The 57671-nt window shown below is 43.0% G+C and carries 53 protein-coding genes and 3 tRNA genes (1 of these 56 cut by a window edge); 36 read left to right on the top strand and 20 right to left on the bottom strand.

All coding sequences use genetic code 11. From position 1 onward, the window contains the following. The first annotated feature begins 13 nt into the window (after positions 1 to 13). Positions 14 to 1669, top strand: a complete 1656-nt coding sequence (locus ACI2JM_RS00700) for an RNA polymerase factor sigma-54 (RefSeq protein WP_404641372.1) — start codon at positions 14 to 16, stop codon at positions 1667 to 1669. A gap of 428 nt (positions 1670 to 2097) precedes the next feature. Then, on the top strand, positions 2098 to 2466 hold the full coding sequence (gene hpf / locus ACI2JM_RS00695; RefSeq protein WP_045443369.1) for a ribosome hibernation-promoting factor, HPF/YfiA family: 369 nt from the start codon (positions 2098 to 2100) through the stop codon (positions 2464 to 2466). A 237-nt stretch (positions 2467 to 2703) separates the two neighbouring features. On the opposite strand, the gene thiS is transcribed toward hpf, so the two are convergent. The 4 genes from thiS to ACI2JM_RS00675 all read right to left on the bottom strand — a co-directional run bounded on the left by thiS (position 2704) and on the right by ACI2JM_RS00675 (position 5030). Then, a complete protein-coding gene (gene thiS, locus ACI2JM_RS00690; protein ID WP_055123529.1) occupies positions 2704 to 2904 on the bottom strand; it encodes a sulfur carrier protein ThiS in 201 nt (66 codons plus the stop codon). Between the two features lie 124 nt (positions 2905 to 3028). After that, complete coding sequence (locus ACI2JM_RS00685; RefSeq protein ID WP_055123528.1) at positions 3029 to 3406, bottom strand: DUF423 domain-containing protein; 378 nt, start codon at positions 3404 to 3406, stop codon at positions 3029 to 3031. A 63-nt stretch (positions 3407 to 3469) separates the two neighbouring features. After that, entirely contained in the window at positions 3470 to 4333 is an 864-nt protein-coding gene (rpoH, locus tag ACI2JM_RS00680) for an RNA polymerase sigma factor RpoH (protein WP_198329691.1), read from the bottom strand. 241 nt (positions 4334 to 4574) lie between these two features. Continuing rightward, the gene (locus tag ACI2JM_RS00675) at positions 4575 to 5030 is read right to left on the bottom strand and encodes a sulfurtransferase TusA family protein (protein WP_404641369.1); all 456 of its coding nucleotides are present in this window, start codon (positions 5028 to 5030) and stop codon (positions 4575 to 4577) included. Positions 5031 to 5721: 691 nt separating this feature from the next. Here ACI2JM_RS00675 and ACI2JM_RS00670 point away from each other — a divergent pair. After that, entirely contained in the window at positions 5722 to 7350 is a 1629-nt protein-coding gene (locus ACI2JM_RS00670; protein ID WP_404641367.1) for a M48 family metalloprotease, read from the top strand. A gap of 47 nt (positions 7351 to 7397) precedes the next feature. On the opposite strand, the gene ACI2JM_RS00665 is transcribed toward ACI2JM_RS00670, so the two are convergent. Next, the gene (locus ACI2JM_RS00665) at positions 7398 to 7847 is read right to left on the bottom strand and encodes a GatB/YqeY domain-containing protein (RefSeq protein ID WP_404641365.1); all 450 of its coding nucleotides are present in this window, start codon (positions 7845 to 7847) and stop codon (positions 7398 to 7400) included. Between the two features lie 144 nt (positions 7848 to 7991). Then, the gene (rpsU, locus tag ACI2JM_RS00660) at positions 7992 to 8207 is read right to left on the bottom strand and encodes a 30S ribosomal protein S21 (RefSeq protein ID WP_010195908.1); all 216 of its coding nucleotides are present in this window, start codon (positions 8205 to 8207) and stop codon (positions 7992 to 7994) included. Positions 8208 to 8616: 409 nt separating this feature from the next. Between rpsU and ACI2JM_RS00655 the strand changes: the two genes are divergently transcribed. From ACI2JM_RS00655 to ACI2JM_RS00635, 5 genes are all read left to right on the top strand, one after another. Further along, positions 8617 to 8994 (top strand): hypothetical protein, encoded by a 378-nt coding sequence (locus ACI2JM_RS00655; protein ID WP_404641361.1) that lies wholly within the window; start codon positions 8617 to 8619, stop codon positions 8992 to 8994. A gap of 84 nt (positions 8995 to 9078) precedes the next feature. Next, positions 9079 to 9588 (top strand): c-type cytochrome, encoded by a 510-nt coding sequence (locus tag ACI2JM_RS00650; RefSeq protein WP_404641359.1) that lies wholly within the window; start codon positions 9079 to 9081, stop codon positions 9586 to 9588. Between the two features lie 342 nt (positions 9589 to 9930). Further along, on the top strand, positions 9931 to 10989 hold the full coding sequence (gene tsaD, locus ACI2JM_RS00645; RefSeq protein WP_404641357.1) for a tRNA (adenosine(37)-N6)-threonylcarbamoyltransferase complex transferase subunit TsaD: 1059 nt from the start codon (positions 9931 to 9933) through the stop codon (positions 10987 to 10989). A 55-nt stretch (positions 10990 to 11044) separates the two neighbouring features. Then, positions 11045 to 11416, top strand: a complete 372-nt coding sequence (locus ACI2JM_RS00640; protein WP_045452571.1) for a CrcB family protein — start codon at positions 11045 to 11047, stop codon at positions 11414 to 11416. Between the two features lie 160 nt (positions 11417 to 11576). Further along, positions 11577 to 12185, top strand: a complete 609-nt coding sequence (locus ACI2JM_RS00635) for a hypothetical protein (protein WP_045452568.1) — start codon at positions 11577 to 11579, stop codon at positions 12183 to 12185. A gap of 128 nt (positions 12186 to 12313) precedes the next feature. Here the strand turns inward: ACI2JM_RS00635 and ACI2JM_RS00630 are convergent, their stop codons facing one another. From ACI2JM_RS00630 to potA, 5 genes are all read right to left on the bottom strand, one after another. Next, positions 12314 to 12859 carry an SMI1/KNR4 family protein gene (locus ACI2JM_RS00630; protein ID WP_404641355.1) on the bottom strand — a complete coding sequence of 182 codons (546 nt, stop codon included), beginning with the start codon at positions 12857 to 12859 and terminating at the stop codon, positions 12314 to 12316. Positions 12860 to 13155: 296 nt separating this feature from the next. Further along, a complete protein-coding gene (locus ACI2JM_RS00625; protein ID WP_404641353.1) occupies positions 13156 to 14046 on the bottom strand; it encodes a LysR family transcriptional regulator in 891 nt (296 codons plus the stop codon). Positions 14047 to 14154: 108 nt separating this feature from the next. Beyond that, positions 14155 to 14985 carry a spermidine/putrescine ABC transporter permease PotC gene (potC, locus tag ACI2JM_RS00620; RefSeq protein WP_193009278.1) on the bottom strand — a complete coding sequence of 277 codons (831 nt, stop codon included), beginning with the start codon at positions 14983 to 14985 and terminating at the stop codon, positions 14155 to 14157. Further along, positions 14985 to 15863, bottom strand: a complete 879-nt coding sequence (gene potB / locus ACI2JM_RS00615; protein ID WP_372861115.1) for a spermidine/putrescine ABC transporter permease PotB — start codon at positions 15861 to 15863, stop codon at positions 14985 to 14987. The genes potC and potB overlap by 1 nt, the downstream gene beginning before the upstream one ends. Next, positions 15863 to 17125 carry a spermidine/putrescine ABC transporter ATP-binding protein PotA gene (gene potA, locus ACI2JM_RS00610; RefSeq protein ID WP_404641350.1) on the bottom strand — a complete coding sequence of 421 codons (1263 nt, stop codon included), beginning with the start codon at positions 17123 to 17125 and terminating at the stop codon, positions 15863 to 15865. The genes potB and potA overlap by 1 nt, the downstream gene beginning before the upstream one ends. A 492-nt stretch (positions 17126 to 17617) precedes the next feature. On the opposite strand from potA, the gene ACI2JM_RS00605 reads away from it, so the two are divergent. The 3 genes from ACI2JM_RS00605 to ACI2JM_RS00595 all read left to right on the top strand — a co-directional run bounded on the left by ACI2JM_RS00605 (position 17618) and on the right by ACI2JM_RS00595 (position 20092). Further along, positions 17618 to 18256 carry a carbonic anhydrase gene (locus tag ACI2JM_RS00605; protein ID WP_045443399.1) on the top strand — a complete coding sequence of 213 codons (639 nt, stop codon included), beginning with the start codon at positions 17618 to 17620 and terminating at the stop codon, positions 18254 to 18256. A 152-nt stretch (positions 18257 to 18408) separates the two neighbouring features. Beyond that, positions 18409 to 18990, top strand: a complete 582-nt coding sequence (gloA, locus tag ACI2JM_RS00600; RefSeq protein WP_404641348.1) for a lactoylglutathione lyase — start codon at positions 18409 to 18411, stop codon at positions 18988 to 18990. Between the two features lie 115 nt (positions 18991 to 19105). Next, positions 19106 to 20092, top strand: a complete 987-nt coding sequence (locus tag ACI2JM_RS00595; RefSeq protein ID WP_404641346.1) for a mechanosensitive ion channel family protein — start codon at positions 19106 to 19108, stop codon at positions 20090 to 20092. A gap of 111 nt (positions 20093 to 20203) precedes the next feature. Here the strand turns inward: ACI2JM_RS00595 and ACI2JM_RS00590 are convergent, their stop codons facing one another. The 3 genes from ACI2JM_RS00590 to ribA all read right to left on the bottom strand — a co-directional run bounded on the left by ACI2JM_RS00590 (position 20204) and on the right by ribA (position 22797). Next, positions 20204 to 20674 (bottom strand): c-type cytochrome, encoded by a 471-nt coding sequence (locus ACI2JM_RS00590; protein ID WP_404641344.1) that lies wholly within the window; start codon positions 20672 to 20674, stop codon positions 20204 to 20206. A gap of 413 nt (positions 20675 to 21087) precedes the next feature. Beyond that, the gene (gene hemF, locus ACI2JM_RS00585; protein WP_404641342.1) at positions 21088 to 22095 is read right to left on the bottom strand and encodes an oxygen-dependent coproporphyrinogen oxidase; all 1008 of its coding nucleotides are present in this window, start codon (positions 22093 to 22095) and stop codon (positions 21088 to 21090) included. Between the two features lie 30 nt (positions 22096 to 22125). Further along, the gene (gene ribA / locus ACI2JM_RS00580; RefSeq protein WP_404641340.1) at positions 22126 to 22797 is read right to left on the bottom strand and encodes a GTP cyclohydrolase II; all 672 of its coding nucleotides are present in this window, start codon (positions 22795 to 22797) and stop codon (positions 22126 to 22128) included. 554 nt (positions 22798 to 23351) lie between these two features. Here ribA and dxs point away from each other — a divergent pair. After that, on the top strand, positions 23352 to 25415 hold the full coding sequence (gene dxs / locus ACI2JM_RS00575) for a 1-deoxy-D-xylulose-5-phosphate synthase (RefSeq protein WP_404641338.1): 2064 nt from the start codon (positions 23352 to 23354) through the stop codon (positions 25413 to 25415). Positions 25416 to 25767: 352 nt separating this feature from the next. Then, positions 25768 to 26595 (top strand): inositol monophosphatase family protein, encoded by an 828-nt coding sequence (locus tag ACI2JM_RS00570; RefSeq protein ID WP_045452546.1) that lies wholly within the window; start codon positions 25768 to 25770, stop codon positions 26593 to 26595. Between the two features lie 53 nt (positions 26596 to 26648). On the opposite strand, the gene ACI2JM_RS00565 is transcribed toward ACI2JM_RS00570, so the two are convergent. Beyond that, positions 26649 to 28088, bottom strand: a complete 1440-nt coding sequence (locus tag ACI2JM_RS00565) for a wax ester/triacylglycerol synthase family O-acyltransferase (RefSeq protein ID WP_404641336.1) — start codon at positions 28086 to 28088, stop codon at positions 26649 to 26651. A gap of 113 nt (positions 28089 to 28201) precedes the next feature. Continuing rightward, positions 28202 to 29026, bottom strand: coding sequence for a thiazole synthase (locus tag ACI2JM_RS00560; RefSeq protein WP_087814573.1), 825 nt, complete (start codon positions 29024 to 29026; stop codon positions 28202 to 28204). Between the two features lie 161 nt (positions 29027 to 29187). Between ACI2JM_RS00560 and gspE the strand changes: the two genes are divergently transcribed. Next, entirely contained in the window at positions 29188 to 30741 is a 1554-nt protein-coding gene (gene gspE, locus ACI2JM_RS00555; protein ID WP_404641334.1) for a type II secretion system ATPase GspE, read from the top strand. A 22-nt stretch (positions 30742 to 30763) separates the two neighbouring features. Here gspE and ACI2JM_RS00550 read toward each other — a convergent pair whose 3' ends face one another. Both ACI2JM_RS00550 and ACI2JM_RS00545 read right to left on the bottom strand, forming a co-directional pair. Continuing rightward, the gene (locus ACI2JM_RS00550; RefSeq protein ID WP_404641332.1) at positions 30764 to 31252 is read right to left on the bottom strand and encodes a RidA family protein; all 489 of its coding nucleotides are present in this window, start codon (positions 31250 to 31252) and stop codon (positions 30764 to 30766) included. Positions 31253 to 31370: 118 nt separating this feature from the next. Next, complete coding sequence (locus tag ACI2JM_RS00545) at positions 31371 to 32072, bottom strand: DUF4442 domain-containing protein (RefSeq protein WP_404641330.1); 702 nt, start codon at positions 32070 to 32072, stop codon at positions 31371 to 31373. 346 nt (positions 32073 to 32418) lie between these two features. On the opposite strand from ACI2JM_RS00545, the gene ACI2JM_RS00540 reads away from it, so the two are divergent. The 22 genes from ACI2JM_RS00540 to ACI2JM_RS00435 all read left to right on the top strand — a co-directional run bounded on the left by ACI2JM_RS00540 (position 32419) and on the right by ACI2JM_RS00435 (position 56566). Continuing rightward, the gene (locus tag ACI2JM_RS00540; RefSeq protein ID WP_404641328.1) at positions 32419 to 33879 is read left to right on the top strand and encodes an McrB family protein; all 1461 of its coding nucleotides are present in this window, start codon (positions 32419 to 32421) and stop codon (positions 33877 to 33879) included. 12 nt (positions 33880 to 33891) lie between these two features. Further along, positions 33892 to 35460 carry an McrC family protein gene (locus ACI2JM_RS00535; protein ID WP_404641326.1) on the top strand — a complete coding sequence of 523 codons (1569 nt, stop codon included), beginning with the start codon at positions 33892 to 33894 and terminating at the stop codon, positions 35458 to 35460. Positions 35461 to 35715: 255 nt separating this feature from the next. After that, positions 35716 to 35792, top strand: a tRNA-Pro gene (locus tag ACI2JM_RS00530). A gap of 96 nt (positions 35793 to 35888) precedes the next feature. Then, positions 35889 to 35965, top strand: a tRNA-Arg gene (locus ACI2JM_RS00525). A gap of 39 nt (positions 35966 to 36004) precedes the next feature. Then, positions 36005 to 36080 (top strand) — tRNA-His (locus ACI2JM_RS00520). A gap of 517 nt (positions 36081 to 36597) precedes the next feature. Then, positions 36598 to 37533: an AraC family transcriptional regulator gene (locus ACI2JM_RS00515; RefSeq protein WP_045452534.1), complete on the top strand. Its 936-nt coding sequence runs from the start codon at positions 36598 to 36600 to the stop codon at positions 37531 to 37533. Between the two features lie 291 nt (positions 37534 to 37824). Further along, positions 37825 to 38877, top strand: a complete 1053-nt coding sequence (locus ACI2JM_RS00510) for a hypothetical protein (protein ID WP_404641323.1) — start codon at positions 37825 to 37827, stop codon at positions 38875 to 38877. Positions 38878 to 38958: 81 nt separating this feature from the next. Then, entirely contained in the window at positions 38959 to 40161 is a 1203-nt protein-coding gene (gene gspF, locus ACI2JM_RS00505) for a type II secretion system inner membrane protein GspF (protein ID WP_193216843.1), read from the top strand. A 686-nt stretch (positions 40162 to 40847) separates the two neighbouring features. After that, positions 40848 to 41267, top strand: a complete 420-nt coding sequence (gene gspG / locus ACI2JM_RS00500) for a type II secretion system major pseudopilin GspG (protein ID WP_045443801.1) — start codon at positions 40848 to 40850, stop codon at positions 41265 to 41267. A 263-nt stretch (positions 41268 to 41530) separates the two neighbouring features. Beyond that, positions 41531 to 42094 carry a protein-disulfide reductase DsbD domain-containing protein gene (locus tag ACI2JM_RS00495; protein WP_201580829.1) on the top strand — a complete coding sequence of 188 codons (564 nt, stop codon included), beginning with the start codon at positions 41531 to 41533 and terminating at the stop codon, positions 42092 to 42094. Positions 42095 to 42161: 67 nt separating this feature from the next. Further along, the gene (locus ACI2JM_RS00490; RefSeq protein ID WP_404641321.1) at positions 42162 to 44297 is read left to right on the top strand and encodes a protein-disulfide reductase DsbD domain-containing protein; all 2136 of its coding nucleotides are present in this window, start codon (positions 42162 to 42164) and stop codon (positions 44295 to 44297) included. A 359-nt stretch (positions 44298 to 44656) separates the two neighbouring features. Continuing rightward, positions 44657 to 46084 (top strand): phospholipase A, encoded by a 1428-nt coding sequence (locus tag ACI2JM_RS00485; RefSeq protein WP_404641319.1) that lies wholly within the window; start codon positions 44657 to 44659, stop codon positions 46082 to 46084. A gap of 27 nt (positions 46085 to 46111) precedes the next feature. Continuing rightward, entirely contained in the window at positions 46112 to 46963 is an 852-nt protein-coding gene (locus ACI2JM_RS00480) for a ComF family protein (protein WP_404641317.1), read from the top strand. 366 nt (positions 46964 to 47329) lie between these two features. Next, positions 47330 to 47815 (top strand): Tfp pilus assembly protein FimT/FimU, encoded by a 486-nt coding sequence (locus ACI2JM_RS00475; RefSeq protein WP_404641315.1) that lies wholly within the window; start codon positions 47330 to 47332, stop codon positions 47813 to 47815. Then, positions 47812 to 48462 (top strand): type IV pilus modification protein PilV, encoded by a 651-nt coding sequence (pilV, locus tag ACI2JM_RS00470; protein WP_404641313.1) that lies wholly within the window; start codon positions 47812 to 47814, stop codon positions 48460 to 48462. Before ACI2JM_RS00475 ends, pilV begins: the two co-directional genes overlap by 4 nt. Then, positions 48462 to 49439, top strand: a complete 978-nt coding sequence (locus tag ACI2JM_RS00465) for a PilW family protein (protein WP_404641311.1) — start codon at positions 48462 to 48464, stop codon at positions 49437 to 49439. The genes pilV and ACI2JM_RS00465 overlap by 1 nt, the downstream gene beginning before the upstream one ends. Positions 49440 to 49461: 22 nt before the next feature. After that, positions 49462 to 50292: a PilX N-terminal domain-containing pilus assembly protein gene (locus ACI2JM_RS00460; RefSeq protein WP_060490345.1), complete on the top strand. Its 831-nt coding sequence runs from the start codon at positions 49462 to 49464 to the stop codon at positions 50290 to 50292. A 148-nt stretch (positions 50293 to 50440) separates the two neighbouring features. Then, on the top strand, positions 50441 to 54133 hold the full coding sequence (locus ACI2JM_RS00455) for a pilus assembly protein PilY (protein WP_404641309.1): 3693 nt from the start codon (positions 50441 to 50443) through the stop codon (positions 54131 to 54133). Between the two features lie 111 nt (positions 54134 to 54244). Continuing rightward, entirely contained in the window at positions 54245 to 54805 is a 561-nt protein-coding gene (locus ACI2JM_RS00450) for a type IV pilin protein (RefSeq protein WP_404641307.1), read from the top strand. Further along, on the top strand, positions 54805 to 55254 hold the full coding sequence (locus ACI2JM_RS00445) for a type IV pilin protein (RefSeq protein ID WP_404641305.1): 450 nt from the start codon (positions 54805 to 54807) through the stop codon (positions 55252 to 55254). The genes ACI2JM_RS00450 and ACI2JM_RS00445 overlap by 1 nt, the downstream gene beginning before the upstream one ends. Positions 55255 to 55573: 319 nt before the next feature. Beyond that, the gene (locus ACI2JM_RS00440) at positions 55574 to 56035 is read left to right on the top strand and encodes a pilin (RefSeq protein WP_404641303.1); all 462 of its coding nucleotides are present in this window, start codon (positions 55574 to 55576) and stop codon (positions 56033 to 56035) included. A 168-nt stretch (positions 56036 to 56203) separates the two neighbouring features. Beyond that, positions 56204 to 56566, top strand: coding sequence for a prepilin-type N-terminal cleavage/methylation domain-containing protein (locus ACI2JM_RS00435; protein WP_404641301.1), 363 nt, complete (start codon positions 56204 to 56206; stop codon positions 56564 to 56566). Positions 56567 to 56677: 111 nt separating this feature from the next. On the opposite strand, the gene fdxA is transcribed toward ACI2JM_RS00435, so the two are convergent. Further along, positions 56678 to 57001, bottom strand: a complete 324-nt coding sequence (fdxA, locus tag ACI2JM_RS00430) for a ferredoxin FdxA (protein ID WP_055123496.1) — start codon at positions 56999 to 57001, stop codon at positions 56678 to 56680. Positions 57002 to 57207: 206 nt separating this feature from the next. Further along, positions 57208 to 57671: the final stretch of a DNA mismatch repair protein MutS gene (mutS, locus tag ACI2JM_RS00425; protein WP_404641299.1), read on the bottom strand. 2668 nt of this gene lie beyond the right edge of the window; 464 of the gene's 3132 nt are visible here — the last part of the coding sequence; the start codon falls outside the window, past its right edge — the gene reads right to left on this strand; it ends in the stop codon at positions 57208 to 57210.

Genomic DNA, 57671 nt, shown 5'->3' with positions numbered 1-57671 from the left:
TAATAAGCCACCCATGAGTATGTCTTTCGGATTGGCGACCACGCTGAGCACCTCACAAAAACTGACCCCGCAAATGCAGCAAGCCATTAAATTGCTGCAACTCTCTAGTCTTGAGCTTGCGCAAGAAGTTCAGGCCAAGCTGGATAGCAATCCATTGCTTGAACGTATTGAGGATGATGAAGATGAATACGATTATGGCAGCGGCGATAGAGTAGATGAGTCATTGACACTTGATAGCTGGAACCAGAGTACTGATACTGATTCATTTAGTGCAACCTCTGAGAGTAATACCCGTACCTCTGAACCAGATGAAGACTTTAGTGACAGCTTGGACAAATTACAGCAAGCCAGTATCGATGATGGTGCCATAGATAATCATATTATGGATAGTGACGACTATAGTAGCTTTGAAAATAGTACTGATAGCAGCAATTATGCATCTACGGCAAGCAGTTCGGGGAGCAAAAGTGACGAGGATTTTGACAGTTATCAAGGTGGCACTTCTGCTACCATACAAGACCATGTGCGCTGGCAGCTGAACTTTAAGCATCTCTCAGAAGCGGACATGTTGATTGCAACCTATCTGATGGACTCTATGGATGACATGGGTTTTGTGCGGCTTGATATCGATGAGCTGTTGCAAAGCTTCGATACGATGGCAAGTTTTTATCAATGGGATGAATCTGTTGAGCACGATGAAGTTATGGCTGTTTTACGTGTTATTCAGTCTTGCGACCCGCTGGGTGTCGGGGCGCGAAATCTCAGTGAGTGCCTAGCGATTCAGTTGTCCAAGCTCGATGCAAATACTGACCATCTAAAAGAAGCGCAAGCATTATTGTCAGCCAGTGAGCATTTGGTGAGCAATAACATCAAAGCATTGACTGAGCGGACTGGACTCGCGCCTGCACAGATTACCCCCGCGCTTAACTTACTGCGTACTTTGAATCCGTCACCTGGCCTGCTATTTCAAAGCAGCCAACCAGACTATACTCAGTCGCCAGCCAGCTATGATATTCCTGATGTTTTGGTCACGCCTATACGTCACCATCAGAGTCAGACGAGTTCAGATACATCGACGCAGGAGGACGGCTGGTATGTGCGCCTCAATCCTGACACCATGCCAAAGCTAAGAGTCAATCAAGAATATGCCAATTTGGTGAAGCGCGGTGATGACAGCCCCGACAATCAATATCTGCGTGAAAACCTCACCGATGCCCGCTTGTTTATTCGTAGTATTGAAGAGCGCAATCAAAACTTATTAAAAGTGGCAACCAGTATCGTGCGTTATCAGCAAGAGTTCTTGCAGCATGGCGCGACTGCCATGCAACCGCTCATCCTAAAAGCCATTGCGGAAGAAGTGGATTTGCACGAATCGACCGTCTCGCGTCTAACCACCAGTAAAACAATTTTGACGCCGCAGGGATTGTTTTCACTCAAACATTTCTTTTCATCTCATGTCAGCAGTACCGACGGCGATATTTCATCGACTGCCATTAGCGCCATGATTAAGCAATTGATAGCCGATGAAAATGCCAAAAAGCCATTATCTGATAGTCGCATAAAAGATTGTTTATTATCCGAAGGTATCGATATCGCCAGAAGAACCGTGGCCAAATATCGTGAAGCAATGAATATTGGCTCGTCTACTCAGCGTAAACAGAAATATTAAATGTCACAATTCAATGAGTTAAGAGAAAAATAGTGCTATCGCTAATATATTTCTTGATAAATATAAAAAATAAAATTTTCTGATTATATAGAAACATTCAGGAAACAACCGTTTTTATTACATTTAATTACACTTTACTGTCTTGCTACTATTCGATATTCATGACAAATTAGAGTCATACCAACAACGAAATCTAAGTGTCGATTTAGCGTATTTACTTATCTCATTAATCAAAATGACAACGAAAGGACACGTTCGATTTTTGCTAAAAGTATCGATTACTAAAGGCGCTGATCAATAAAGACACACCATTCATTGTTGGTAAGGCAGGGTGAAAAAGCAGGAATGCTGGCTCATCTGTTGATTGTAAGTAACAACGCAATCAACAACGTAGGCAACAATGTAAGTCATAATAAAAGGACAATAATATGAATGTTTCTATCAGTGGTCACCATATCAGTGTTACCGACGCTATGAACGCAGCTGTTCAAGAAAAACTTGATAAAATTGGTCGTCATTTTGATCAAATTCAAAGTATTCAAGTCATTTTATCATTAGATAACAGCGGTGCTATAAAGAGCCATAAGGCTGAAGCGATTATGCGAGTCTCGGGTAAAGAGATGTTTGTCCAAGCGCTTGACGATGATATGTATAAAGCCATTAACGAGATGGCAGACAAACTTGATAGACAAGTACGCAAGTATAAAACCAAGTTGGAGAGCAAAAAGACTCAGGGCGCTGGGCGTGATGGACGCTATGAAGAGCTGATGACAGATGATGCCGCTCCAGCAGTTTAATGTTATAGAGTTTAGGATATTTAAAGGTTAATGATTACTGGCTGATGAAATAATAAATAGTATAAATAGCCGCATTTTTAGATATCTCTAAATGACATTGCCTAAAACGGAAAAAGACCTCGAACGTTTGCTACGTTGAGGTCTTTTTTATGAGCAATTATTTTTTAAAAACCCACCTTTAAATATATTTCTTTAAGCACATTTATTTTCAGATCAATAGATCATTATTTTGGCTAATTAGCCACCACCGACTGCTTGTACCACTTCGATATTCATACCTTCAGCGATACTTAATTGAGCAAGCTCACTCTTTGGAATCAGTTCACCATCGACTTCTACTGCATAACGACCTTGGCTAAGACCAAGCTCATTGATGACCAATTGCACGGTCTGATGGGTAGTCTGTAGTGTCTTACCATTAACGATAATGGTACTCATAATATATACTCCTTAATGATTTTTTATCCTTTTGTGCGTACTAAGGCGTGTCCTCATTTTTATCTCTATTTTCAAAATGAGGACATGCTCTAAAATGCAATTTACTTATTACTTATTTAACTGGCTATTTTGCAACCAATTTGTTCATCTTGAATGATGACACTGCTAGCCATAGCCAACCTGCAATCATTAGTACGCCGCCGATAGGCGTGATCGCGCCAAACCAAAGTGGTGCGCCAAGTGTCATTGCATATAAGCTACCAGCAAATATGATAATGCCAATTTGTAGTAGCCATGCAGTGATTTGCGTGGCATATCTCAGGCGAATCAACAGACCAACCAGTAATAAACCCAGCGCGTGTATAAATAAATACAGTGTTGCAGTGTGCCACCATTCGAGTTGTTGAGCACTGACGATGTTTTTTAAGCCATGCGCTCCAAACGCTCCTAAAGCGACAGCAATGGCCATATTGATCGCCGCAATACCTATCCAATTTAACATGACAAACTCGTATTATCTAAAAACCACCGCTGGTGAAAGACAGGCACTACTGATAGGTAATTGCTACTGAATATCGTCTGGCAAAATAACGCTATCAATGGTCATTGCCTCGCGGATTTTGTCCATGGCATTTTTTTCGATTTGGCGCACGCGTTCTGCTGAGATAGAGTAGACGGCTGCCAATTCGTGTAAGGTTGATTTTTGCTCAGAGAGCCAGCGCTGCTCGACGATATCGCGTGAGCGCTCATCAAGGGTATCCATTGCCGCGATCAATGCAGATGAGTTGCTTTCTTCCCAATCTGCTTCTTCTAACTGCTCGGCAGGATCGATACCATCTTCTAAAAATAGCTGCGGTGCATAACGTCCATCGTCGTCATCGCTAGATTGCGCTTCAAACGAGGCGTCATAAGAGGTAAGCCGCGACTCCATTTCTAACACTTGCTTGCGTGTGACATTCAAGTCTTTGGCAATGGCATCAGCCTCTTCTAGCGTGAGCTGGTTGTTGGTTTTTTTGAGACTACGTAAGTTAAAGAACAATTTACGGTGCGCTTTGGTGGTCGCGACTTTGACAATGCGCCAGTTACGAATCACAAATTCATGGATTTCTGCTTTAATCCAATGCACAGCAAATGACACCAAACGCACACCTTTATTAGGGTCAAAGCGTTTTACAGCTTTCATTAGTCCCAGATTGCCCTCTTGGATTAAGTCTGCTTGCGGCAAACCATAACCCGAGTAGCTGCGGGCAATATGAATCACAAAACGCAGGTGCGACATCACGAGCAGACGCGCCGCTTCTACATCGCCTTCATCATAATAACGATGCGCCAGCTCTTGCTCTTGGATTGGTGTCAAAATTGGGATTTGGTGCACCGTGTTGATATAAGCGCCCAAATTGACCCCAGGCGCTGACAAATGAGTCGGCATCGCTGGCACTAAGTCACGGGTGCTAGTGTCGCCTAAGGCGCTAGCATCATAAGGTGGACGTTGGGCGGCAGCTTTTAATGCGGCATCACGTGCTTCGTTTTTTATAGGAGCTGCCTCATCTTTTTTATTCGTTTTTGCCGTATCAGTAGAATTATTAGCCATATTCTTGACCTTGATTAAATAGTGACGCAAATAGTCAGATAAAAATCTTTATAGTTGTAATTGTAAAGGATAGCGACACTTAGTTGCTATCAGTTTTAGTAATGATGAAGTGATATATTGTATCGAAACGCTGTGCTGATAAGCTATCCGCTGATGGCTGATCCGTCATGCTACTAACGATTAATCGCAGTTGACTTGCGACATTTGTTTGCTGGCTTTGTTGACAAAAAGCGGTGATATCAGCCTGTGAGTTGGCATCAGTTGCGACCACATATAATGAACCGCCAGCTGTGACGTCACGTAATGCTACTTTGGTTTTTAACAGCGGCATTGGACAAGCAAGTCCGCGACCATCAACGAAACGTTGAACATGAACAGGCTGCGTTTCATTCGCCTCATGATCTGTAGTGACAGTATGCGCTGGTAACAAGTCTAACAGGTTGTTGATGTCTTGCTGCTCAGTATCAGACAAATCTGCTGATAAGTTTATAGAATAAGGCGAATATACGGTGGTTGACTGACGATCAGCAGACATAAAATAAACCTTATAAATATTTTGATTTGTACTAGGGCGTGTGCTCAATTCAATCGATTACTTTCTAAATGGGCTAAAAATAGCTAAATTTTGCCAAACATCGTCAAATAGCTTCTTAATATCTCGATATTATGTGCGCTATTTTCCTTGTTTGACGGCAATTTATCTCATTTTTATCACCATTTTTAAAATGAGGACACGCCCTAGATTGTATTGAACATTCGCAAACACGCAATGACAGTGCCTATAATTCATAAAAGACACTCGGCAGTGGCCAGACCCTATAATCATGAAATGCCATTATACCAAATAGCCGATATGTAGTTGAAGTTGAATATAATCAACGTCACATTCAGTTCATTAGAATCACCTATAGTTTGTTCAAGATAATTTAGATACAAGGAAGGCAAGCAAAAGCACTAAAAATAGTAGACTGAGCGCGCCTGATACCACATCCATTTTATAGGGGATTGACTAAAGCAATGTTGCACAATAGTGACGGACAGCTGAGTTATTGGTAGTCGAATGCAGACTAGAATTGACCTTATATCAGCAAGCTCGTATAGTCGAAAAACGTTTAGTCAAAAAATCAGTCGAAAACACCTTATTTCAAAAATAGTATCATTACTCACTTGCATAGGATACGCACTTGAACCATTTTAATAGACAATCGATACTTGGTAATGCGCCCATGACCCAGGAAAAAAAATGTAAAAGTGCCGAGCATTCGATGGCATTATCGAGCGCTATTAAATTGGCATTGTCGGCGATACTAATGACGATGACCACTGCTGCCATGAGCGAGGATAGTCTTAATAATGCTAATACGAGCAGAAAAGCGATGGCATCCAATTATAATTCATGGCAAACCACCGGCTCAGAAGAGTTAAATCTGCCCAATTTGCGCGGACAAGGCTTGAGCTTCGCTGAGCAATATCAAAACAAATTGCTTGGCGAATGGTCGTTACGGAATGTCAATGGTCGTATCAAAATGGAGCATGATCCTTGGATTCAAGAAACGGTCAAAGACATGACTTGGCGTCTTAATGCGCAAGCAAGGCAGCAAGCGCCGATGGGTTTGGTTATCATTGATAACCCAAGTATCAATGCCTTTGCAGCACCAGGCGGTGTAATTGGACTCAATACAGGGACGATTCTGGCCGCTAGCAGTATGGATGAGCTTGCCAGTGTGGTGGCGCATGAAGTTGCTCACATCAGTCAGCGTCATTATGAAAGTGGTGCTGATGAGCGCAAAAAGGCCTTGCTGATGCAGATAGGCGGTATGCTGGCTGCGATTGCAGCATCGGCGGTCGATGGTGATGCAGCGGCGGCAGTGATGATGGGCAGCCAAACGGCGACGATGAATAGCACGATGGCATTTAGTCGAAATAATGAGCGCGAGGCCGATCGGGTGGGCATGCAAATTATGACCCAAGCAGGCTACGACCCAAGGGCGATGCCGCGATTCTTTGCCACGATGAACCAACGCAGCCAGCTCAACCAAATTGAAAATCGATTTTTACCAAGCTTCGTACGCTCGCATCCACTGAGTAACGAGCGCTTAAGTGAAGCGCAAAGTCGTGCCCAGTATTATCCCTCACTGTCACTAAATCAGCAGCAGCGCCATCAGGCTTTATTTGATATGCTCTACTGGCGTGTCCAAAGTACGGGTAAACACGCCTCAGAGACAGTGCTAATGACGGCTGCTAAAAATAGCGTAGGTGCCAAATTGGCTTTGATGAACTGGTATGGTGAACAGCAACGCTTCACAGAGGCAAGCGATTTACTGGCTGAAATCAATCGACTGCCGCCTACGCAGCGCCAAAATTTAGAGCCTTTACTATCGATTACTCATAGCCAAATTCTAACGGAGCAGAATAAATGGCCACAAGCGGCGGACGTATTAGCCAGCCAGCAGCGTGTTTATCCTGAGCGTCGTGATCTGCGTCTTTATTTGGCAGAAGCGCTCACCAATAGCAATCAGCCAATCAAAGCCCAAGCGTTGCTTAAACCACTGACCGAGCAGCAGCCAAGCGACCGTTATGCTTGGCAAAGTCTGCAACTGGCCAATGAAAAACTGGCAAAAACGACCGACTCTGCGTCCCTGAAAAATATTGCCACCATTAATGCGCTACGCTATCGCAGTCATGACCAACTATGGAGTAGTCGTTACGAGAGTGCATTGACGTCACTGACCCAAGCCAAACAACTGGCGGAAAAACTACAAACCACGGCTCAAGCCAGTAGCGCCCGTCCATTACTTGCCAATATCAATGCAGAAATCAAAGCAGTAAAAACCGCCAAAGACTTTGAGCCTTAGGCGGTTATTTTTACGCTGTCGTCATTAGCTTTTGATGACACTAATTACTAGCCTTGCAGCGCATCTTTTACCAGCTTAGAGATGAGCGCAGGATCTGCGCGTCCTGCGGTTTTGTTCTTTAATACACCCATCACACTGCCCATGTCACGCATAGATGTCGCGCCTTGTGCAGCGATTTCCGCATTGACCAAAGCCGCAAGTTCAGCATCACCCATTTGTTTTGGCATAAACTCATTGATGATATCAATCTCAAACTGCTCTTTGGTTGCCAGATCATCACGGTTGTTTTCGGTAAAAATAGTCAATGACTCATGGCGTTGTTTTAGCTGCTTTTGCAGTATATCTAAGACTTGCGCATCATCAAGCTCTATTTGACGGTCAATCTCAATTTGCTTGATAACCGCTTGCACGTTGCGCAGTACTTTGACACGCTCAAGCTCACGTGCTTTCATAGACACTTTGACATTGTCTGATAAAGTTTGTTTAAGTTGGCTCATTGTTATTATCCTTATTTGTTAAGAGGTATTTATTCAAATTTTTAAGCAATAATAATAAAAATTGTAGCATAAAAAACGCCACTGATATCAATGGATAACAGTGGCGTTAATGTAGCACTTGTACTTAATTAATCGAATTATCGATTAGTACATACGAGTGGTACGAATAGTTTCGCGTTGTAATTTTTTCTTATAACGCTTTACGGCAGCAGCTTTTTTACGCTTACGTACTTGCGTTGGTTTTTCATAAAACTCACGCTTACGTACATCTGATAATACGCCAGCTTTTTCGCAAGCACGCTTGAAACGACGGATAGCGATGTCAACTGGTTCGTTTTCTTTAACCTTAACTGCAGGCATGAAGACTCCTCGATTAGGATGAGATATAAGGGCATTAGTCTGGCTGTGTATTAGTATTTAGCCGTAATATCTCAAGATTACAGGCATCAGCTCAAACTAGGATAATCTTGCGCATGAGCACAAGGGCAAGCATTTTAATAAAAAATGTCAGTTAAGTCAATGATTTTAGCACATTAATCCATATTTATCATTAAGTTGCAAGGGGCAATGCGCAGAGACAATTAGAAAAGTAGTTAGAACGCAGGTTTTTGCTCTAGCTTTAATGAAACTATAAATGCAAGGTATAAAATTACTATGAATAAAAAACCCTACTGTCTATAACGGTTTGGTTGGAGTTTATGCTATGATAATTTGCATATAATAGTCAGCATATTAACCATTTTATGTGTATTTTATTGAGGATATTGGAATGAAAAAAACAGGACTAAATACAGCGCTAAGCACCGCATTTATCATTGCTCTTGGCTTTGGTATTAGCGCTTGTAGTGGTGAGAAAGAAGGCGAATCACACGAAGTATTGGCAAAAGATCGCGTTGATGAAGCCGCTGAGTTGGCTCGCAAAAACGCCCCTGAAGCTGAAAAAATGGAGTTCCCAGAGACGGCTCCAGCGCCAGTAACTGAAGCTGATGGCACCGTAGATGGTGCTGCAACTGCTGAAGCAGGGACGACTGCTACTGATATGACAGATGCAACGGATAGCGATGCTGCTGTCGCTGACAGTGCAGATATGCCAGCTGCTGATACGGCGGCAACGCCTACTGCTAACGCTGAACCAGCTACGAACTAATCACGGTTTGTGTGTTGATAGGTTTTGAATTTATGCGCTGTCATAAACAGTCGCTAACATGAAATATCGAATAGAGGTGTGATCATGATAAGTAAACAGCAGCGTATGAATAAACTGATCTTATCTGCCATCAGTTTGAGTGCGCTATTAGCAATCACTGCTTGTAGTGGTGACAATGCAGCGGTTGAAGAGCCTGCTGTTGCCAATGAATCTGCTGATACAACGGTAGTGGTAGAAGACGCGCCTATAGTCGAACCTGAAGTCGTTACACCTGAACCTGTGGCAGATACCGAGACAACGGTCATTGAGGATAAGCCAGTGCAGGAAGTCTCTGCGGAGCCAGAAGTGTTGGCTGCCGATGCTGGCGCCAAACTTTATGAGACCAACTGCAAGGTTTGTCATGAAGGAGGGCTGCTGAACGCGCCGAAATACGGTGATAAAGCCGCGTGGGAGCCGCGTCTGGCTAAAGGCACAGAGACGCTACACATGCATTCGGCAAAAGGCTTTAATAAGATGCCAGCCCAAGCCACCGATAAGGTCAGTGAAGCCCAAGTTTACGCAGCTGTAGATTACATGATTGAAGCAGTTAGCTGATCCAGTATATTAAGAGATATTGACCATTGAAATTTGTTAAACTGACCGTCATTGTGACTGACAATGGCGGTTTTTTTTATGCACGTTTTTTGGCAGATACGAGGGCGCGTCCTCAATTCAATCGATTAACCTCTAAATGGGCTAGAAATGGCTAAACTTTGTCAAACATCGCCAAACATCGCCAAACATTGTCAAATAGCTTATTAATATCTCGATATTATTTGCGCTGCTTTCCTTGTTTGACGGCAATTTTTATCACCATTTTTAAAAAGAAAACACGACCTAAAAGATAGCAACGTTGTAAAAATAATACGCAGACCAAAGTATGATAAAGGCAAAAATATGAAAGTATTGGGTTTAGAGACTTCTTGTGATGAGACAGGTCTGGCGATTTTTGACAGTGAGCAGATGAATAGTGACAATCAAGGGCTGATTGGACAAGTCCTGTATTCACAAATAGAGCTGCACGCACTGTATGGTGGCGTTGTGCCTGAGCTTGCCAGCCGCGATCATATTCGTAAGTTGGTGCCTTTGCTTAATGAGTTGTTAGAGCAGTGTAATGTGAAGAAAAGCGAGATTGATGCCATTGCTTATACCAAGGGACCCGGACTCATTGGCGCTTTGATGACGGGCGCATTATTTGGGCGCAGTTTGGCGTATGGTTTGGATATTCCTGCCATTGGTATCCATCATATGGAAGGACATCTGCTCGCACCGCTGATGGGTGCTAATCCACCCGCCTTTCCGTTTGTTTCGTTATTGGTATCTGGTGGTCATACGTTACTCATCGCCGCACGTGGTGTCGGGCAATATGAGATATTGGGTGAGTCGATTGATGATGCAGCAGGTGAATGCTTTGATAAAGCCGCCAAAATGCTAGGCTTGCCTTATCCGGGTGGTCCCAATATTGCCAGATTGGCTGAAACAGGCAACCCAACTGCTTACAATTTGCCAAGACCGATGCTACATCGTGGCCTAGACTTTTCTTTTAGCGGTATGAAAACCGCCGTGCATAACCTGATTAAAGACACCGATGGTTCAGGTGGCTCAGGGAATAATGCGGATAGCGATCTGCAAGTTCGCGCCGATATCGCCGCCAGCTTTCAGCATGCAGTCGTCGATACGCTGGTGAGAAAGTGCGTGAAAGCACTGAAGCAAGTAGAGATGAGTCGATTGGTGATTGCGGGCGGTGTTAGTGCCAACACTCATTTGCGTGAAACTTTGGAGAGCGAGCTTGCTAAGATAAATGCCACTGTGCATTATGCGCCGCCTGCATTATGTACTGATAATGGGGCGATGATTGCTTATGCCGGTTATGAGCGCCTGCAAGCAGGGCAGTCTGATGATTTAGCGGTGAGCTGTGTGCCGCGTTGGCCGATGACTGAGCTACCAGCAGTGTAAAGACGGCTTTGCTCAATACTATCTCCGTTAACCTTTATTAACCTAAGGATGAACTATGCAGTGGCTTGCTATTGGACTAGGGGCTGCCATTGGGGCTTGCCTGCGGGCGTGGTTGGCTCGCTTTAATCCGCTGCACCACTGGATACCCCTTGGGACGCTTGGTGCTAATGTATTGGGTGGACTATTAATAGGGTTGGCACTGGTGTGGTTTGAGCGCGTGGGCAGCAGTTTATCGCCCAATGTCCGACTGTTTGTGATTACCGGTTTTTTGGGCGGATTGACCACCTTTAGTACTTTTAGTGCAGAAGTTTTTACCTTTATCAACGCTGGTAAATTATTAGCAGGTTTGGGATTGGTCGGACTACATCTGGGACTGACGTTGCTAGCAACGGCTATCGGATTTTACTTCTTTAAGCTGGTTTTATGAGCTTTGATAGATGCCATTCGCATAATGGTCTAATATAAGTGGTCTGTTAATAGGTTTGAAGGGTGAAAGAGCTGGTTCCCTTGGGGTATACCTAAAATACATATTCAACGCACCCTAAAGATACGGTTTCCTAATATACTGGCATTGCAGGTGAAAAATAATGAGCTATTTAAATGAAAAATGGAAACCAAACTTTGGAATTGTATATACATGGTTTGCAATGGATAAAAATGGTTTAATTGCTATGATGTTTAACAACTCGTGGGGAGATATACCAAAATCTATTCTAGGAATTAATGGCGCTGAGTTATTATTAGATGATCTAAATGAATTTACTTATGAAGAGTCTGAGAAATTTTCTGAATATCCTGTTCGTAAGGATGGTAAAGCTACTTTAGATCTATATTCTAGTCTAATGTACAGAGACTACAAGTCTAAAAAAGAGGTTGAAAACTTCATTCAACACAGATTACGTGATGAAAATGAAATGTCTGATTGGACTGTTCCTTCCTTTAAAGGTTACTTTATTTATGAAGCAGTTGAAGGAAGTAATGAAGGAGAAGATTATCCTGTGGGATATGAAGGTCAGACTAAAATAGGAGATTATTTTCGTCATCTTATGCCAACAGTATATGGTTCTATTAATGACTTCCCAAAAGAGCTATGGTACGGTATTGCCGTTTCAGATACATTAGATTTTACTAAAGATAGAGTGCTTGACAATGACAAGATCAATAACTACTTTCCTAGAAATTATGAATCCAGATAGATAATAATCCTTTGAATCTGCTACAACTTATTCATAGCCGATAGTTCGATGCCTGTATAGCGCACCGATCATGGATTAGTAGAAATGAATGCGACCATCAAAAATCGACCTTTATACACCCTATTAAACTATATTTGAGGATTGTTCTTAGCATACTGTAATCTTGCATACTGTAATCTTGCATAAAACTCTGGATCAGTATCCTCTAAGCTGTTCTCATACTCTTCTCTGGAAGTTAAGGATTCAATGAAACAATCAAAGCTATCAGCTATTTTGATTAAAGTATTAATGTCATCAGCATAAGAAGACTCATGATCATAAAAGTATACTTTGCCGTATTGCTTAGGCAGCAAACAAATGCAAAAGTTGTTACCTCCCTCATCATAAGAAAATGCCAGTAACCCTGTTTTCCTTGTGCTGTTGTCATCACCAAAGTTTGATTCTAATTGAACGTATTGAGGACCATCATGTATACCTAGCATACCGTGTATAATCGTTATACCTTCATCTTCTGATATATTGCAAATAGTATTAATAGGCTCTGCGCCATTAAAATTAAGGAGGTATTTACGATAATCTTCTGGCAAACGATACTGTATTGTTTGTTCAAAATCTTTTAGTACCTTAGTGCTAAGCTCTCCAAAAGGGTTAGCTGCTGTATACTTTGTTTCCATTAATTTATACCTTGATTTAAGTTTACATTTCTACATCTTACATTATCAAAATCTTAAAAAATATGAAAAACAATCAATGTCAGGTGTATCTCTACAATTATCCTCGAAATATCAGCCTTATGTACACTCACAAGTACACTGCTATTATTTTCAGCTGATCAATCTATCAGCGTATATGACATACAGCTAGATGTTCAAGTCCTCACTAGGGTAACGTTATTTACCATAACGCTCGTCATAGCGTAAGAGAGCGGATGATATTTCTTAACTGGACTAATTTAGTAGATAGTGAAATATTACAACGGCTTCACAATACCTTCTAATAAATTCGCAAAACCTTGCATATAAGCGGTATCTTGGCTCGATGTGCGCGTCGCTGCATATAGCTGACAATGCACACCCGTACCCAATGGACGCGAGACGACCCAGCCTTTTTTCTCATATTCAGCAACCACCCAATCAGGTAACGCCGCCACACCGCGTTCACTAGCCACCAATTGAATCAGCATCGCCGTCAATTCTGTAGTACGAATACTATCAAAGCTTACCTGCGCGGGGGTCATAAAATTGGCAATAATATCAAGGCGCTTGGCTTCCACTGGATACGCAATCAGGGTTTCATTGGTTAAATCATCTGGCTCAATAAATTTCTGCGCCGCCAAATCATGCGTTGGTGATAGCACCAAGCGACTTTCATACTCAAATAACGGCTGATAGCTGATACCGTCTATCGGTAAATCGCTGGTGGTAATGAGTAAATCGATATCACCTTCCATCAATAAGTGGTGCGGCTCTGGCTCAAAACCTGTTGCAAAATCTAGCTCTACATCAGACCATTCGCGGCGGTAATGATTGAGTATCGGCATTAGCCAATCAAAGCAGCTGTGACATTCAGAGGCTAGCCGTAATCTACCCGCTTGACCGTGAGCTAAGCGCTTAAGATTGGATTTGGTACGAGTGACCTGCGGCATGATGCTATCTGCCAATGCCAGTACCGTTTTACCTGCTGGCGTAAAAGTCAGCGGACGTGTTCGGCGATTGACCAAGCTGATATTGTAATAATTCTCTAGCTCTTTTAACTGATGCGAGACCGCGGAAGCCGTGACGTGCAATTCATCGGCAGCCGCCGCCAATGAGCCATGCGCTCGCAGCGCGGTTAAGGTATTGAGATGACGAAGCTCTAACATAAGACAACCTAACCGCTAAAGTGAGAAAAATTCATTATAATCGATATAGCACTGATTTTCATTCAAAGTCCGATTTTTAATCAGCAATATTAAATGAGCAATGGCAAACTAGCGTCGACGTAATAATAGCTGCGAAATAATCACCAATATCAGCGAGGCAACTAGTAAAATCGTCCCAATGGCATTGACCTCTGGTTTGAGTCCTACCCGTACCATCGAATAAATCCGCAGCGGTAAAATCTCATAACTGGGCCCCGTGACAAAGGTAGAAACCACCACATCATCGAGTGATAAGGTAAAGGCGAGCAACCAACCTGCCATCACTGCGGGCAGAATGACAGGAATGAGTACGGTACGCACCATCGTTGATTCATTGGCGCCCAAGTCGCGTGCGGCTTCCATCAAGCGTTCATCTAAACTACTCAATCGTGCAAACACCGTGATGACTACAAACGGTAAGCAAAAAGTAATGTGCGCGAGTAACAGCGAGACGAACCCTAATTGCAACCCTATTAATAAGAATAATGCCAATAATGAAATAGCGAGTACAATTTCAGGCGACATCATTAATACAAATAACAACCCATTTAATAAGCCTTTACCGCGAAAGTTATAGCGATGTAAGGCGAGAGCAGTTAGCGTTCCTATCAAAGTTGAGACGGTGGCTGCGACCAATCCTAATACAATAGAATGCCAAAAAGCATCGAGCATCGCTTGGTTATTCAACAGCGACTCATACCACTTTAAGCTAAAGCCGCCCCAGTTATAGCCGACTTTTGACTTATTAAAGGACATGACGACTAAGACGATAATTGGCAAATACAGCATGGTATAAATGAGGCTAAGATAGCCTTTAGCCGCGATACTGCCAATCTTAATAGACGATCTTTTTTTAGTTGCCGAGCTATTCAGTTGATGATTCAGTGAACTATCAGACATTAGGCCACCTCATTAAAATCAGTCTTGCCAATACGGCGACTACTGGCACGGTAGGCAAGTAATAGTACCGCCATTGCTAGTGTTAATAACACGCTTGCGGCTGCGCCAAATGGCCAGTCACGCGCATCCAAGAACTGGTTTTTGATGATATTGCCGACCAATAAATTGCGTGAACCACCCAAAATATCTGCCACATAAAACATACCCATCGCAGGCAGCAGCACCAATAGTACCCCTGAGATAATGCCAGGCGTCGTCAATGGCAATATGATATGCCAAAAAGTCTGGGTCTTTGATGCGCCCAAATCCTGTGAAGCGAGTAGCATGTCATTGCGCAAATCGGTAAATACTGCGTATAACGGCAACACCATAAATGGGAACAATAAGTACGTCAAACCAGCAATCACCGCCACTTGCGTGTATAAAATATCGATAGGAGTATCGATGATACCGATTGCCAGCAGCGATTTATTAATCAAACCATTATTGGCAAACAGTAACTTGAGTGCATAAGTACGCACAAGCGAGTTGGTCCAAAATGGTAGGATTAACAGCATCATGAGTAGCGGCTGCCAACGGGTTTTGGCTTTGGCTATCAGCCAAGCAAAAGGGTAGCCAAGTAACAAGCAGATGATGGTTGTGATGCCTGCCATCCATAACGAATGAATAAATACGCCAAAATATAGCGGATCAATCATGCGTATATAGCTGTCGATGCTGACAGGCAAGCTAATAAAAGCACTGCTATCGCGGGTCAAAAAACTGACAGCGATGACTAAGATATTTGGCAATAGCGCAAATATCAGTAACCAACCCCAAATCAGCCAAAGCGTTACGGTACGAAAAGGACTTTTGCTGCCTAAGCTATGACCTGCCATCAGCTAATATCCTTTTGAGCAGCTAAACTGGCAGCTTGATGATTGGCTTCATCATCAAGCGTACCATTTTCTGGTAATACCCACTCCCAGCCATCGACCCATGATACTTTGACGCCTTCATTTAACTTGTAATCAAAGCTTGGATCATCCTCATCAAAGAATTCAGAAGCCTTAATAATGTGACCGTTTGCTAACTCAATAATCGAATCTAAGGTGCTACCTTTATAGTTGCTTTCAATCACTCGCCCGAGTAAGCCACCATGTTCTTTATCATTGGGGTCATAAATTCGTAAATCTTCAGGACGTAGCAATAAATTAACGATATCGCCCACTTGTACATCGTTAGCAAAATCAGGGCGGCGTAGATTGCGTAAGGTGGTCGGACCGTCTTGCGCTTGTGCTTCACAAACTTCGACTTCGATACGGCCATTGGTCACGCGACCGTCGCGATCTGGTTGCTCAGGGTAAACGCCTTTGACTTCCGCTTTAAACAAATTGGTCTCACCGATAAACTTGGCGGTAAATAAATTCGCGGGTGTTTCATAAATCTCAATAGGCGTGCCGATTTGCTGAAAAGTGCCATCTTTCATCACGGCGATACGATCCGACATCGATAGCGCTTCCTCTTGATCGTGGGTGACAAATACAAAAGTGATGCCAAGCTCTCGTTGCAGCCGTTTAAGCTCAGATTGCATTTGTAAACGCAGTTTATGATCGAGTGCAGATAGTGGCTCATCAAGTAGCAACAGTTTAGGACGATTGATGACGGCTCGTGCAATGGCGACACGCTGCTGCTGACCACCAGACAAGTCTTGTGGTCTGCGATTGGCTAAATGCTCCAGCTGTACCATGGCGAGCATCTCGCGCACGCGGGTTTGGATCTCATCTTTGGGTACTTTTTTGAGCTTAAGCCCGTAAGCAACGTTTTGCGCGACACTCATATGTGGAAACAAGGCGTACTGCTGAAACACTGTGTTCACGGGACGTTTATCCGCTGGCAAGCCTGCCATCTGTACGCCGTCTAGATAAATTGCCCCAGCGTTTGGCTGCTCAAAACCAGCGATTAGGCGCAGTAAGGTTGTTTTACCGCAGCCTGATGGACCAAGTAGCGTCAAAAATTCACCGTGCTTGATATCAAGATTGATGTCTTTTAATACTTCAGTTTGATCATAGGTTTTTTTTAGACCAGTCAGTTGCAGTAGTACTTTGTCATCTTGAGGTGATGCAGAGGCTCTGTGCATATTTGGCGGTGAATTGGTCATAATATTTATTCCTACGTGTCCGACATCGCAGTACAGCTATTTATTTAGGACACTGTGGTCAAGGTGATTTGATATGGATATAAGCGATGGGTGTAAACCCGATTTGGTCGCCGCGTATTATAACAAACCCTTGGTATAAATCAGTGCAAGTTCGTTATAAGTTCTGCGAGCAACACGGTTACGCTGTCAATAGCTGTTGGTGCTTGATAGTTCGGTGTTGTCTGTTTGATGCTCGGTTTTGGCTAACGCATTTCTGTTTTTCAGTCTCACTGCCAACTTTATAATTCTGTATGATTGGCAATAACTGCCATTCTATGACGATATTTAAACAAAATTTTTTATCATTTTTTGGTTTTTATTCCTATACAATCACGGTATGGCAGACAAACATGATGCGCCTGATAGGTTAGTAGCCATTCGCAAATCTATGTTTGAATACATGTGTGTAAAGCTGTTTATAACGCTAATATTATTAATGATAAAGGATGTCTTATGCCTAACGATACACGCCCGAAAACCGGTCAAGAAGCTCTTGCGCTTTTAAAAGAAGGCAATATGCGCTACATAGATAGTTTGACCACCACTGACCCAACAATGCAAAGACGACCTGAATTGGTTAAAGATCAAGATCCCTTGGCCATTATTTTGGGTTGCTCGGATGCACGAGTACCAGTTGAGATTGTATTTGATCAAGGCTTGGGTGATTTGTTCGTTATTCGAGTCGCTGGTAATGTCGTCGCGCCTTCACAGATTGGCTCGATTGAGTTTGCGGCCGAAAAGTTCGGTACAAAATTGGTGGTCGTGCTTGGGCACTCACATTGCGGCGCTGTCACGGCTTGTGTTGAGACACTGATCAATCCTGAGAAAAACTATTCGCCCAACTTGCAATCGATTGTCGATCGCATTCGCCCAAGCGTTTATAACTTGCATGAGCTTGCCACTGCCAATGGTCAAGATGTCGATGCCGACGAGTTGGTCGATCGCTCTATCCGCGCCAACGTCCGTATGTCAGTTAGCCAGCTCAAACATGGCTCGCGGGCATTAGAGGACTTAACCAATAGCGGTCAATTGCTGGTCGTTGGTGCAGAGTATGATTTAGAGACAGGAAAAGTACGTTTCTTAGACAGCTAATTAATCGGTTAAATGGGTAGCACCCAGTGTGCGCTCTTACAAAACCCACTCAATGCTTTCGCGATTTTTTATTATGATAAAAGGGTCAAGCGCGTAAAAAATATTCACGCGCTTGCTTTTAAACTCTCTATTTTGTCAATATTAGGATGACTATGTCTATAGCAAATACTGGCTCAGCCACTGATAATAATAACGAATCACTTATCGCCCAGCCAACGAGCAGCGTCAATACCGATGGTGTGCAGCCTATCTCAGCACAGACGACAGGTTTTACTTTTAACCACACCATGCTACGTGTCAAAGATCCTGCCAAGTCGTTGGCGTTTTATACTGGTGTCCTTGGTATGACTTTACTGGCGGTCAAAAAATTCCCTGATATGGGTTTTGATTTGTACTTTTTAGCCAAGTTAACCGAAAGCGAGCGCGACAATTTGCCCGCGGGTGATGATTTGGAAATCTTTGCCTTCCGTCAACGCGGCATCTTAGAATTGACCCATAATTATGGTACCGAAACGAAAGCTGACTTTAGTTATCATGATGGTAATGGTGAGCCACAAGGTTTTGGACATATCTGCTTTAGCGTACCTAGTCTCGATGAAGCGGTTGCTTGGTTTGATAAAAATAATGTCGAATTCAAAAAACGTCCAGAAGATGGCAGCATGAAAAACATTGCCTTTATCAAAGATGTTGATGGCTACTGGATTGAAATTGTACAAGCAAATTTAATGGGCTAGCTTGACAGGCTGGTACGTCAATACGCCAGTTAGTCTAGGACATGCCCCAGTCAAACAATCAATTAATCGAGTGAATGGAAGCATAAAGCTAACCAACCAAAGGAGTGACATCTAGATGCCTACCTCTGAGGCAGAAACGACAGTAAATACCAATATAGCGGCTGAACCAGTGACAACAGATGTGCTGACATATCAAAGTATCATTGATTCAGCAAATGAGATAGTGGTTGGCTTTGTTGAACGCATTCCTTATTTTGTCGCATCAATTATTGTTATTCTGATTTTTTGGTTTCTATCGATTGTCTTCAAAAAAGTGGTATACAAACTTTTAGACAGTCGCAGTCGGCATCAGAATTTGGTTAAAGTGTTTCAGCGAGTAGGCGGCGCACTCATCATTTTTATCGGTTTTATGATTGCTATGGTGATTGCCGTGCCAGGATTTACGCCTGCTAAGCTGATTGGTGCACTCGGTATTGGTTCCGTCGCTATTGGTTTTGCCTTTAAAGATATTTTTCAAAACTTGCTCTCTGGTATTTTGCTGCTGATCTCAGAGCCGTTTCGCATCGGTGATCAGATTGTCTCAGGCGACTATGAAGGGACGGTTGAGGATATTAAGATACGTGCCACGACTATCAAGACGTATGACGGTCGGCAAGTGGTTATTCCCAACTCTGATTTGTATACCTCAGCGTTGACGGTCAACACCGCCTATAAGCAGCGCCGTTTGCAAGTGGCTGTTGGTATTGGCTATGAAGATGACATCGAAGCAGCAAAAGCTGAGATTCTACAAGCGTTAGATAAAGTCGAAAGCGTATCGAAGAAAGCGCAGCCAAGTGTGATTGCTACGGGCTTTGGTGATTCAACGATAGATTTGATGGTACGTTGGTTTATTGAAGATGGCACCCAAGCCAACAAAGTGACCTCGATTCATCAAGTGATCGTAGAGATTAAGAGCGCACTCGATGCAGCAGGTGTCAACATTCCATTCCCGATACGCACGATAGATTTGAGTGACCCATCAGTGACATCGATTGTGAGTAAATTGCATGAGCAAAAGGCGATCGATGTTAATAACCATGTTAATAAAGCTGTGGCAGAGTAATTTGTTTAGCGCGTTATTTTAAAGAACGGCCTTTTACACAATATCTTCGAAATAAAAATCCGCTATATCAAATGACATGGCGGATTTTTTACAATATCAATTTATGACAATTTAGTCAGTTTTGACTTTAAAGTCGGTATGACATGATTTACAGCTAGCACCAACTTCACCAAAGGCTGGTTTGACATCGTCGATGCTAGTGGCTGTTTGTGCAGCAGCGTTCAGCTCAGCAGTGACTTTTTGAAAGTTTTCTGCTTCTGCGCGAAAACCATCGGCATTTGACCAAACGGCATCAGTCGCATTGCCAACGGCTTCTTTATTTTCAAAATGACTCCAAGGCGTAGCAGCGTCTTCTGCTAAAAATGCGGCTTGCTCTTTGAATACGGCGGCATCAAAGGTGTCAGGTGCTTTTATCATATCACCCATGACACCCATCGCATCACCATAGCTTTTCATGCTATCTTGGCGGGCTTTTACATCAGGGTCAGTGGCAGTGCTACACGCTGTTAGACCTAGGGCGGCTGCCATCAATGTGATGCCAAAGATAGATTTTAATGATTGGTTGGTATGAACCTGTGCCATGTGAATTACTCCTGTAAAATTGGTTAGTAGTAGGCGCGCTTATAAACGCTGGCTTTACATACTGTTTTTAAGTATCTGCCCTTAAAGGCTTCTTCTAAAAAAACTTCTTCTAAATTAAAAGGCTTCTTCTAAATACTGCTCTTAAATAAAGCGTATTGTTATAAAAATTACCTCATCATCTTTTGGAAACGCATTCGCTTCTAAAGGATTTTTCCAACAATAGTTTTCATTGTAACGGTTATCTGTGCAGTGGACGTAAATTTAGTTGTTATATCATCGTAATTTTTGAGTCAGTGATTATCGCTCATATAAATTTGCGCCCATATAAAAAGGTCAGCGTGGATAGCTGACCTTCTTGATACTCTCTAAAGACAAGCGAACAAATACCTTAGCCTTTATTATATTCACATAAACTATAGAGTCAACCAATCGCGTGGTTTTAGATAAAAATCGGTCAATGCAAACTCAGGCGAGCCTTCAGTTGGCTCAAAGCGATAATGCCAGCTGGCAAGCGGCGGCATACTGACTAAGATAGACTCGATACGACCATTGCTTTGTAGTCCAAATAAAGTGCCGCGGTCATAAACAAGGTTGTACTCAACATAGCGACCACGGCGATAAAGTTGAAATTCGCGCTGTGCCTCGGTATAAGGGGCATCTTTACGCTGTTCAAAGATGGGCATGATACCGTCAAGATAACCGTTGCCGACCGCCTTCATAAAATTAAAACAGGTTTCAAAGTCCCAGCCGCGACTTTCCGTATTGATATCATCATAAAATAAGCCACCGATACCGCGCTGCTCATCACGATGACGTAGGTGAAAATACTCATCACACCACTGTTTAAAGTCAGGATAGACGCTGTCACCAAAAGGTGCGCACAGATCATGACAGACTTGATGCCAATGCACGCAATCAGCGAGTACAGGATAAAACGGCGTCAAATCAAAACCACCACCAAACCACCAGATAGGCTCTTCGCCCTCAGCTTCAGCAACGAACAAACGCACATTGGCATGGCTGGTTGGGACGTTCGGGTTTTTGGGATGGACAACCAATGAGACACCCATGGCTTGGGCTTTACGACCAGCGATATGGGGATGGCGTGCAGTGGCTGAAGCAGGCAAGTTATGCACGTGAATATGACTGAACATCACACCTGCTTTTTCAATCACCTCACCATCTGCTAGGACACACGAGCGACCGCCGCCGCCTTCAGGACGTTCCCAGTCATCAGGAATAAAGACTGCTGACGTTTGGCTATCACTGCTGCCATTGCGCTCTTGTGCTTCTAAGGCTTGACAGATACGAGCCTGCAAATCGACCAAAAATTCACGCACACGCATGATGTCGTTATTGGCTGGCACTGTTAAGTCTGTCGCTGGCAGATTTGGAAGGTTATCACTATTTGGAATACTCATAAAATATCTATTTATTTAGTGTATTGATGTCTATTTATTAAGATGTAACGCGGTATTGAAATCTTTATCTAATAAATGACCCATGCGGTCGCGCTTGGTCGCTAAATATTCAGCATTCATATCATTTACCCCAACCAATAAAGGCACGCGTTCCGCGACATTAATACCGTGCTCGGTTAGATAAGCCACTTTGTCTGGATTGTTGGTGATGAGTCTGACGGCGTCAACACCGATATGAGCGAGCATCGGGCCGCACATATCATAAATGCGCGCATCAGCGGGTAAGCCCAACATGAGGTTGGCATCTAAAGTATCATGACCTTGGTCTTGCAGGGCGTAAGCGCGAATCTTATTGGTCAGACCAATACCGCGACCTTCTTGGCGCAAGTATAATATCGCCCCGCAGCCAGTCTCTTGTATTGCTTGCATCGCCGTGTTGAGCTGCGGCCCACAGTCACATTTTAATGAGCTAAAAGCATCACCCGTCAAGCATTCTGAATGAATGCGAATCAATGGAATGGTTTTTTCTGCTCGCGTGGCGTCCGTCTGACTCGGTGAGTTGTCCGCCGTATGTTGATCGACGACAGGCAGACCGACAGTCAGCATCACATGCTCTTGACCTTCGTCGTTTTCAAAGATATGAATATCAAACTCGCCGTGACGAGTAGGTAGTTTGGCACTGGTAATAAATTGATATGACATTAATGTCCTGCATAAGCCGATAAGCGTGGCGGTAGAGGGTCTTTTTTAACCATATTAAAACAGCGATGACATCCTAGCTGCATGATGAAAGTAGGATAATGCCAGTATAATTCATTCGTAAAGAGTGCATGCTGATTGTCTTTATTATAAAAACACACAAAGTTCACAAACGACGCACGATGATTAAAGCGACAATTAAAAATAAATGCTATTATGCCATACTATTTTGACGGATACAGTGACAAGTCTTTGCCCTTACATTACTATGTCGTCACTAACATCCGATATTGATGCAGAATAATAAGGCATAATATTATCCCTTGTTATGAAAGCGCGAAAGCAAAGCTCCATCGCTGTCCATTACGGCAGCGTATGTGCTATTCGGCGCAGCTTCTATATGTTTATATAAAGACATAGAGGCTGCCTGAATAAATTTATAAACAGTTATATGGTCGATTACACCAATAATGGTGTAGATATTATTGACGTCACTTAGGTAGCATTATGCACTAAGAGGCTGTCTTGTCAGCAGATTGGTAGGTATCGTACGGTTTATGCAGCAGTCACCTAATTCCCCACAGTCTCAGTCCGTATCTATGCCAGCTGTCGATTCTGCTGCCCAGCTGTCGAATTTACAGCAGACTTATACTGTGATTCCACGCGTCCGTCCTGATACGCCTTTGCTGGATAGCATTGCAGCGCCAGCTGATCTTAATACTCTGACAACTGCTCAACTTATCACCTTGGCTGATGAGCTGCGGCTATTTCTATTGTATTCAGCAGGTCAAAGCGGTGGGCATTTTGGTGCTAATTTGGGCGTGGTTGAATTGACCATTGCGCTGCATTACCTACTAGATACGCCGCAAGATCAAATCGTTTGGGACGTGGGTCATCAAGCCTATGCTCATAAAGTCTTGACGGGTCGCCGTGATCAGTTGGCAACGATTCGCTCGAAAGATGGTTTGACTGCTTTTCCTGAGCGTGCAGAATCCATTTACGATACCTTTGGCGTTGGTCATTCATCGACGTCAATCTCAGCTGGTCTAGGCATGAGCTTAGCACTGCGCTATCAAGGTCGCGCGCAAACCGTTGCTTGTATCATTGGTGATGGTGCAATGACCGGTGGTATGGCGTTTGAAGCGATGAATGATGCGGTGCAACAAGATGCAGATTTATTGGTCATTTTAAATGACAATGATATGTCGATCTCTTGTTCTATCGGTGGTTTTTCACGGCATTTAGCGATGCTATGGGAGTCAGGATATCAGGTTGATATCTCTGATGCAGGCGAGCCAGTACTATGCCAGCGCCCTGATATGCAAGGCTTTGATCGCCGCAAGCGTCACAAAGAGATGCGTGATGTGCCGCAGTTAGAAGACAACTTATTTAAAGCGATTGGTTTTACCTACTTTGGTCCGTTTGATGGTCATAATATCCCTGAGCTACTGCGGGTATTGTCACTTGCCAAGCAGATAAAAGGGCCTGTTTTAGTCCATATTTATACCACCAAAGGCAAAGGTTTTGCCCCAGCTGAGTTAGATCCCGTCGGCTATCATGCTATCAGCAAGCTCCCTGTCGAAGATAATGAAGCAAAAGATAAAATAGCGAGTAATTCGGAAGCTAAGGTTTCAAAAGTGAAGCCGGCATTAAAATACTCGCAAGTATTTGGGCAATTCTTATGTGATAAGGCTGCTGAAGACGATAAGCTGCTTGCCGTCACACCTGCTATGGAAGAAGGCTCGGGGATGATTGACTTTGCCCGTCAATTTCCAGAGCGGTTTTTTGATGTAGCCATCGCTGAGCAACATGCAGTCACACTGGCTGCTGGTATGGCAACCCAAGGCGTCAAACCGATTGTGGCGATTTATTCGACGTTTTTGCAACGTGGCTATGATCAGCTGATTCATGATGTGGCTTTGCAAAACCTTGATGTAATGTTTGCTATTGATCGTGCTGGCCTAGTCGGTGAAGACGGTGCAACGCATGCCGGCGTATTCGATTTTGCCTTTTTACGCTGCGTGCCTAATATGCTGATTGCCGCGCCAAAAGACGAAAACGAATGCTACCATTTGCTTAATACGTGCTATGAGTACCAAGGCTGCACGGCAGTACGCTATCCGCGCGGTGTCGGTACTGGCGCAGTTATCGCCTCGCCAGCACAGACTTATAACGTTGGCGAGGCAGTGGTAGAGTCGGTATTAGGTAGTGAGGATGCGCCTAAAAAGCTGGCGCTACTCGCATTTGGCACCATGGTTGCGACGGCTCAGCAAGCGGCAGAAAGCCTAATTGACAATGATATAGAATCAGACTGTCAGGTACATGTCATTAATATGCGCTGGGTAAAACCTTTAGACACGGCACTATTAGAAAAATTATTAGAGCAAGGTATTACACACATTGCGACTTTGGAAGAGCACATGATTATGGGCGGCGCGGGCAGTGCGGTAAATGAGTATTTGCTTAACGAATCGCCAGCCTTTAAAAACAACCGCCCTGCCGTTATTAATATCGGCATTCCAGATCGCTTTGTCGCCCATGGCTCACAAGCAGAGCAAATGGTTGATTGTGGTTTAGATGTTAATGGTGTGGTAAAGCAGCTTGAACAGTTGCTGTTGTAAGTTTAAGTTATACCTTTGAACGTTTTTAAGTGTTTAAACTGTCATTTGGACAGAGTATTGGTTAAATAGATAAAAGCTCGATCGATAGCGCGAACGCCTACTTAGTCGTAGGTGCTGACTTTTTTACAACTTACGCAGTTTGTGATGACCACCAAAATTTGGGTTGGTTTGGCGAACGTCATGGTTTTTTTCGTTTTTTATCGAACAATTTTAGTATAATGCGATCATCGCTTTTAAATGGCGCATTTTTTTAATTGTATAAATACAGTGTGATGCAGCGGCTGATTGGCATGTTGTGGGCACAGAGTTCGTCTTATTTTTGACATTCATTCATCAAGCAAATAGGTTATTTATGGAACCCATGGTCGTCATCGCAGCACGTACTGCTGAAAAAGTTGGTAAAGAGATTTTATATGCGCATCAAAACCGCCATAAAATTGAGTTGGATATTGAGTCAAAAGGGCTTGATGGATTGGTTACGCGTATTGATCGCTTTAGCGAAGAGCTGACGATTGAAACCCTAAAAGCCAGCTATCCAAATCACTCGTACTTGGGTGAAGAGTTTGGTATGCAAGAAGGTCGCGGTGAAGATGCGGACTGGTGCTGGATTATTGATCCGCTAGATGGTACCAAAAACTTCGTCCATGGTGTGCCGCAGTTTTGTGTGTCTATCGCTGTGCAGCATAAAGGCGTGACCCAACATGGCGTGATCTATGACCCTGTCCGTGATGAGATGTTCTCTGCTAGCCGTGGTAAAGGCGCGCGCTTGAACAATCGCCGCATGCAAGTGAGCGAGCGCAAAACGATTGATGGCGGTCTATTTACTACTGGTCATCCGCTTGAGCGTAAACGCAATGGCGAAGTCATCTCTTATGCCAAGCAGCATTTTGAGAGCTTACAGAAAATCTCTGAAGCAGGCGGTCAAGTTCGTCGTTTAGGCTCAGCTGCGCTTGATTTATGTTATGTCGCTGCCGGTCGTTTTGATGGTTATTTTGAGATGTCTATTAAGCCTTGGGATATCGCGGCAGGTGAGCTTATCGTGACCGAAGCACGTGGCGTGGTAGTTGACCATACAGGTGCACACAACTCGATGACTTCAGGCTCTATTTTCGCCTGTAACATTAAGTTATTAAAGCCATTGATGCAAGTGGTTGTCCCAACGTGGGGTGATGCATTTTAAGCACCACTTAAGCATAATTATTAAGACAACTTAACACTAAAAAGCTGGTTCCATTATGGAGCCAGCTTTTTTGTTTTACCATTATTCTTATAGCCACCTTTATCTTCAACCGTAATGCCTTGGAACTTAAGCGCTTTACTGGTGGTTTCCAACAGTTGCAACTCTTCTTCAATAAGCGTCAGCATTTCTTGGACATGCGGCAGTGCTTTACTACAAGCCGTAATCCCAAATTCAATCTTATCTAGATAACTAGCAAGGGTGATATTCATTGCTTGACCATTGAAGACAATAGACGCAGGGTACAACGATTGTAAACGTGCACCATTCCAATATAGCGGTTTTTCAGAACCAGGCACATTAGAGATAATTAGGTTAAACGCCTGCTTTTTGGGAAATAGACTGGTCGCTAAATTGATACCTTCCCAAGCATAGGCAATCACGCTGTAGTTAATCACTTGGGCTTGATTCATGCGTCGAAAGCGGCGTTTGCCGTTATTCATACTGCGATGAATCAGTTTGATTCGGCTCAAAGGATCATCTAAATGCGTGCCCAAATTGGCCAGTACAAAGGATAATTGATTGCCTGCCACACTGTCATCCGTACGCAGCGACATCGGTACAAAAGCAATGAGTGGCTTGCTAGGCAGCGCATCCATGGAGATGAGATAACGACGAATAGCACCCGCACATACCGCCAGCACCACATCGTTTTTACTGATATTTAGTCGCTCAGCGATATCGTTAAAACGCTGAATATCATAAGACTGCGCGGCTATGCGCCGTGATGCTGAGATGCGTTTATTGAGCACACTCATCGGTGCATCAAAAGTACCGACATAGCTGTCATCACCATAATTTTTCAAATTATCCAGCAGTTCGGTAAATACAGGTTTAATGGTTGATATTTGCTCTTTAATGATGCGTAATGCAGAGCGCTCTTTGGGTAAAATCGCATCGACTTGATTGCGATGGCGTGCCATTAATGACCAAATCGGTAGCGTTACTGGCTCAGTGGGCGATTGCGATAATGATTTTTTGACAAGGCGCATGGCAGCAATGCCATCAACCAACGAATGGTGAATTTTGAAGTATAGGGCAAAACGCTCAGGGTCGCCTTCATTTTCTGGTTGAATACCTTCAATCACGTGACATTCCCACAATGGCATGGCACGATCCAACAGCCGACCATGTTCTCTTGAAACATATATCAACAATTCGCGAACCCGTGCAGGCTTTGGTAAGGCAACATGATGCAAGTGATGCTCAACATCAAAATGCTTGTCCTTTTTCCAAAAAGCCAAATGCTCAAGCACTTGGTTAAAAGGAAAGGTAGGCGACACATCAGAATCTTGCATCTGTTTGACCAATTGGCAAACAAAACCGCTACCCGCATTCTCTGGCAATTCGAATAGGAATAGACCTCCAACATGCATGGGCTGTTTACGCGACTCAAGAAGTAAAAACAACTGGTCGACTGCTGTGAGAAGCCGCATAATAAATCCTTTTATGACGATAAGTTGAGTAAAAGTTACTTCTTTTATTATTATTTTATAGCTGACTTTTTATTAAATACTATCAATTTAATAATGGTCATTAAATTTAAAAACTATTGAAAAAAGTATCCTGTTTGCGGTGAGCTGGCAGTCGCCATTTTGCGCATTGGCATACGACCCGCCAAGAACGCCGCGCGCCCTGCCCAGATGGCATGCTTCATGGCATGGGCCATCATGACTGGGTTTTGCGCATTGGCAATCGCCGAATTCATCAGGACGCCATCACAGCCAAGCTCCATAGCCAGTGCTGCATCAGAGGCCGTGCCGACGCCTGCATCGACCAATACCGGTACTTTAGCATTCTCGATAATAAGACTGAGGGTGTGACGATTCAGTAAACCAAGACCTGAGCCAATCAAGCTACCAAGTGGCATAATTGCCACACAGCCCATACTTTCTAATTCTTGAGCGACGATAGGGTCGTCTGAGGTATAAACCATCACCTCAAAGCCATCATCAATCAATACTTTGGCAGCTTTTAGCGTTTCCATCACATTCGGATAGAGGGTTTTTTCATCGCCCAATACTTCAAGCTTAACCAGATTATGCCCGCCTAACAGCTCGCGAGCAAGCTTACAGGTACGAATGGCAGTCTCGGCATCGAAACAACCAGCAGTGTTGGGTAAAATGGTGTATTTATCGGGGGAAATCACATCAAGTAGATTGGGCTCATTGCTGTTTTGGCCAATATTGGTACGACGAATAGCAACGGTGACAATCTCTGCTGCCGATGCGCCAATGGCGGCGCCCGTTTCAGTCATATCTTTATACTTGCCCGTACCGACCAACAGGCGAGAAGAAAAAGTACGACTCCCGACCGTAAAAGTGTCTTGTAAAAGGGGCGTCGGATGAGTAGCAGTGCTTGTGTTCTCTGACATAACTGAAAATCCTAATGGCGAGTAAAACAAAATGCTATTATAACAAAATCATGCAATCTTACTTGCAGTCTTTTTTGGTTTAGCCAGTTAAGCATAATACGTTTGCCACGCTTTGACACGAGTTTCTTTCTGAGTTTATCTTTATTTATCAGGTCGCTTTTATGATGCAACTGCCGTACAGTTTTGCGAAACGCCATCAAATTTTGGCCATACTTGCCATTGATCCCGAGCTGCCAGCGACTTTGGTGCTGACCAAAGCCACGCCATTATCGGCAATTAATGAGGCAGTGCGATTTTTACAGCAGCAAGGGGTACGCGGTGTGCCCACTTATGAAAGCATCAGCTCCGATGACTTTGAAAAGCGCATGAACGCCGCTTATGCAGGCAATACTGGTGAGTCGCAGCATATTGCCGCTGGGCTCGAAGACCATCCTGATCTTGATAGTTTGGCAGATAGTGTCCCTGAAACTGAAGATTTGATGGATCAACAAGATGATGCACCTATTATTCGTCTGATTAATGCGTTGTTGTCCGAAGCGATACGTTTAAACGCCTCAGATATTCATATTGAAACCTTTGAAAAGCGCTTAGTCGTTCGCTTTCGCGTTGACGGTGAATTAAAAGAAATCATTACGCCAAAACGCCAATTAGCGCCATTATTGGTATCGCGTATTAAGGTCATGGCCAAGCTCGATATCGCCGAAAAGCGTGTGCCACAAGATGGACGTATCAGCTTGCGCTTGGCAGGGCGTGAGGTTGATGTGCGGGTATCGACATTGCCATCGAGCTTTGGTGAACGCGTGGTCATGCGTCTATTAGATAAGCAAGCAGGTCGCTTGAATATGACGTATTTAGGGCTTTCTGATAATGATTATAGCGAGCTAAAACGCTTGATCCATCGCCCACACGGCATTATTTTGGTGACAGGGCCGACAGGTTCAGGGAAAACCACGACGCTATATTCAGCACTGACCGATCTCAATGACCAAACCCGTAATATCTTGACTGCTGAAGATCCGATTGAGTTTCAGCTCGATGGTATTGGGCAAACGCAGGTTAATAATAAAGTCGATATGACCTTTGCCAAAAGTTTGCGTGCGATGTTGCGCCAAGATCCGGATGTGGTCATGGTTGGTGAGATTCGCGATTTAGAAACGGCAGAGATTGCCGTACAAGCGTCGCTTACTGGACATTTGGTTTTATCAACTTTACACACCAACACCGCCATTGGTGCCGTCACGCGTCTGCAAGATATGGGTGTTGAGCCATTTTTATTATCGTCATCACTGATTGGAGTCGTCGCCCAGCGCTTGGTGCGTACATTATGTACACATTGTCATGGCTGGCAAGTGGCTGATAGCGAACAGGCTAAATTATTTACTGAAATTGGTATTGTGCCAGTCTCAGAGAATGGGGCTGAAACTTTAACAACTACACCTATCAATCTACCCAGACCAGTTGGCTGTGATAAATGCAATCAATCAGGGTTTAAAGGGCGGACGGCAATATATGAAGTGGTGCCCGTTGATGATACCTTGCGCCGTATGATTCATAGTAATACCGCCGAGTATGAGCTAGAGGAGTACGCACGTCAGCAGACACCGTCGATTCGTGCAGATGGATTGCATAAAGTCATTGCAGGTCGTACGACGTTAGAGGAAGTGCTACGAGTGACCAAAGAAAGCGCCCTAACAGAGGACGCTTTGATTGTTTAAGATAAGGCTATTAAAAAAACAGTTATTTTGCAGCGATACATTCAACTTCAACGCTGGCACCTGCAGCCAATTCAGCGACGCCAAAGGCTGAACGTACCGGATAAGGTTTGGCCAATTCCGCTTTATAGACTTTATTAAAATCGTCAAAGTCGTCCATGTCTGTCAGCATCGCCATACATTTGACGATGTCTGATTTTTGGTAACCGTATTTTAACAAGGTTTCATTAATATTATCCAATGCTTGCTTGGCTTCGGCTTTGACACCACCTTTGACCAATTTGCCATCTTTAAAACCAATTTGTCCAGACATGTATAGCGTATCGCCCACACGTACTGCTTCTGAAAAAGGATAATTACCGCCATCACCAAGAAATACAGGGCTAGATTTAGTCACACTTGCGGTATTTGCCATTGGCGCCGCATTCGCTGTCATAGCAAGGCCTAGTGAGCACGCACCCACGAGCAACGCCTTAGTTAAATGGGCAGTCAATTTATGGCTAATCTTGGACATCGCTGTCTCCTTATTATAAGTTTTTTTCACAATTTTTTTAAATTCACTATACAAGTTTAACAAACATAATGTGTCATCATACTAGATGACACATTATGTCTTACTTATGCTTAACCAGTTATTGGTCGTTTTGCTCAGGTTCGACTTCTGTTTTAGATTCAGTGTCAGCTTCTAGCGGCTTTTCGCTACTTTTGCCTTGACGGCGGGCTTCTAATTCAGACTTAGGAATCCAAGCCCATGTCATCTCAACCACGATAGGGTCACGATCACTGTCAGACTCACGGTCATGAATGACGCACGGAATTACCATTTCGCCTTTTGGTGTATTTAGGATATCTAAGCGCTGCTCATCCGATAAAGATGCCATTGCTGCAATTTGACCTTTTTTAATCGGGCGATAAAAATTAACCGAGTATGATTTAATCAATAGTACGCGGTCAGAGGGTAGGTTTAAACCCAAAATAAAACCAGTCGCTGTTTCGGCAAGTAAGGTAATGGCGACCGCATGAATAGAGCCAATATGATTTTGCACCGCTTTGGTGTTGTTTAAGCTCACGATGACTTGGTTGGGTTCGACCGTTTCATAATAGACGCCCGTTGTGCCCACATATGGCACCACTTTACCAAAGGCTTTGGATAAGATGCTCGAGCGTGCGCTGGCAGGTAAATACTTGGTGATAGATAGCAGTTTGGTAAATTGATTGCTGATGGGCTTGAGCGAGCTGTTGGGTTTTTCGACGGGCGATCTTGTGCTGTCAGAGGTTTTGGCTGGCAATTTATTGGTTAGCTTGCTAGGGAGTTTTTTTAATAATCCTGACATACAAAATTCCTTAATGTAGATAGATTAAATGACGCTTTGAGTGTTATATATTTCATCATAGCAGCTGATAGGATGCCTATTGTGCAAGCTGCCATGCTTACTATGGTACATTAACCGCCGTCTGCCTACTATTATTAGCATGAACTGCTGCGCTTATAAAATAGGGCTAACGTCATGATACCCTAGATGCTAGGAATGCTATCGCTCAATGCAATATCGTATCACTCAGATGCTTTCATAAACAGTGCTGCTGGATGCCATAAAGACAGCCACGCTATAATGATGACATTTTAGTGTATCTTATTGATCATTTTTCTTATTTCCTTTTTCTATGCTGGATGAAGCTATGCCTGACACGTCAATTCATGCGCCGACCAATATCATTTATACAGGCGTTGCTGGTACGGGGAAAACCTATCGACTGTTACAAATTGCTAAGCGATATACCGACTATGTGTCGAGAGCCGATGAGGCAGAGTTGTTGGGGCAGCTATTGCAAGAGCTTAGCTGGCGTGAAATCGTATGCTTGGTACTTTTGGATTTTCAATCTAAACACCAAGACTTGGTAAAAGTGCCTGAAATCGTCAATCATGCGTTCTTTGTCGCGAAAGCCGCACAGAATGCCCGCGAAAAAAACCTAAGCAATACGGCTTGGTCTGTCCTTCAAATGCATAGCCCTACCAATTCAAAAACTGTGACTTATAAAAACCGTGCCAGCCAAGCCTATTTTGATAAAGATGAGGGCTGTGCATGGTATTTGCTGCCAGAAAGCTTTGAGTTATTAACAGAGCTATCGCAGCAACTTGCCGAATTTCAGCAAGCGCAGCGTGATAATAGTGTCAACCAAAGCCAAGCTAACCCAAATCAAGGTTTTAGCCAGCAGCGTTTCACCATGGTCAGCTTCCATCAAGCGTATGGCTATGAAGAGTTTGTCGAAGGCATTCGCCCTGTCATGGTAGCGTCTAATCATACAATGAATAGCTCATCTCAAATGAATTACGCCATTCAAGATGGTGCATTCTTAAAATTGTGTCAACGGGCAGCAAATGATCCAGAGCAGCGTTATGCCATATTAATTGATGAGATCAATCGCGCCAACGTGTCACGAGTATTTGGCGAGCTGCTCAGTCTAATTGAGCCAGAAAAACGGGCTGGCATGGCAAACGCGATGACCGTTCATTTGGCCTATTCTGGACGGGCTTTTAGCATCCCTGCCAATATCGATATTTATGCCACGATGAACACTCAGGATCACTCGTTAGCACCACTTGATATGGCATTACGTCGGCGCTTTCGTTTTATCGAATGTCCACCGCAACCAGAATTATTACCTATTATTCATGTACCCCAAAACTCAGAAACTGACAGTCCAGCAGCAACGATAGATTTGGCAAAGCTATTAACCGGTTTGAATAATCGCATTATTCAAACATTAGGAATGGAAGCGCAATTGGGTCATGCTTTTTTGTGGTCAGTGACGGATCTTGGACAATTACAAGCGGTGTTGGTCGAACAAATCATTCCGCAGTTAATGCAAGCGACGGGTGGGCAAGAGGGTACTTTGCAATATATGTTTAGAGATGAGCAGCAGCCACTGCGCGCACAGTTTATTCATGATAGTCACGCATCCATCAATGATAGTGTGAATGACCAAGTGAATGCTAGGAGTCAAAATCCGCTGTTTACTGGTCAAAATGCATTTTTCGGTCAGTCTATGAGCACCGCTGGCTATAGAATAAATACCGACCTCATCGCGAGGGTAGGCGAGTTTGCCAAACCCACTGTCTATCAACGTTTATATCCATAAAGGGGCTCAGCGTTGCTAAATAATAGCTTCAGTCATAAACTCATAGCCAATAATATTGACAGTGCTAACGTTAATGCGTTTGATGTAAATACCATCACTGTGTTTGAACACCAGCGTCTAACAGCGCATGACTTCTTACGGGTATCTGATTTCCATTGGTTGATGGCGCAAGAGTTTGCGGTCTTTAGCATTAAGCGCAGACAGGGACAATGGCAGTTAAAAGTCGGACATTATATAGGGGTTATTTTACTGCCCAGCGGCATGACGCTTGAGATTTTACCCAAACTTGCGGCAAAAACTTCTAGCGATCAAGTCGCGCAGCAATCATACCTTTCACAGAATGCCAGTCATCGCCCCGATATCAGGCAAGCCCGCCAATGGGTGCAGGGCATGCTATCGGATTTGACCAATAGCAGTCATGCCAAAAACAAGCTACTCAATACAAAAAATCTAGGTCAATTTAGCAGTCAACTGTCGCCGCTATCGATAGCTGTACTGCCATTGTCAGATTGGCTTATCACCCAGTTTTTGCAGCGGCTGGCTCATTATCGACCAAGCAAATACTATCAGACGCAGGTCGACAATCAAGCATCGCTACAAGGTCGACTGCTCATCAAAGAACAATTGCGCCACAACAGCATGCAGCCGCATAAGTTTGTCTGTGAGAGCAGTATACTGAGCCAAGATATGCTAGGTAATCGGCTGATTAAGAGCACGTTGATTTTGCTGACACCTTTATTTTTTCAATCAACGCTATCGAAAGTAGATGCGCCTAAATTTTTGCAGGTTTGGCAGCGAGTAGCGGCGTTGAGTTATCAAGAGCTGACACAGTTAGAGTCGATATACAAGCAAGCAAAGCGTCAGTTAGCCGCTCAACCGCTTCGAGCACCGCAACTACAAGCTGCTCAGCAGTTGTTAGGTATGGCTTATTGGTTATTACGACAGTCCAATGTGGCAACAGGTAATGGTATTGCGCCAAATAAAACATCTAGGCAAAATATGTCGTCTCCGCGTTTATGCTTGCTGATTGATATGAATCAAGCCTTTGAACAATGGGCAAGCCTGTGCATTGCCTCGGTGTTTCAGCAAGTGAGTCAACAATATCAGCCGTTATATCAAACGCAAAGTATCTGGCTAACCGATGCAGAAGGGCGCGCATGTCTGTCTATACGACCTGATTTGCTCATATATAAAACTGATGCTAATGATAATTGTCAAAATCAGAGTAGCACTGCGGTTATTGAAGCTAGAGAAAAAGGTCACTATAGTCATGTCATTGATATTAAATGGAAGCATTTATCGCAGACAGCCAGCATTAGTGCCAGTGATGCTTATCAACTGATGAGTTACGCTCAGGCCTATCAAGCAGGGCAGGTGTGGCTGGTTTATCCAGTACAAGATAATGAGCGGTTACCAGTTGTTCTCAGCCAACAAGTGCATGATTATAAAAAGACTGATGGCGCTAACGACCATGATAAGAGCCATAATGCTACTGATGAAAAAGTGAGTCCTGCGCCATTGTGGCTCATACCATTCAATGTTCTTACTGGTACGATAAACGGCGGCTTGCTTCCTGATTGAAATAGAGTATAATGAGCGCTGTCGATGAATAAGTAGCACTGAGCATCGTGGAGAAAAGGATTTGTCATAGTGGTTTTTATGATAAATGAGCGTTTTTTAAGTAATTTAGCAGTTTTTTTAAATTAATTAAAAATAGGTGTTGACACCATCGGCTTTTCCCCTTAATATGTGCACCTCGATAGCAAGGAACGTTAACAAGTTAGTGGCATTGCCAACAACGAGTTAATCAACAAACTATCGTGATAATAGAAATTTCGGAGTGTGGCGCAGTTTGGTAGCGCATCTGGTTTGGGACCAGAGGGTCGTAGGTTCGAATCCTATCACTCCGACCATCTATTTTTAAGAGCCTTACAGGCTTTTTTTTATGTATAATGGTTTAGTTTCTGATATATTTAAAACTTGCTTTAGTATATAAAAGTCCTCTAAGAGCGCCTGTAGCTCAGCTGGATAGAGCATCTCCCTTCTAAGGAGGTGGCCGCAGGTTCGAATCCTGCCAGGCGCACCATTTAGCCTGAAAATCTTGCCTCATCAGGCAATAGTTATGGCGGTTGTAGCTCAGTTGGTAGAGCCCCGGGTTGTGATCTCGGTTGTCGTGGGTTCGAGTCCCATCAGTCGCCCCATATTTTATTCTGCATTATCCTCTTCTTGCTTTACCTCATTATAAAAACCTTATTCTAAATAATAATACTTGCCATGTTTGGCTTTTTTTTGTGTCTGTATGATTGGTTTTAACCTATCTTACCCCCTGCGATTAAAATTTATAGACTCATCAGCCCTTTGATTGCCTATTGGTTTACTGGCCTTTTGTCTTATTTATTTTTATTATAGCTTCTCTTTTTAGACGCTCGCTATCTCTGTACGTGCCTTAAACCTGCTTTGTTATTCTTTAACAGCCTTTATATAGAATAACAAAGGCAACGCTTTTAGTGATGCATCATGATAAGGTCTTAAGGCCCGTTGATATATTAGGTCATCCATTAAGAAGTGATCCATTGCAGATGATACGAGTGTTAAGAAAACCAAAGGTCAGTTAAAAAATATATTGAATAGATTAAGTAAGGCTAAGACCGTAATAGGGATGTGAGTGCTTGTCTGAGATGCGCTGCTATGGATCTTATATTATTGAGGAAGTGATTGATGGACGCATTGAGCGTATTGCTACAAAACGTGCATTTGTTTGAAACCAAGTATTATCGTTTGAATGGGACTGGTAATTGGTCTTATTCCATCACTAGACAAGATACGATTTTGTTTTATTTAGTGATGTCTGGAAGCTTTTGTATCGACGTCGGCAATGGTTTGCGACAGGCGCACGCAGGCGATATGATTATGATTCCCAGTGCTCATAAGCATGTGAGCTATGCCTTAGATCATAATGGTGACGATGCGCTACCGCTAGATGAGTTGCTGACTCATTGTAAGGAAAACACCCTTGATATCGATGGCAACGGTGATCCTAACTCGTCTTTGATATTGATTGAATGCAAGTATGACAAAGAAATGATACGTCCTTTGTTGTCTGTGCTGCCTGCGATTTTGCCTGAAATCAACGATGAGTCTGACGGTAGGTTTGAGGTCATTGATGTCGAGATTAAGCTGCTGACCTTAGAAGCTGAGCGTGAGCGCATGGGCAAGACCGCGATCATCAATCATTGGGCAAGTATTATGATGATTGAATGTTTGCGGGTTTATATTGAAAGTTTGCCTGAGGCCACAGAGAATTGGCTAAAAGCCATGAAAGATCCGTTTTTGACCAAGGCGTTAGCAGCGATGCATCAAGCGCCCAATCAAAACTGGACCATTCATAAGCTGGCTGAAGTCGCAGGAATGTCACGCTCGAGCTTTGCGCAGCGCTTTAAAGATACAGTTGGCATGCCGCCGCTGACCTATCTCATTGATTATCGCTTGCGCTTGGCGGCCCGTTATCTACGCTTGCAGCAAAACAGTATTGGCCGTATCAGTGAGTTGGTTGGCTATGCGTCAGACTCGACCTTTAGTCAAGCCTTCAAGCGCGTTTATGGGGTATCACCAAAAGCCTATCGCCAACAATATCAACAAGAAAACATCGCATAGCGTATCGTTAATACACCATAAAAGCGTTAAGGTTGCCATTAGCCCCTTAACGCTTTTTTGTTTTCTCATAGCGAAGTATGAGACTTTTATGAAGATATTTCGTCTATGGTTGACAGGTATTGATAGGGAGTATTTTGACGATGGACAGCTGACAATGTGCTTGTGTTCAGGTACTATGGAATAATGAGTCATTTAGGCGCAAACGCTTGTTTTTAGCGTAAGATATGCCACTGTATGGTGGTCAGATCGTTTGTTCTAAATGATATTTATTTTTGCTGCTGATGGTATGTTATGACTGAACCGACCGCAAAGCCACGCGCAGGAGCCAATAGCCAACAAGGCTCAGCTGTGTCCGCTAAAAAACAAAGCGATATGAATCTAAGCAACGTCAAGCGTGGTCGAAAAGACAAGGCGGGTGCGACACCTGACAAAGCCATGTTATTGGCACTGTTTACGCTGCCAGATATTGAAGAGGCAGTTGTTAAAGAGGTCGTTAAAGTCGCCGCTGATGAGTTGTCTAATACCCATAGCGTGATGCAACAGCCTGCTACTAGCGAGATGAATATTGCCGAGCAGCGTGTGGCACTGTATCGTACCCAGCATGAGCGTACGCGATTATTATATATGGCATCCGCTGCCACGCGACCTACTTATTTGGTACAAACGCTCAAATCACAATTCGCAGAACATCAGCAATACTTGCTGGCACAGCAGCTTGATAAACGCGGCTTGATGGATACCGATGGATTAGAGCGTCTTTGGCAGCAGCTGCATGTGGTCGATGACATCATCGCTGATATTGTCCGTCATATGCCAGCTCAGCAACCAGCAGGTTGGCAACTGACCACTCAAGATGGGCGAAATCCGCTATGCTTTGCCACCGTTGGCAAATTAAAGAACAGTAAGCCTATTCGTGATCAAGGCAGTCTAAATAGCTATGTACTTGGGCACTTCGGCGTGAGTAGTTTTACCTATGACCGCGGCTATTATATTGGACATGTCGTTGGCTACTTATTCAGCTGTTATTTTTGTGCCCATTTATCTATTAGCTATGGTGTTACGGCACTTGATTCGCAGGTTATAGCTGATTACGATTATGCCAGTCTTGAGACGCCATACATGGTTAGACTGCTACAAGGGCTGGATGGCTACTGTAAAAAACGTATTTATCAGTTGGCAGTTATCTGTGCACGATTGAGTGTCTTTGCCAGTGACAAGCGTATCGAGAGAATGCTCATTGCTGAGGTCAACGACTTCGATAAAAAACTGCAGCAGCAGCACTTAGATGTTTTGTTATTGCAAGGTTTGATGCCAGACAGTAGCGATTCTACGCCGCTTTTTTAAGCCATTAAATCTCGATAGACCTCCTTTATAAGTCCTTGTTTATTACTTTTTCTTATTGACCACTTTAGGATATTCGCTGCTATGCCCGCTTATCATTATAAAGCGTTAGATGACCATGGCAGTGTGCAAAAAGGCTTGCTCGAAGGTGATTCTGCGCGACAAGTTCGCCAGCAGCTGCGTGATAAACAATGGACGCCCGTTGAAGTCAGTGCCGTCAATGATAGACAAAACCAGAATAAAAACCGCTATAAAAAACCGTCTGCTTACGAGTTGGCATTGCTGACCCGTCAATTATCGGTATTATTGGCAGCGGGTATTCCGTTAGAGGAAACGCTTGCCGCCGTCGCCAAACAATCACCAAAAACCCATATTAAATCTCTCATGCTTGCCGTGCGCTCGCATGTATTAGAAGGTTTGAGCTTGGCGCGAGCATTGCAGCAAGCCGCCAGTTTTCCACCACTATATATCGCGACCATTGCGGCAGGGGAAAAGTCAGGTCACTTGGATTTAATCTTGAACCAGTTGGCAGATTACACCGAAAACCGCTTTGCATTGCAAAAGAAAATCCAAGGCGCAATGGTTTATCCGATTGTGCTGATGGTGATGGCAATTGGCGTGATTATGGGTTTGATGAGTTTTGTGGTGCCCAAAATTGTCAAAGTGTTTGAGCAGTCTGAACAGGCATTGCCGCTCATTACCCAAATTGTTCTTAGCCTATCTAATCTTATTACGCAGTGGTGGTGGCTGATGCTGCTAGTATTGGCCGGAACGGCGTTTTTGTTTTATCGTTTTGCGCAGACGCAAGCGGGTAAGTTAGCGATAGACAGCAGCGTGCTAAGATTACCGATATTGGCGCGGTTATCAAAAGGGCTGAATGCAGCACGTTTTGCCAGTACATTGGCGATATTGGTACGCTCAGGGGTGCCATTGATTGAGGCATTGCATATTGGTGCGGCGGTGACGACCAATTTACATATTCAAAAAACCATCATCACTGCGGCTGATAGGGTGACGGAAGGCTCAAGTTTATCGAGTCAATTAGAAAAGTCCAGTTACTTTCCGCCGATGATGGTGCAAATGATTAAAAGTGGCGAAAACTCAGGCGAGCTTGAAAACATGCTCAGCCGCGCCGCCAATATGCAGGAAGCAGAAGCCACTAACTTTATCAGTACCTTATTGTCGCTACTTGAGCCGTTGATGCTAGTGCTGATGGGCGTGGTAGTGATGATTATCGTAATGGCAGTGATGCTGCCGATTGTCAATATGAATGATCTAGCAGGATAATAAACACTCAAATCTTCTGAGCTTGTGTGCCTCCCGCTCACATTTCTATTGTAGCCATCTTACTAAATATTACGCTAGCTTTCTTAAGATTTGCTTACTGTTGTAGATTGTTGACTGAGTCACGTTTTTATTAGGGTAAAGCCAGCCATCAAGCTATAGTAAGCGTCAGTCAAAAGTTATCCTTATAAATATCACTCATCATGCTGTGCTTCAATATTGATGCTTATAAAAGTCAAGGTTCATAACAATATACTTGCGGCGCTAGGGCGTGTCCTCATTTTAAAAATGGTGATAAAAATGAGATAAATTACCGTCAAACAAGGAAAGTAGCGCAAATAATATCGAGATATTGATAAGCTATTTGACGATGTTTGGCAAAATTTAGCTATTTTTAGGCCATTTAGAAAGTAAACGATTGAATTGAGGACACGCCCTAGATAAAAATAAAATCATGGTTTATAGTGATAATCGTTTCAGTGCTCATTAATACGCCGATCATTACCGATTATTAATGTTACTTGAACGCCACTTTTCCTATTTACATCACCCTGATGCCAAAAGCGATGATAAAAGCGATGACTATAATTGACAAAATTCAAGTAACTACTATGCCAACAAGTGCTATGCCAATAAGTGCTATAAGTGCCAACAAGCCAGCTCCTACGAGAGCCAACAAGCCACTGTCTATGCGTAATAACCAGTCTGGATTTACTCTGATCGAGATCATGGTCGTGATTGTAATCTTGGCAATTCTTGCAGGCTTAGTTGTCCCGAAAGTGGTGGGACAAAGTGATAAAGCTCGCGTCAAGACCACTGAAACAGCGCTTGCTACAGTATCCAACGCCCTTGATATGTATAAGGTTGATAATTCGCGCTATCCGACTACCGCACAAGGTTTAGAAGCATTAACCACACCGCCAGCAGAGGCCAAAAACTACCCAGATGGTGGTTATATCAAAGGCGGCTATCCAACAGATGGCTGGGAAAACGAGATGCAATATGTCGCCCCAGGCAGTGAAGGTCGTCCTTATGATTTATTCTCGCTGGGTGCAGATGGCCAGCAAGGCGGCGAAGGTCAAGATGCTGATCTTTATGCCCAATTATAAGTATTAGCTTGATGAGCAGTTAAAATATGGGTAGCTAACGATCCCTTACTCCATAGTATGTTTATTGGTGACGGTCGCTCTAATGCTCTTAAATATCAACCAATGAGACCTTATTGGTTGATATTTTTATATCAGTAAATAAGTGGCGTGGCATCCCATAGATAATGTCAAACCATCCATTTTTCCAACAAGCTATACGTTTGATACCAGTCATATCGCCCCGCTTATTTGTCATTAAAATCAGCCAGTAGAGGTTATTACTCATGTTTACCAACAAACTCAACTCACAAGCCGTCATTACAAATAAACGAGTCTCTAAGTTGCCTCACGCACTTGCAATTATGAGTACTTCATTGATGATAGGGTTGTCGATGGCATCTATGAGCGCTCAAGCTGCAGGTTTGGGCGAGTTATTTGCTAATAATGGTGCCGAAAAATCGAAGTTTTTGCCTGTCGATAAAGCGTTTCAAGTTATCAGCAGCACTAAGGCTACGTCTAAGGGCACGCGCTTATCTATTAATTTTGATATTACGCCAGGCCATTATGTCTATAAAGATCAGCTTACTCTCAGTTTTCCTAAAGGCGTGAGTGCAACCCCCTTTACTTTTAGTCAGTCGCCGGTCTCCATTGACGACCCAACCTTTGGTAAGGTTCCCGTTTTTACCCAAAAAAATATGGTAGCAACCACGACTCTGACTACTAACAATGGTAAAGGCGCAAAAAATGCACCGATTATAATTGGCTGGCAAGGCTGTGCAAAAGCTGGGCTGTGCTATCCGCCAGAGAAAATCAAAACCACGGTTGATATCGCCGTGACACGCAAATAGACCACAAGCCGATCGACTCAAATATTGGTAATAAATAGCATATTAGGTAATAAATAGGTAGCTCTTCATGTCCATCAAGACAATAGAAAAAAAACCATCGCTAACGGTACATCGCTCGTCCAAAAGATCTTATCTACTAGCATTTGCGGTCTCTAGTAGCTCGTTGTTTACAGGACTGGCTGCGATGCCCATGATGACTCATGCGGCAGGGCTGGGTGATTTATTTAGCAGTGATAAAAATGCGGCACAGACGAAGTTTTTACCAGTGGACAAAGCTTTCCAAGTCAGTGATAGCAGTAAAACTACCAATAATGGCACGCGCTTAGCCATTAATTTTGACATTACGCCTGAGCATTATGTTTATAAAGACCAAATCAAACTGACGTTGCCAGCTGGCGTGACCGCCGCGCCTTTTACCTTTAGTCAAAAGCCAGTTTCAATCGATGATCCAACATTTGGGCAAGTACTGGTATTTGACCAAGCGAATATGGTAGCTACGACGACCTTGAGCAGTAGTAGTGGCAAAAGCGTGAACGATGCTGCCGTGGTGATTGGCTGGCAAGGTTGTGCCAAAGCAGGATTATGCTATCCACCTGAAAAAATTAAAACGACAATTGATATCGCTGCTGCAACACCACAAATTGCAGGAAATAGCGCCAGTAATTCTACACAAGAGGCTGCTAATAACAACAGTCTGACAGATAATGACAACACCGCCGAGTCAAGTGCAACGGTTGCCGATAGTCTTGCAGCAGAGCAAGCGCTGACTGATGATGGGGTGATTGATTATGCCTTGTTGGATGATGAGGCTTTAGATGGAGAGCTTGGCGCTACCAATACGATTTCTGGCGCAGATGAACAAGGCGTCGATGGCACTACGACAAGTGAAGTTTCTGCGACAACCAACAATACTGTTGCTGGAAATAATGCCACTGATAGCGATCCTTTTGGTTTGGCTTCTCATCCTTGGTTGGCATTGGTATTATTGTTTTTAGCAGGGCTAGGTTTGGCATTGACACCATGCGTACTACCAATGTTGCCAATCGTTGCCAATATCGTTGCCCGTGAGGAAAACCCAACGGTGAAACGCGGTGTTATTCTCACCACCAGTTACGCTATTGGCGTGGCAACGGCTTATGGTATTTTGGGCGCAGTCATCGCCGTGTTTGGTGAATCATTAGGCATTATCGGCTGGCTACAAAACCCCATTATCCTGATTGGTTTTGCGATTGTATTTGTCCTACTTGCACTATATATGCTGGGTGTGTTTAGTATCCGCTTACCGAGATTTATTAGTAATAAAATGCAAGGCTTGAGTCAAGCAGGGGATAGCAAGCTGGGTAGTACGGGCGGTAGTTTAATCGCGGGTTTCTTATCTGCGCTCGTAGTATCGCCTTGTGTTTCTGCGCCATTGTTTGGGGCGCTGCTTGCCGTATCGACGATTGGTAGTCCACTACTGGGTTTTGCAGCTTTATTTATGCTGGGTTTTGGTTTATCCGCACCGCTTATCTTAATTGGTGCCACCCAAGGTAAAATTATGCCGAAGGCTGGTGAATGGATGAACTGGGTCAAGCAAGGTTTTGCCTTATTACTCTTTGCCGTTGCTTTATTATTAATTGAGCGCGTTTTTATCTCACCCGTGATGCTAATGGTATGGGCGTTATGGTTTATGGTTGTAGCGATGTGGGCGTGGAGTTGGTTGGGTAAAGGTCGTATGCTGACCCAAGCATTAGGGGTAATCGCTGGTATTTGGGCCACCTGTTTAATCATCGGCGCGGCGTTGGGTAACGATGATAGTTTGCATCCGCTGGCATCTTTAAGTGCTGCTCCGATGATGCAGGCGACTGGTCAGCCAGCCATGAGTAATACAACAGATAAAACCGTCACGACGCTGACTGAGTTAGATGCCATTATCACCGCCAACCCTAAAGTGCTTGTCGATGTCACTGCTGAATGGTGTATCGAGTGCCGTATTATGGATAAAAACTTATTTCATAATCGTCCAGCGCAGATGCAGGATTGGCAGTTGGTGAGACTGGATATAACAGAGACCACTGACGATTCTAAAGCAATCTTATCGCGCTATAAATTGTTTGGTCCGCCAGCATTGCTGTATTATCAAGACGGTCAGTTGACCAATCAACAAGTAGGTGAGATTGATCGTCCAGAATTTGAGCAAACGTTGACGATGCTTAATAACTGATACTTAACAAAACGAATAAGTCTTTTCTAAAGGCTTAACAATACAAAAGAGCCAATGTACTATTCATACAGTACGTTGGCTCTTTTATTTTTATCAATGGTTACCTGACATCCTGACGCTAAGCATTTGGTTTAGCGTTGATTATTGATATTTACATTGGTATAGGGCAGCGATAACGCTAGTATAGTACACACATTTTCATTACAATAAAGCAACAATGCTGAAGGCGCATTACTCGTTGTAACTGCTCACTTCTATATCTGAATGTCATTGGGTTTATTTTAGCGATGACGCTGATGGTCATACTCATTATCTTATATACTCTGCTGGCGATAATGTCAGTTAGATAAAGGACACTTATGTTTTCCCATATCACCGCACAGCGCCGCCCTATGCCTCTTATTACAGCGCGCAAAACCACTTTATTTGAGACAAGAAAGCATTATTTGAATATTGCTGTTGGTCTAGCGCTAACCTGCTTTACCGTGCAAGTCCAAGCTGCCGATAAAACTCAGAGCGATAATGAGTTCCCAGTACCGGAGGCAGCGTTTGAGTTTGAAGATTATCAGGTGTTACAGGATGCCAATACAGCTGCGCAAGATCGCCAAGTAGTCAGTAAAGAGTTTATCGCTCAGCAAGCAAAATTGTTTTTTGAATGTACCCAAGTACAGACCAGTGCCGCCCGTTTGGCTTGCTTTGACAAAGTGGCTGAAGAAGGTAAAACGCCGAGCTACACTACAACTAAGCAGCCAGTAGATTTGGCAAAAACCTTTCAAAGTACGCTTTCAGGTAATCCGCAAGTTGTCTTTGTAGAAGAAAAATCTACCATTGCTGGTGCTAATAATGCCGCTACTGACTCAGTTGCGCGCGCGCCTGATACTAATGAAGGTCTAGACACCGTTGGGCTAACGCAAAGAGAAGCACAAGTTTTAGAAAATGTTGGGGTCACTCAAAAAGATATCGAAAAATATACACCGCTTAGTTTATCCTATGATCTCGATAAAAACAGTGAGCGTGGAACTTGGACGGTAAGGCCGTACCGACCAACCTATGTATTGCCAGTATTTTATACCTTTGACCCTAACCTAGATCCAAGCACGCCGTCACAGGAAACTGAGTCCTTTTCTTCTAATGACATACGCAATACTGAACTAAAATTTCAGTTGTCTTTGAAGACCAAAGTTGCCGAAGACTTATTTGATACCAGTGCTGATTTGTGGTTTGGTTATACCCAAGAGTCACATTGGCAAGTTTATAACGAAGACAACTCGCGACCATTCCGTGCCACCGACTATCAGCCTGAAATATTTTTGACTCAGCCAGTGACCGCAGATTTACCTTTTGGTGGTCGTCTTCGTATGCTTGGTGCCGGTGCCATTCATCATTCTAATGGACAAGATGATCCGTTATCACGCTCATGGAACCGTGCTTATCTCATGGCAGGGGCAGAGTGGGGTAAGCTATCAATCGTACCGCGCCTGTGGGCTCGAGTGAATAGTGAAAGCAGCAGCAGTGAAGACAATCCAGATATCGAAGACTACATGGGTTACGGTGATATCAAATTCTTATATGACTTGCCTGATCAACAGAGTTTAAGCGGTACATTCCGCTACAATCCAAGCACCAATAAAGGGGCGGCGCAAGTCGATTATATTTATCCATTATCAGAGAATGTTAATGGCTTTGTTCAGGTTTTCCAAGGCTATGGCGAATCCATCATCGATTATAACCACGAAAATACCTCTATTGGCTTTGGTATCGTACTGAATGATTGGAAAGGTTTCTAATATCAGCGCACATTTTGACAATCGTCCATGCGACTTTTAGCGCCTTATCAAACTGGACTATGGCTGGCAGAGTATCTCGATATACGCTGCCAGTTGTGCCGTGTTTATCGCAGCACGCCACAATCTCAGCTATCTCAAAATTACCTCTTATCAAATATTAGTAGCTTGCCAACCTCTGATTCTATACCGCACTCCCTAAAACCTCTGCCAAATGATCCTTCGTTTTTTGCTAATTTGCGCCAGCAATTTAACCACCGTTTTAACAGCGGACTACTTTGCTCGCATTGTCATGACAGTATCGCGTGGTTGCCGAAACCTTTCAATGTTGACATTGCTTCTGGTACAGTTTTATCTATCCAAACGGCTACTTATTATGAGTATCCGCTACGTCAAGCGATCAGAGCTTTTAAGCACCATGAAGACATGACCAAATTACCGTTATTGTTGCATGCTATACGTCAGCTACTACGTCCTCATGGTTGTCATCATGATAATAGCGTGATTGTCGCTATGCCAACAACCGAGCAACGACTGGTCAAGCGTGGCTTCGATCCTGTCAGTATTTTATCGGCGCAATTGTCTAAGCATTGGCAGATACCTTTATGGCATGGTGTAAAGCGTATTGACGACACTGTCAGTCAGCAAGGGCTTACACGTGCTGAGCGCCTGAGTAATCTAGACAATGCTTTTGTTTTAATCGAAAAACCTCCTGTGAAACGCTTATTATTGTTTGATGATGTTGCGACCACGGGTGCCAGTTTACAAGCATTGGGACGTACACTGCTTACCTCGGCTGAGACAGTAACCATGTCAGATATTCAAACCAATCATAAATACCATCTTTCTGCCTATGCTTTAGCGCATGGAAATCAGTCTTAAAATCTGTTCCTCTCTATTGATAACTACGAATATGTTGCTAATATGTTGCCTTAACGCTATATTATTAAAATAATATATGTTTATTTGTTATTAATTTCTAAAATATGATGCTTATCACTCAATAGCATTGCTTATAAAATGATAGTTTCTAAATAGCTTGCATAACTGTTATGGCTATTGTTATTTCTATGCAAAACTTTTGTTAAACATTATGGAACACAAATTGCAGCATTTTGATCAAATTACAATAAAAAGACTGGCAAAAATGATATGAAAATATGAATTCATTGTTAGTTTTTTGGTCCAGTATTGGTATTGGACAAACAATAGTTATTATAAAATTGCCGTTATAAATAGGAATTTGATGTGAACGCATCTACAAATAATCTACCACTTACGCTACGAACAACCAACTCAGGATTTACCCTGATTGAACTGATGGTAACGATTGCTGTGCTTGCGATTATTGTCGGTATTGCCGCCCCCAGCATCAGTAATCAGTTGGCTAATCAAAGAGTGAAGTCAACGACTGCGACGCTCGTTAATGTACTAAAAGAAGCTAAGGTAGAGAGTGTGATTCGGCGACAGGAAGTTGAGTTATCTTATGATAATAACGGTAGTAATACAGGTAAAATAGAACTTGAAGATGACGATTCAACGTTTGCTAATTACGGTTATGACGCCAAAAGTACTATTAATTCTGATAATAATAATATCGAATTTAAGCCAAATAAAACGGCAGATGCAATGACGTTTACGATTTGTGATGATAATAAAAGCATTAGTCCGCGTCAAATTTTAGTTAGTGCCATCGGGGTTATCACCATTCAGTCAGGGGGAACATGCTCATGAAAAAATTTGGTCAACAGCATGGTGTAGGTCTGGTTGAAGTTTTAGTCGCTGTATTACTCTTGTCTGTTGCTGTCTTAGGTTTTAGTGCCTTACAAGTGCGAGCGGTCAGCGCCACTGATGAGAGTCTTGTCCGTACTAAATCACTGACGCTCGTTCGAAATCTGGCTGAGATTATGCGTGCTTATCCTGAGGCTTATGTCACAGGCGGCGGCGCTGCTTTCGTCAGTGTTACACCTGACACCGCGCTTGCTATACCTACTATCCAAGCCATTATCAGCAGCACTGCAACTGACAATATTAAGGTTGATACAAAAACCATAAGCCGTAATGGTGCTAACAACTGCTTATCAAATGGCACAACGACTAATGCTGATAGTAAAAAAATTCCAAATAAACTATGTAACATCAGCCAACTGGCAACTCGTGACGCATTGATGGTCAAACAGTTAGCAAAAGATGAAGGTGTGGAGCTTGCCGTGGTTACTTGTCCAGGGACGACCAAACAAGCTATTCAGCAGCAAATGTGTATTGTCACTGCATGGAACGGTACCAAAGCACTATTAGATGATACAGACGTTAAAGCCTGTGCTGGTGCTAATGGTGTTTATAAAACAGGCAGTCAGTGCCTAATATCGGAGGCGTATTAATGTATATTTACAGTAATAGAAGCCATCCTTATCACACTTCGCCTTCTTCTGCCTCAGGATTTACGCTTATTGAGCTGATGATTTCGTTAGTCTTAGGTTTACTGATATCTGCCGCAGTAATACAGGTTTATATCATTAGTACCCGTACCGTGACCGTACAGCAGGGCGCCTCAGAAGTTCAAGACAGTACAATATTTGCATTACAAACCCTAGAAGATCAGATTCGTATTGCCAATTTAGGAAACCCTATTACCAATGTTAACGACACCACAAGAAATGGTGGGATTGTTTTAACAGGTAATAATTTAGGAGACAGTAGCTACGCTAATACTGGTTATCTTACGGTCAGTGCTGGTCAGACAGGAACGAAGGGTACCAACGGTTGGACAGGCATATCAAATACGAATGTTGCTAGCGATCAGCTGACTATTCAATATAAAAATATTACGCAAAATGCTTTGTTTGACTGTGAGGGTGCAGAGATTGTTGCCGGTAGTAGCGATTGGGTTATTGAGCGCTACTTTGTGCGCCCAGTAGCAGGAAAAACAGCAGTAACAGGTTCACAAAACTTAGTGTTGGCTTGTGATGCGGGACGTTTGAGTAGTGCAGGTGTTATTAGTGATTTGGGTGATAATGGTGAGGTAATGATACCGGCTATTGACCAATTTAAGGTGCTATTAGGGACGCTAACAGATGTAAATAATTTAACGTATCTGCCATCAAGTATTTATCTCAATTTAGATAAACCTTTACTCACGGATAAGCCTGCAATCACGACAGTCAAAATTGGTGTCATCGTTCGTAGTAGCACGCCACTAATCAGTAGTGTAGACAAAACTGACTTTAGCGTATTTGGCACAGCACAGACATTAAAAACCGAGAACACTAAATATTATCGCCGCAGTTATGAGTCAACAAATTTATTGCGTAACGCTCGTGTTATGTCGGTAACTGGTATGACATCTAGTAGCAAGTAGCACCACAAAAAAAGAGGACAACATGTCAAATATACCTCATCACCAGTCCCTTAAAAGCTCTGTATCAACACAGCAAGGCGCTGTACTAATTGTAGTGCTATTGTTTTTAGTGTTGATCATCTTGGTCGGTGCTATCGCGGTTAAACAAAGTACCACTGATTTGCGCCTAGCAACTAGCGATCAAATAAACACCTTGCTATTGCAATCGGCAGACAATGCCAATCAAAATATCGAGCAAGGGGTCAACGGTAGTAGTGATGCTGAGGTATATACCGATATGCTATCGCGTGGCGGGCCATTTGGACACTTTATTCTAGATACCAATAGCGCTGAACATGAATACATATTTTGTTTTCGTCCACGTGGACGCTTCTTTGATATTAATAAAACCACTATTAACACAGAAAACGGCGGTAATATTTTAGGCAATGATATTGGTTACTGCAATCCATCAGCGCCTGCCGACTATGTCAGTGATCGTAATGCGAGCATGACTCAAGTAAACGTTTCATTGACGGCGCCAAGTGCTAGCAATGAAGCATTTAGTAGTTATACGATTGGACAGGACAGCAGCGAGATATCAAGCCAAGCGTTTATGTTCGATATCACTAGTACTGCGATACTACCAGCCTATTCTGGCAAAACAGATGCTGCCAAAGACTGTTTTAAAAAGACCAGTCGAGTAGGAACAGTGACGGATGCTGAAGATGCTATTGGCGGCTGTATGATAGAAGAGGGTGTGCCCAATACTGTGTTATATGAAGTAGCCAATGTAGAAAACTTGTCATTACGTGAGAACTGTGTCGACTTTGGTAAAGGGAAAGGCGTTGTTTGTACCCTTCCTACTACCTAGTTTGCTGTAGTTAAGTATAGATAGCAGTATCGAGTCGTTTAAAGTTGTTAGAGCACGCCTAATAGTAAGCATATTATTGTTAAATGGCAATTGAATGACTGCTAATGATTATCCGCTCGATAGCTCAATCCATTTAAGGAGTCAGCCCATGAAAAACTTACAGAATAACAGCTTTAGTCGACGCACATGGCCTATCAAGTTGCTATCGGCAGCAGTGGTTATCGGTATGACAGGTACTATGGTACAGGCGGCTAACCCCAATCATAAACCTATTGGTGATTTAGAGATTTATACACCTGCCAAGCCAGGTACAGCGACTCTATTTATGATGCTTGATATCTCAGGAAGTATGGGAGATAGCTTTATAAGTCAGGATTATGGAAGCAAGTATAGTAACTGTAGCTCATCTAACGTCAGTGAAATTAAATCTGAAAAAATTCGCTCTGTTATTTATAAACGCAAGTATAAACGTACGATAACAGGTGATTTGTTTAGAGATGATGATGGCAATTTGGTAAAAATTAAAGACCTTGATAATATCTATAAAGAATATAGCTTTACACCTAAAGGTTGCACTAAAAGCAGTCCTGCGCGATACTCCAGACTTGTGCGTTTACAAGTAGCACTCATCGAGTTGTTAGCAGATGAAGTTTATAAGACAGGAACAGATGGTAGTTTGAAAAAGACGGGTTCATTAGAAGATGATTATGAAGTAGGTATAGGTAGTTATACTGATAGTGATGGTAGAGTTAGAGTGCCTACTCGAGCACTGACCCCTGAGCAACGTGCAGAACTAATTGAGAGTGTTGAGGGGTTGAGAGCAGGTGGTGGTACCCCAAGTGCTTATGCATTAGCAGAGTCTGGCGCTTACATGATGGGTACTACTACTTATTCTTGGAGTACCAGAAATAATAGTGGATTTAAAGATTCTATCAGTAGCTCTAAAGATGGAGATAATTATATATCACCATTAAGCACTAATGAATGTAGTGGTAATGGTATTTACTTATTAACAGATGGGGTGCCTAATAATACTGATGGTAAAGATTTAATGAATTTATCCCTAAAAGGCGGTACAAAGCCTTTATCTGTTGGTAGTTGTAATGGGTTAACAGGTGGTGCGTCTAATGCTTGGGGATGTATGGGAGATTATGCAGCATTACTACGCAATCCTGTAAATAATAAACTTAATCTATCTATTAAAACCGCAACAGTAGGTTTTGGTTCAACATTTGCTGGATTAACAAAGAAAAAGACAATTATTGTTAACGGTGAGTCAAAAGAAATTATTGATTGCGATAGTGGTAACGTAAATGACAATACGCGTAACCTTTGTAAGCTTGGTGAGCGTAGAGGTGATGCGGATACCAAAACCTTCGGTGATGGCGGTTTTTACTATACTGAAGAATCTGAGGATATTGCCAATAGTATTGTCGACTTTGCATCAGGTTTAGTGCAAATTATCAATACGGCACCGTCAGGTACGATTACTATCCCTGATGACCCATATCGCGCCTCTAACCAGCTAGCTTATGCTTATTTACCGATGTTAAATCCTGAAGTTGCTACCTCGGACAGCATTTGGAAAGGCAACCTCAAAAAATATAAGCTAGATCAGGGCACTTTATTCGGCAATGGTAGTAAGTTACTGTACAAAGATATTGCTGGTAACTTGGACGAAAACACCCAAGATGTATGGCAAAAAACCAATTTTACCGTAGATGGAAAAGTAGCCAACAACAATATCACAGCGGGTGGTGTCTATGCTCAATTAAAATCACCAAGCTCAGGTCTTAGTAGTTTACGCACCCTTTATGTGGAAGACTATACTTCAAAGGATAGTAAGATACCGACTTTACGTAAAGTTAGTGTTGATGGTAATGGTAAACCGCAAGGGTTCGATCAGCTGATAGATACAGGTACTTATACAGAGATTAATAAACGCCGTTTACTCAGCTTTTTAGGATTTGACGTAGTATTAACTGACAATGGAAAAGAAACAGAGGTTGAAAAACTAAAGCTTAGTAAGCCCACTAAAGAAGTGAAAGTGTTGGGCGGTGTTGTCCACTCAAAGCCTGCCGCAATCTCTTATAGTGCTACCTTAGATGATAACGGTCGTATTACCAATACCCGAGATGATTACGTATTATTTGGCTCTATGGACGGTGCGCTACATGTAGTCGATGCCGATAAAGGAGAAGAGACCTACGCTATCATTCCTAAGAAAATGCTGGAAGATCAGCCAACGGCATTGGTTGATAACTCAAGCAAAGCCAAAGTTGGTGAACCTTACTTTGGCGTAGATGCCCCTTGGTTGGTGGTCACTGATTATAATTATGACTTGGCTGCCAAACGGGTGAAGGTTGATGCATCGTCTGGCAAAGGTATGTTTGCCTATGGTGGCTTACGTATGGGCGGTGAAGCATTCTACGGTATGGATATCACCGATAAAGCAACCCCAAAAGTAATGTTTACTTTGACTTCAGAAGGGCGTAACAACGCCACAGGTAATAATGATTTTGCGCGCCTAGGTCAAATCTGGAGTAAGCCAACGGCTGCCAAAATTCGCCTGAAAAAGGACGACAAACCCACCAATGTCCTTATATTTGGTGGCGGTTATGATATGGCCTATGAAAATGATGAATATATGGCTACTACAAAGGCACCAGCCAAAGGCAACGCCGTCTATATGATTGATGCCAATGATGGTAAGTTATTATGGTCGACCAGTGGCGAAACTGGCGGTAGTTCAAATACTAAAACAGCGGACATGATCCATAGTATTACGGGCGAGATTGCCGTACTGGATAGAGACAACGATGGTCTAATGGATCATATATACGTGGCTGACTTAGGTGGGCAAGTATTTCGTGCAGATTTTGAAAATGCCCGCCCTGAGAAGTTTGGTTTTGAAGCCGTAACTAAATTCTCAAATAAGCGTGTCACGCGCGTATTAAATAGTAAGCCGAGTGGCAAACCTGCCTATCGTTTTTATGAGCGCCCAGTGGTCAGTTTCTATCGTAACCAAAGCACTGGCAGTAATAATGGTCAGTTATTTGCACTAGTGAACGTTATATCAGGCAATCGCAGTGCACCACTCTCGACATTACGTAGTGATAACGCTTATGCAAACCGCGTATATGGCATTATTGATAACGATGTGACTAATGCAGACCTCTATAAGAGTGATTTTACAACTTCTGTAAAAGACATAACCGAGAGTAAGCTAACCAATCTAGCCACGGCGCTAGGTAGCGCTCCAAATGAAGCCGCAAAAATCGCTGCTAAGTCAGCAATGGTAGAGGGTACCAAGCAAGGCTGGTACTATCCGTTAACTCGCTTTGATGGCTACAATAATGTCCGCTACAATAAAGGCGTAGGCGACAGTGTGGTCATTAACAATCTACTGTATACCACGGTTTATAACCCCGATAAGCTCTATGGCACTGTTTCAAGCTGTTCTGCAAAGATATCAGGCGGATCAGAGCGTCAGTTATACTGCCTACCTTATGGCGTCTGTATGGAAGCCAGCTCAGGAACAGGTACAGGTGGCTATTTACCTGCAGGTCAAGGCATCCAAGAGCTGACATTGGGTGCTTATAATGAGGAAAATACTGACCTCAAAGTACTCATTGGTAATAGGACTATTACTGAACGCGCGTTAGAAATCAATCGAGCTGGTTATGGCACAGACACCTTTAAAAACGATAGTAATATCAAAGATTTATATCCGGGTGAGGGAAGTCGTCCGACACAAGTCGGTGGCGACGGTACTGCTGGCGAGTATATCTTTAATGAGCGCTATACGATGCAGCCACGTATATGGTATGAACGTAAATAGTAGCGCCACTCACTAAGATTGGCACAGCACTAATGACACTGTATGGATATAGTCGCACTACAAAGAATGAGTAGTGCGACATATTTATGATTAGATTATGGGACGTCACACATGACCAAGATAAGAGATACGATCACAGCAAATGGTGCTCGCGGTTTTACGCTGATAGAGCTGATGATTGTCATCTTCATTATATCGATACTGGCCGCCGTTGCTATCCCAAGCTATCGCCGTTACGCAGTGCTGAACGCTGAGCGTGAGACACAAGCCAAAATGCAGCAATTACAGATACAGCTTGAGAGTTGGCGCTCTAAAGCACTAAGCTATAAAGGCTTTCAACCGCAGAAAATTGATACGAGCAATAAAGTCACTTATGCCTATGCAGAGAAAGATAATAAAACCATCTATGTACCGGATGGCAGCGATGCGTCCAACTACCGATATAAGATTACCCTCGTCGATGGCGGTGATACGAGTAAGTCGTTAGTATCGACAGGGTTCTCTATCACTACTGGTCGCACGTGGAAGATGTTAGCAATACCAAATACTTCAGGACCTGCAAAGGGTGGCAGTACGATCATGCTAAGCAGCAACGGCATACGCTGTGCGCATAAAACCAATACGATAGCTATTGCTGATGTCAACTGCGGTACCAACGAGGAAACTTGGTGATGATAGTCAATATAATACAGGATAGGCCAGTCCAAAGATCAGCCTCGCAGCGAGGCTTTACTTTGGTTGAAGTCATGATTGTCGTCGCTATCTTAGGCGTACTCGCTGCCATCGCCTACCCAAACTATCAGCGCTATGTCATAAAGTCTAAACGCACGGATATGATGAGTGAGCTACATAATGTCGCGGCCGAGATTCAAAGCCGTAAACTGATCCAAGGTAGTTATAGCAATGCTTTGACTACTGGGCTGGGTGGTGATTATCCCAAGCAAGGCAATGCGCTCTATACCATCAGCTTTACCCCCAACCCGCTCACTTCCGAGTGGCGCATCATTGCCACGCCAAAAGCTGGCAGCCAAATGGCAAGTGATGGAACACTCAGTCTCAATTATCAAAATAGTAAGTGTCGCGGCAGCGTCTGCGGTACTGGAGATGATTGGAATGACTAGAAAAACATCTCTATTTCTAAATAAAGCTGACAAAAATTGTCAATAAGACTTACCTTTTGCTACCTATAATAGGTTAACTGACAATTTTCAGCAGCTTAAGCGTAACATTAACTGTCAGTTACTATTAGACTCATCATTTGTTATGCAAAAATAGTAATAATAATCGTGTACTTAGCACGCATGTACATTATAGCCATAAGTTTTGGCACGTTATATGCAGCATCTATTACAAGAGAAACAAACATATTATATTACTAAAGATAAAATGCGGCTGTATCAATAGCAGCTACTTATCTTTATATACCCTAAAGGAGTTCATATGAACACTGCTCAAAAAGGTTTTACCTTAATCGAACTAATGATCGTTATCGCTATTATCGGTATCCTAGCTGCAATTGCTATCCCTGCTTACCAGACATATACTGCTAAATCTCAAGCCTCTGCAGGATTAGCTGAAATCGCTGGCGCAAAAACTGGTTATGAGGTTAGCCTAAATGAAGGGAAGGAAATCACTGGTTTAAAGCAAATCGGACTGAATGCAACTTCAACAGCACGTTGTTCAGAACTCTCTACAACTACCTTTGATGCTACAGGTGCGGCAACAGATGCTATTTCTTGTAAATTAAAAGGTTCACCTAAAGTCGCAGACAAATATATTTCTCTTAGCCGTACTGCCGCTGGTGGTTGGACTTGTACAACAAGTGCAGCATTCGATCCAGAATATTTACCTACCGAATGCACAGTGGGTACTGCTACTGTAGGTGGTATAACTACCCTTTAGTTTGTCAAGGATGTGATATACAAATCATCTATTACTGTGTTGTCAAAAAGCCAAACATTTAGTTTGGCTTTTTTATATTTTGAAAATAGTAGGTATTATTGAAAGAGTGGAGAACTTGGTATGATTTCTGCTTTATAAATTTAAAATTAGTTATATTTTAGGTAAATTATGTCTTGTTGCCAGTTGCAAAAGGGATTTTCTATAATAGAACTAATGATTACTGTTGCTATCATTGGTATTTTATCTGCTATCGCTGTACCCAGTTATAAATTATATGTGAGTAAGGCTCAGAGCAACGCATGTTTATTAGAAGTTAAAGGCTATAGTAACGATGTTGTATATATGCTTAATGATCAAAATGACATTACGCTACCAACTGTGCTAAATCCAAATGCATGTGCATCCATTACTGATGCTACAGGGTGGACATTGGAAACCCAACAAAAGATATTTGCTATTGCTAAACCACCTTCGAATGCTTATATTGAATGTGATATTCCTAATGGTGCACCTTGTCACATATTACCTTAAATTTATATTTTATTTGTTCACACATATAAAAACCACTTAACAGCTCTCTATTTGATAACCATTAGGTGGTTTTTTATTATCTCAGTATGTTGAGCGGTTTTAAAATACTATCTACTTCTCTAAATATTGAATCTTACCTTCCACGCCATCCCACTTTTCAGCTTCTGGCAACTGACCTTTCATCTCGGTGATATTAGGCCATTTTTGCGCCAGCTCTTCGTTTAGCTGGGTGAACATCTCTTGTCCTTTTGGTACTTCATCTTCTGAGAAGATGGCATTGGCGGGACATTCAGGCTCGCATAGTGCGCAGTCGATGCACTCATCAGGATCGATGACGAGGAAGTTCGGGCCTTCATAAAAGCAGTCCACAGGACAGACTTCCACACAGTCGGTGTATTTGCAAAGAATGCAGTTATCTGTAACGACAAAGGTCATAGTGAGGTCTACCTGTTATTGGATTGGCTGATATAGTTCATCCCTTTTAAAAGAGTTACTGTGCTCACCGTGCTTGAAGTATTATTGATACATCTGCACTTGGTTGCCATGATTTTCTTTTAAATTGAATCAACGATAAGGGCTACATAGAATAGTTGGAAAATAAGGCACATTTTAACGCCTTTACGACTAATTGACAATTCCCTTTAATGACTAATGATTTTCTTCAAATGATAGAGTAAATCATGCGCTTGCTTTGGCGTTAAGGTATCAGGATCAATCGCGCTAAGTTCATCCTGTAAGCTAAACAGCTGATTTTGTTGTGGAATGTTATTCATTATTTGAGATTTATTGGTGGTTTTTATATCGACTTTCTCTATCTCATGACCATTCATATGATCGCATTTATCATTTACTGACTTAGCTAATTCATTTTTGTCATCAAGAGTTCTCACGTTTTCTACCCTGCTAGGGTCTAATTTTAAGTTATCTGCTAAGTAGCGCTTGGCATCATCTAGTACTTGGGTAGGAATCCCTGCCATTTTTGCCACATGCAGACCAAAGCTAGAGCTTGCTGCACCATCTTTGATTTGATGCAGTAGTAACAGTTGACCGTCGATTTCACTGGCAGCGACATGGACGTTGCGGATAAGTTTGTCATTGCTGCCAC

Source organism: Psychrobacter sp. NPDC064578, assembly GCF_044901245.1.
GTDB classification, from domain to species: domain Bacteria; phylum Pseudomonadota; class Gammaproteobacteria; order Pseudomonadales; family Moraxellaceae; genus Psychrobacter; species Psychrobacter cibarius_C.
Note: the sequence above shows the minus strand (reverse complement) of the source record. Positions and strands in the feature narration are given on the sequence as shown.

What these genes read in the sequence shown, in the direction of transcription:
- gspG (WP_045443801.1), top strand. Translation starts at nt 40,848, where the DNA reads ATGCGTAATAACCAGTCTGGATTTACTCTGATCGAGATCATGGTCGTG.
- gspE (WP_404641334.1), top strand. Translation starts at nt 29,188, where the DNA reads ATGATGCAACTGCCGTACAGTTTTGCGAAACGCCATCAAATTTTGGCC.
- ACI2JM_RS00440 (WP_404641303.1), top strand. Translation starts at nt 55,574, where the DNA reads ATGAACACTGCTCAAAAAGGTTTTACCTTAATCGAACTAATGATCGTT.
- fdxA (WP_055123496.1), bottom strand. Translation starts at nt 57,001, where the DNA reads ATGACCTTTGTCGTTACAGATAACTGCATTCTTTGCAAATACACCGAC.
- dxs (WP_404641338.1), top strand. Translation starts at nt 23,352, where the DNA reads ATGCAGCAGTCACCTAATTCCCCACAGTCTCAGTCCGTATCTATGCCA.
- ACI2JM_RS00510 (WP_404641323.1), top strand. Translation starts at nt 37,825, where the DNA reads ATGACTGAACCGACCGCAAAGCCACGCGCAGGAGCCAATAGCCAACAA.
- potA (WP_404641350.1), bottom strand. Translation starts at nt 17,125, where the DNA reads ATGACCAATTCACCGCCAAATATGCACAGAGCCTCTGCATCACCTCAA.
- ACI2JM_RS00665 (WP_404641365.1), bottom strand. Translation starts at nt 7,847, where the DNA reads ATGAGCCAACTTAAACAAACTTTATCAGACAATGTCAAAGTGTCTATG.
- ACI2JM_RS00550 (WP_404641332.1), bottom strand. Translation starts at nt 31,252, where the DNA reads ATGTCCAAGATTAGCCATAAATTGACTGCCCATTTAACTAAGGCGTTG.
- potB (WP_372861115.1), bottom strand. Translation starts at nt 15,863, where the DNA reads ATGGCAGGTCATAGCTTAGGCAGCAAAAGTCCTTTTCGTACCGTAACG.
- ACI2JM_RS00595 (WP_404641346.1), top strand. Translation starts at nt 19,106, where the DNA reads ATGCCTACCTCTGAGGCAGAAACGACAGTAAATACCAATATAGCGGCT.
- ACI2JM_RS00485 (WP_404641319.1), top strand. Translation starts at nt 44,657, where the DNA reads ATGTTTTCCCATATCACCGCACAGCGCCGCCCTATGCCTCTTATTACA.
- ACI2JM_RS00640 (WP_045452571.1), top strand. Translation starts at nt 11,045, where the DNA reads ATGCAGTGGCTTGCTATTGGACTAGGGGCTGCCATTGGGGCTTGCCTG.
- potC (WP_193009278.1), bottom strand. Translation starts at nt 14,985, where the DNA reads ATGTCTGATAGTTCACTGAATCATCAACTGAATAGCTCGGCAACTAAA.
- hemF (WP_404641342.1), bottom strand. Translation starts at nt 22,095, where the DNA reads ATGAGTATTCCAAATAGTGATAACCTTCCAAATCTGCCAGCGACAGAC.
- ACI2JM_RS00625 (WP_404641353.1), bottom strand. Translation starts at nt 14,046, where the DNA reads ATGTTAGAGCTTCGTCATCTCAATACCTTAACCGCGCTGCGAGCGCAT.
- gloA (WP_404641348.1), top strand. Translation starts at nt 18,409, where the DNA reads ATGTCTATAGCAAATACTGGCTCAGCCACTGATAATAATAACGAATCA.
- ACI2JM_RS00515 (WP_045452534.1), top strand. Translation starts at nt 36,598, where the DNA reads ATGGACGCATTGAGCGTATTGCTACAAAACGTGCATTTGTTTGAAACC.
- hpf (WP_045443369.1), top strand. Translation starts at nt 2,098, where the DNA reads ATGAATGTTTCTATCAGTGGTCACCATATCAGTGTTACCGACGCTATG.
- ACI2JM_RS00650 (WP_404641359.1), top strand. Translation starts at nt 9,079, where the DNA reads ATGATAAGTAAACAGCAGCGTATGAATAAACTGATCTTATCTGCCATC.
- ACI2JM_RS00590 (WP_404641344.1), bottom strand. Translation starts at nt 20,674, where the DNA reads ATGGCACAGGTTCATACCAACCAATCATTAAAATCTATCTTTGGCATC.
- ACI2JM_RS00460 (WP_060490345.1), top strand. Translation starts at nt 49,462, where the DNA reads ATGTCAAATATACCTCATCACCAGTCCCTTAAAAGCTCTGTATCAACA.
- ACI2JM_RS00675 (WP_404641369.1), bottom strand. Translation starts at nt 5,030, where the DNA reads ATGTCTGCTGATCGTCAGTCAACCACCGTATATTCGCCTTATTCTATA.
- rpsU (WP_010195908.1), bottom strand. Translation starts at nt 8,207, where the DNA reads ATGCCTGCAGTTAAGGTTAAAGAAAACGAACCAGTTGACATCGCTATC.
- ACI2JM_RS00450 (WP_404641307.1), top strand. Translation starts at nt 54,245, where the DNA reads ATGACCAAGATAAGAGATACGATCACAGCAAATGGTGCTCGCGGTTTT.
- ACI2JM_RS00630 (WP_404641355.1), bottom strand. Translation starts at nt 12,859, where the DNA reads ATGGAAACAAAGTATACAGCAGCTAACCCTTTTGGAGAGCTTAGCACT.
- ACI2JM_RS00435 (WP_404641301.1), top strand. Translation starts at nt 56,204, where the DNA reads ATGTCTTGTTGCCAGTTGCAAAAGGGATTTTCTATAATAGAACTAATG.
- ACI2JM_RS00540 (WP_404641328.1), top strand. Translation starts at nt 32,419, where the DNA reads ATGCCTGACACGTCAATTCATGCGCCGACCAATATCATTTATACAGGC.
- pilV (WP_404641313.1), top strand. Translation starts at nt 47,812, where the DNA reads ATGAAAAAATTTGGTCAACAGCATGGTGTAGGTCTGGTTGAAGTTTTA.
- ACI2JM_RS00445 (WP_404641305.1), top strand. Translation starts at nt 54,805, where the DNA reads ATGATAGTCAATATAATACAGGATAGGCCAGTCCAAAGATCAGCCTCG.
- ribA (WP_404641340.1), bottom strand. Translation starts at nt 22,797, where the DNA reads ATGTCATATCAATTTATTACCAGTGCCAAACTACCTACTCGTCACGGC.
- ACI2JM_RS00560 (WP_087814573.1), bottom strand. Translation starts at nt 29,026, where the DNA reads ATGTCAGAGAACACAAGCACTGCTACTCATCCGACGCCCCTTTTACAA.
- ACI2JM_RS00455 (WP_404641309.1), top strand. Translation starts at nt 50,441, where the DNA reads ATGAAAAACTTACAGAATAACAGCTTTAGTCGACGCACATGGCCTATC.
- rpoH (WP_198329691.1), bottom strand. Translation starts at nt 4,333, where the DNA reads ATGCCGACTCATTTGTCAGCGCCTGGGGTCAATTTGGGCGCTTATATC.
- ACI2JM_RS00670 (WP_404641367.1), top strand. Translation starts at nt 5,722, where the DNA reads ATGACCCAGGAAAAAAAATGTAAAAGTGCCGAGCATTCGATGGCATTA.
- ACI2JM_RS00570 (WP_045452546.1), top strand. Translation starts at nt 25,768, where the DNA reads ATGGAACCCATGGTCGTCATCGCAGCACGTACTGCTGAAAAAGTTGGT.
- tsaD (WP_404641357.1), top strand. Translation starts at nt 9,931, where the DNA reads ATGAAAGTATTGGGTTTAGAGACTTCTTGTGATGAGACAGGTCTGGCG.
- ACI2JM_RS00685 (WP_055123528.1), bottom strand. Translation starts at nt 3,406, where the DNA reads ATGTTAAATTGGATAGGTATTGCGGCGATCAATATGGCCATTGCTGTC.
- ACI2JM_RS00545 (WP_404641330.1), bottom strand. Translation starts at nt 32,072, where the DNA reads ATGTCAGGATTATTAAAAAAACTCCCTAGCAAGCTAACCAATAAATTG.
- ACI2JM_RS00565 (WP_404641336.1), bottom strand. Translation starts at nt 28,088, where the DNA reads ATGCGGCTTCTCACAGCAGTCGACCAGTTGTTTTTACTTCTTGAGTCG.
- thiS (WP_055123529.1), bottom strand. Translation starts at nt 2,904, where the DNA reads ATGAGTACCATTATCGTTAATGGTAAGACACTACAGACTACCCATCAG.
- ACI2JM_RS00495 (WP_201580829.1), top strand. Translation starts at nt 41,531, where the DNA reads ATGTTTACCAACAAACTCAACTCACAAGCCGTCATTACAAATAAACGA.
- ACI2JM_RS00635 (WP_045452568.1), top strand. Translation starts at nt 11,577, where the DNA reads ATGAGCTATTTAAATGAAAAATGGAAACCAAACTTTGGAATTGTATAT.
- ACI2JM_RS00605 (WP_045443399.1), top strand. Translation starts at nt 17,618, where the DNA reads ATGCCTAACGATACACGCCCGAAAACCGGTCAAGAAGCTCTTGCGCTT.
- ACI2JM_RS00490 (WP_404641321.1), top strand. Translation starts at nt 42,162, where the DNA reads ATGTCCATCAAGACAATAGAAAAAAAACCATCGCTAACGGTACATCGC.
- ACI2JM_RS00480 (WP_404641317.1), top strand. Translation starts at nt 46,112, where the DNA reads ATGCGACTTTTAGCGCCTTATCAAACTGGACTATGGCTGGCAGAGTAT.
- ACI2JM_RS00465 (WP_404641311.1), top strand. Translation starts at nt 48,462, where the DNA reads ATGTATATTTACAGTAATAGAAGCCATCCTTATCACACTTCGCCTTCT.
- ACI2JM_RS00700 (WP_404641372.1), top strand. Translation starts at nt 14, where the DNA reads ATGAGTATGTCTTTCGGATTGGCGACCACGCTGAGCACCTCACAAAAA.
- ACI2JM_RS00655 (WP_404641361.1), top strand. Translation starts at nt 8,617, where the DNA reads ATGAAAAAAACAGGACTAAATACAGCGCTAAGCACCGCATTTATCATT.
- gspF (WP_193216843.1), top strand. Translation starts at nt 38,959, where the DNA reads ATGCCCGCTTATCATTATAAAGCGTTAGATGACCATGGCAGTGTGCAA.